Here is a 52,405-nt window from a genome sequence, read left to right on the forward strand (position 1 = left end):
CGCAGAGCCCGCAGCTGTTCAAGCAGCTGCTCATGGTGGCCGGCTTCGACCGCTACTACCAGATCACCAAGTGCTTCCGCGACGAGGACCTGCGCGCCGACCGCCAGCCCGAGTTCACCCAGATCGACATCGAGACCAGCTTCCTCGGTGAAGAGGAGATCCGTGGCCTCACCGAGGGCATGATCCGCATGGTGTTCCGCAACGTGATGGGCGTGGAGCTGCCCGGCTACCCGGTGATGAAGTACGCCGACGCGATGCACAAGTACGGCTCCGACAAGCCGGACCTGCGCGTCAAGCTCGAGTTCACCGAACTCACCGACGTCATGAAGGACGTCGACTTCAAGGTGTTCTCGACGCCGGCCACCATGAAGGGCGGCCGCGTGGCCGCCCTGCGCGTGCCCGGCGGCGGCGAGATGAGCCGCGGCGAGATCGACGGCTACACCGAGTTCGTCAAGATCTACGGCGCCAAGGGCCTGGCCTGGGTCAAGGTCAACGACGCGGCCAAGGGCCGCGAGGGCCTGCAGAGCCCCATCGTGAAGAACCTGCACGATGCGGCCATCGCCGAGATCCTGGCGCGCACCGGCGCGTGCAACGGCGACCTCATCTTCTTCGGCGCCGACAAGGCCAAGGTGGTGAACGACGCACTGGGCGCCCTGCGCGTGAAGGTGGGCCACAGCGAGTTCGGCCGCGCCAACGGCCTCTTCGAGGACAAGTGGGCGCCGCTGTGGGTGGTGGACTTCCCGATGTTCGAGTACGACGAGGACGAGGGCCGCTGGAACGCGGTGCACCACCCGTTCACCGCGCCCAAGGACGGGCACGAGGACCTGATGGACACCGCGCCCGACCAGTGCATCGCCAAGGCCTACGACATGGTGCTCAACGGCTGGGAGCTCGGCGGCGGTTCGGTGCGCATCCACCGCGCCGAAGTGCAGAGCAAGGTGTTCTCGGCGCTCAAGATCGGTCCCGAGGAGGCGCAGCTCAAGTTCGGCTTCCTGCTCGACGCGCTGCAGTACGGCGCGCCGCCGCACGGCGGCCTGGCCTTCGGCCTGGACCGTCTGGTCACGTTGATGACCAAGGCCGAGTCCATCCGCGACGTGATCGCCTTCCCGAAGACCCAGCGCGCCCAGTGCCTGCTGACGCATGCGCCGAGCCCGGTCGACGAGAAGCAGCTGCGCGAGCTGCACATCCGCCTGCGCAATCCCCAAGGGGTGGGGGGCGCGGCCTGACGGAAGCCACCGCGGCGCTGGCATCATCCGCCGGCGCTCGCTGCCTCCCACCGAAAGGGCTGCCGGGTGCAGCCCTTTTTCCTGGGAGAGGAATCATGCGCATGCGTCACCTTGTCGTTCCCGCCGCCGTGGTGCTGGCTGCCGTGCTGCAGGCCGGCTGCGGCGAGAAGAAGACCGAGCTGGGCGAGGGCGGCTCGGTGGTCTCGGGTTCCGCCGGCCCGGCCGGTGCGCAGGCCGCCTCGAAGGACCTGGTGCGCTGCGACGGGCCGGTGGCCACGCTGGCGCTGGCCGAGAACCCCAACGGCTACACCATGACCAACAGCTACCAGCTGCCCGCCTCGCCGGTGCCGCTGGTCAAGCTGATCGCACAGCAAAGCGGCTGCTTCCGCGTGGTCGATCGGGCCGCCGGGCTGCGCAGCACGCTCCAGGAACAGGAACTCAAGGAATCCGGCGTGCTGCGAAAGCAGGGCAACACGGTGGCCAAGGGCAAGGGCTACGAGGCGCAGTACACGCTGGTGCCCAGCCTCACCTTCAGCGAGCAGGACGCAGGCCGGGGGCTGGGCGGCGTGATCGCCATGATCCCGGTCCTGCGCGACATCGCCGGCCTGGCCGGCGTGGTGGAGCAGGTGAAGTTCAAGGAAGCGCAGGTGGCCCTGCTGCTCACCGACAACGAAACCACCGAACAGCTGGCCGCGGCCACCGGCTCGGCCAAGACCACCGACCTGGGCGTGGGCGGCCTCGTGCTCGGCAAGCTGGGCGGCGCCGGCGGCGTGGGCTGGAGCAACACCAACGAAGGCAAGGTGATCGCCGCGGCCTTTTTCGATGCGCACAACAAGCTCGTCACGCAGGTGCGCCAGCTGCAGGCCAAGGAGCTGCCGCCGGCGGTGGCGGTCAAGCCCTGAGGCTTGCGACGGCAAAGGACCCATGCGCCCGCCCAAGATCCCCGAATCCGTGCTGGTGGTGATCCACACCGCCGAGCTCGAGGTGCTGCTCATCGAGCGTGCCGACAGGCCGGGCTACTGGCAGAGCGTCACCGGCTCGAAGGACCGCATCGACGAGCCGCTGACTGAAACCGCGGTGCGCGAAGTGCTCGAGGAAACCGGCATCCGCGTCGGCAGCGCCGAGGTGCCGCTGGACCGGCTGCGCGACTGGCAGCTGTCGAACGTCTACGAGATCTATCCGGTGTGGCGCCATCGCTATGCCGAGGGCGTGACCCACAACACCGAGCATGTGTTCGGCCTGCGGGTGCCGCGCGACATCCCCGTCGTGCTGGCGCCGCGCGAGCACCTGCAGCATGTGTGGCTGCCCTACCGGGAAGCGGCCGACCGGTGCTTCTCGCCGTCGAATGCCGAGGCGGTGCTGCAGCTGCCCAACTTCCTGTCGTCCGACAGCTGAGCCCGGCCGGAATCGGCGAAGATCGCGCCTGGCTCCCATTCGCGTTGACCGGCCCCAGTCGCTCGCAGGCCATGAATCCCCTCCATTCGTCGCTGCTGCCGCCCTCCGACCACACGTCCACGCTGCTGCGTGTGGCCACCTACAACATCCACAAGGGCGTGCGCGGTGTCGGGCCGGGCAAGCGGCTGGAGATCCACAACCTGGGGCTGGGCGTCGAGGCGCTCGACGCCGACCTCGTGTTCCTGCAGGAAGTGCGCAGCTTCCACCACCGCGATGCGCGGCAGTTCGACCGCACCTCGTTCGGCTGGCCCAAGGTCGGCCAGGCCGAATACCTCGCCCCTGAAGGCTACGAGGTGGCCTACCGCACCAACGCCTTCACCCGCGGCGGCGAACACGGCAACGCGCTGCTGTCGCGCTGGCCGGTGGGCGACATCGGCCACTTCGACGTGTCCGACCACCGCTTCGAGCAGCGCGGCCTGCTGCACGTGCCGGTGCAGTGGCACGGTGTCGAGATCCACGCCATCGTGTGCCACTTCGGGCTCATCCATTCGAGCCGGGTGCGCCAGGCCGACCGGCTGGCGGCCTATATCAAGGCCAACGTGCCCAAGCGCGCGCCGCTCATCGTGGCCGGCGACTTCAACGACTGGGGCGAAAAGCTCGACGGGCCGATGAAGCTGAACGGCCTGCACCGCGCCACCGCCCCCGACGGCCACCGGCCGCTCACCTACCCGTCGCGGGTGCCGGTGTTTTCGCTCGACCGCGTCTACACCCGCGGGCTGCGCTGCGTTTCCACCTTCGTGCCGCGCGGCAACGCGTGGGCGCGCATGTCGGACCACCTGCCGCTGGTGGCCGAGCTCGACCTCGCATGAGGCAGGGGTGTCGATGAGTTCGACGGGCCCGCGCGACGACGAGGAGCCCGCCCCGTCGGCCTTGTCCTGGTACGTGATGCCGCGCGCCGTGTTCACCGGCGGCAACGAGGTCGCGCTGCTGCGCGGCGGTGACGAGCTGTTCGCCGCCATGGGTCGCGCCATCGTGTCGGCGCGCCACGAGATCTGGCTGGCCACCTACATCTTCAATGACGACCCCACGGCCATGGCCATGGTGCAGGCCCTGCTGGCCGCCGCGGCCCGCGGCGTGCGCGTGCGGGTGGTGATCGACGGTTTCGGCTCGATGCGCTCGCTGCCGGCGGTGCTCAACAGCCTGCGCGAGGGTGGTGTCGGCGTCGCGGTGTTCCGCCCGGTACACGGCTGGTGGAGCTGGCTGCTGCCCGGGCAGCTGCGGCGGCTGCACCAGAAGCTGTGCGTGGTGGACGGCGACGTCGGCTTCGTGGGCGGCATCAACATCATCGACGACCGCTACGACCTGCGCCACGGCTGGAGCGAGACGCCGCGGCTCGATTACGCGGTGCGGGTGCGCGGCCCGGTCGTCGCGCCCATCGAGCAGACGGCCCGCGCGATGTGGTCGCGCGCCTGGTTCGGCCGCGACTGGCGCGACGAGATCCGCGCGCTCGCCCGCAGCGCCAAGCCGGTGGCGCGTGCCCGGCGGCTGCTGCGCAGGCTGCGGGCGGCTCGGTGGCGCGACCTGCCGCCGGGCGCCGGCGACACGCGGCCCATGCGCACCGCCTTCGTCGTGCGCGACAACCTGCGCCAGCGTCGCACCATCGAGCGCAGCTACATCGACGCCATCCGCAGCGCCCGCGCCCGGGTCGACCTCGTGTCGCCGTACTTCTACCCCGGCCAGGCCTTCCGGCGTGCCTTGCGCAGCGCCGCCCGGCGCGGCGTGCGCGTGCGGCTGCTGCTGCAGGGCCAGTGGGACTACCGCTTCGCCGCCGTCGCCGCGCAGGCGCTGTATGCCGAGCTGCTGGGCCATGGGGTGCACATCTACGAATACACGCCGGCCTTCCTGCATGCCAAGGTGGCACTCGTCGACAAGGAGTGGGCCACCGTGGGCAGCTCCAACATCGACCCCCTGTCGCTGCTGGTCAACCTCGAAGCCAACGTGGTGGTGCGCGACCGCGGCTTCGTCGCGCGCCTGGGCGAAGAGATCGACACCGCCATCGCGGCCTCGCGTGAAGTCACCCTCACCGACGTGGGCGTGCGCCTGGGCCTGCTGCACCGCGGCTTCGTGGCCTGGTGCGCCCGGGTGTACCTGCGCGTGGCCGGCGCCACCGGGCGGTATTGATGGACCACCCACCCGGTTGTTGCCATGCCTGAGATCGACCTCGTGGTCGAGCGTCCGCAGGGACTCTACTGTCCGGCGGGCGACTTCCACATCGACCCGTGGCAGCCGGTGTCGCGCGCGGTGATCACCCATGCGCATGCCGACCATGCGCGTGTCGGCCATGGGCACTACCTCGCGTCGGCCCAGAGCGAAGGCGTGTTGCGGGCCCGCCTGGGCGGGGACATCACGCTGCAGGTGCTGGCCTGGGGCGAGTCGATCGAGCACAACGGCGTGCGCATCAGCCTGCATCCGGCGGGCCATGTGCTCGGCTCGGCCCAGGTGCGGCTCGAGCATGCGGGCCGCGTGTGGGTGGTGTCGGGCGACTACAAGCTCGAGATCGATGCGACCTGCACGCCGTTCGAGCCGGTGCGCTGCGACTGCTTCATCACCGAATCGACCTTCGGCCTGCCGATCTACCGCTGGCAGCCGCAGGCCGAGGTGTTCGGCGACATCAACGCCTGGTGGCGCGCCAATGCGGCCGCCGGCCGGCCCAGCCTCCTGATGGGCTACAGCTTCGGCAAGGCGCAGCGCATCCTGGCCGGCATCGACCCGGACATCGGCCCGATCGTCGTGCATGGCGCGGTGGAGCCGTTGAACCGCGCCTACCGGCAGGCCGGCGTGGCCTTGCCGCCCACGCGGCTGGCGAGCGAGGTCACCGACAAGGCGCTCTTCAAGACGGCGCTGGTGGTGGCGCCGCCCAGCGTGCACGGCAGCCCGTGGACGCGCCGCTTCGCCGATGCGAGCGATGCCTTCGCCAGCGGCTGGATGCGACTGCGCGGCGCGCGGCGTCGCCGCGGCGTGGACCGCGGCTTCGTGCTGAGCGACCATGCCGACTGGCCGGGGCTCATGCAGGCCATACGCCACAGCGGTGCCGAGCGGGTGATCGTCACCCACGGCTACGAGGCCGTGATGGTGCGCTGGCTGCAGCAGCAGGGCCTGCAGGCAGGCGCGTTTCGCACCGAATACGGCGACGAGGCACTGGAGCAGCTGGCTGCCGACCCGGCACCGGCTGACCCGGCCGACTAGCATTCGGCGCACAATGCCCCGGCCCTTATCGGGGCGTCCTCGTCGATTCCTTTGCCCATCCGCCAGGGAGACCTGCTTGAACACCATGCTTTCCCGTGCCGCAGCCCGCGGCGTCGTTGCCTTCACCTTGCTGGCCGCCGGCGCCGCCGCATTCGCGCAGGCCAGCGCCCCCGCACCCGCCAAGCCCGGCAGCTACAGCGGCCTGGGGGCCGGCTCGGTGCCCGCCGAAGTGCTGGCGCGTTTCCGGCCTGCCGCCTTGCCCGAAGCGATCTCGCAGCGCATCCAGTCGCTGCTCGACCTGCGGGCCCCGGGCGCGGGCGTGCTGTCGCCCGACGGCAAGCGCCTGTTCTTCACCTGGCGCGTCACCGGGGTCGACCAGGTCTGGCGCCTCGACGGACCGTCCAGCTTCCCGCAGCAGCTCACCGGCGGCGAGGACCGCACCACCGTGCAGGCCGTGTCGCCCGACGGGCGCTGGGTGGCGCTAGAGCGCGACCGCAAGGGTGAAGAGAACCCGGGCGTGTACCTGCAGGCCGCCGATGGCGGGCCGCTGCGGGAGGTGCAGCACAAGCGCGGCGTGCAGACCGAGTTCCAGGGCTTCTCTCGCGACGGCCGTGCGCTGTACTACGTGGCCAACGACGTGCGACCCGACTCCTATGCGCTGTACCGGCACGACATTGCAAGCGGCCGCAGCGAACGGCTGCTCGATGCGCAAGGCTTCTGGCGGGTCGGCGAAGTCGGTCCGGCCGGCAGGCTGCTGCTCGTCAAGGTGCCCGGGTCGCAGGCGCGCGAGTGGTTCGTGTTCGACGAAGCGACACGGCAGCTCACGCCGGTCATCGGCCAGGGCGAAACCGAGATCTACACCGTGGCCTTCGGTGTACGCGACGGCGAGTACTTCGTCGCCACGCCCAAGCTCACCGGCGTAAGCCGGCTGTACCGCTTGCGTGCCGGCGGCGAGCTGCAGCCGCTGGCGGCCGGCGAATCGTCGCAATGGGAAGTCGAAAGCTTCAAGCTCGACGAGGCACGCGAGCGCCTGTACGTGTCGGTCAACGAAGCCGGCTACACGCGTTCGAAGGCGTATGACGCACGCACCGGCAAGCCGCTGGCGCTGCCGTGGCCGAGCGGCGCCGAGCACGAGCTGATCGGCAGCACCACGCCCAACGGCCGCTGGCTGGTGCTGGGCGCGGGCCTGCCGGACCGGCCGCGCGAGAGCTTCGTGTGGGACTGGAAGACCCGCCAGCTCACCCGCTGGGTCGTTCCCTCGGTGCCCGAGCTGGACAGCAAGGCCTTCGTGGCGGCCAGGCTCGAAAGCTATCCGGCACGCGACGGCACCCAGATCCCGATGTTCGTGCGGCGCAGCGCGCAGTGCGCGGCAGCCGCCACGCCCTGCCCGGTGATCGTGCACTTCCATGGCGGCCCCGAAGCGCAGACGCGGCCGGGCTTCTCGCCGATCTGGCAGCTCTTCATCGATGCCGGCTTCGTGGTCGCCGAACCCAACGTGCGCGGCTCGTCCGGCTACGGCAAGGCCTGGCTCGATGCCGACAACGGGCCGAAGCGCCTGCAGGTCGTCACCGACATCGAAGACGCGGCGCTGCACATCCGCCGCGCCTGGGCCAAGGGCGGCGTCGCGCCCAAGGTCGGCGTCTACGGCGGCAGCTACGGCGGCTATTCGGTGCTGTATGCGATGACGCGCTTCGCCGGGGCCTACGACGCGGGCGTGTCCAACGTCGGCATTGCCAACCTGCTCACCTTCCTGGAAAACACCGCGCCGTATCGCCGCGCGCTGCGCATCACCGAATACGGCGACCCGCTGAAGGACCGCGAGGCGCTGATCCAGCTGTCGCCCACGACCCACGTGGCGCAGCTGAAGGCTCCGCTGCTCATCGTGCAAGGCGCCAACGACCCCCGCGTGCCGGTGGGCGAGTCGCTGCTGATGCACGAGGCCGCCGTCTCGCGCGGCGTGCCGGTGGAGCTGATGATCTTTGCCGACGAAGGCCACGGCGCATCGAGCCGCGGCAACCAGGCCCTGCAATTCGGCCATGCGCTGCGCTTTTTCCAGCAGCACCTCAAGGGAGCCGGCACCGCGCTGGCGACCAGCGGCAAGGTGGAATGACGCAGGGCCGGCACGCCATCATGGCTTCCGCGCTTGCCGCCGCCGCTGCCAGGCTCAGCACGACCTACGCGCCCGGTGTGTGGATCGGCGCGGTGCGCCGGGCCTTCGACGCCGATGCCCATGGACATCACCCGCCGCACTTCCTCGTGGCGCTGTGGGAGCCGCTGCCGGCAGGGCAGCCGCTGCTGCCGCGCTGGCCGGCGGTGGCTGCGATCGCCTCGCCCGATGCGAATGCCGCGCTGCTCGAACTGGTGCGACACCTGCCGGCCGGCGCCCGGGTGTGGCTGTGCGACACGGTGGTCGACTGGGCCCTGATCAGCGAGATCGTCCTGCGAAGCGACCGCAACCTGGAGCCGCATCACCGCGCCGGGCTGGCGGCCTTCGCCCAGGGCTGCCGCGACGCCGATGCCTCGCGCATCGAGCGCGAGTACACCGACCGCGAGCCGGGCTTCGAGCGCTTCCGCGACGGGCTGCTCGGGCCCGACCCCGGCCACTGAACGCAACGCGTCAGGCGGAAGGATCCTTGCCGCGCGTGCGCGTCACGCCGGTCACGATGCCCAGGCCGATGAGGATGACGGCGGCGATGCCGACGTAGAGGCTGGGCACGCCCATCTCCACCAAGGCCCAGGCCACGCCTCCAACGAAGATGGCAAAGCCGATCAAATACAGTGCGAACGACATGCGGGTCTCCTGCATCCGGCGCGCGTCATGCTGCCGCGCCGCCTCTTCGCATGTGGGCAAGCACCGTTCCGGCGGGCCCCTGTGCTGCGGCAGATGAAACGCTTTTCACACCTGTACACCGAGCTCGACGCCACCACCTCCACCAACGACAAGGTGGCGGCGCTGCAGCGCTACTTCGCGAGCGCGGCGGCTGAAGACGCTGCCTGGGCGGTGTACTTCCTCGCCGGCGGCAAGCCGCGCCAGGTGGTGCCGACCGCCGTGCTGCGCGGGCTCGCCTGCCAGGCCGCAGGCATCGACGACTGGCTGTTCGAAGAGAGCTACCAGGCCGTGGGCGACCTCGCCGAGACGATTGCCCATGTGCTGCCGCCGCCCGAGGGCGACAGCGACGAAGGCCTGGCCGCCTGGATCGAGCAACGGCTGCTGCCGCTGCGCGGCACCTCGCCGCAGGAACAGGCCGAGGCCATCGTGCGCTACTGGAACGAGCTCGACTGGCACGGCCGCTTCCTGCTCACCAAGCTCATCGGCGGCGGCTTCCGGGTGGGCGTGAGCCGGCTGCTGGTGGTGCGTGCGCTCGCAGCGCATGCCGGGCTCGACGCCAAGATCGTGGCCCAGCGCATGATGGGCTACACCGACGGCAAGGCGGCGCCCGGCCCGCAACGCTATCTCGCGCTGCTGTCGCACGAAGCCGACCTGGAGCGCGACGCCGGCCAGCCGTATCCGTTCTTCCTCGCCCACCAGCTCGAATCCATGGCGCCGGATGCCATGGCCGCCAAGCTGGGCGACGCGGCCGGCTGGCTGGTGGAATGGAAGTACGACGGCATCCGCGCGCAGCTGGTCAAGCGGGGCGGCCAGGTGTGGGTGTGGTCGCGCGGCGAGGAGCTGGTGACCGAACGCTTTCCCGAGGTGGTGGCGCTCGGCGCGGCGCTGCCCAACGGCACGGTGCTCGACGGCGAGATCCTCGTGTGGAAGGACGACAGGCCCGCGCCGTTTGCCCTGCTGCAGCAGCGCATCGGCCGCAAGACGCTCACGAAGAAGGTGCTGGCCGATGCGCCGGTCACCTTCATGGCCTACGACGTGCTGGAGTGGCAGGGCGTCGACGTGCGCGGCATGCCGCAGCGCGAGCGCCGGTCCCTGCTCGAAGGCATCGTGGCCGGCGCGAGCCCCATGCCGGTCTCGCCGCTGCAGCAGCGCGCGGGCGGCTGGGCGGAGCTCGCCGCCTTGCGCGAGGAATCTCGCGAGCGAGGAGTCGAAGGCTTCATGCTCAAGCACCATGCGGCGGGCTATGGCGTGGGCCGCACCAAGGCGGAAGGCACCTGGTGGAAGTGGAAGATCGACCCGATGAGCGTGGACTGCGTGCTCATCTATGCACAGCGCGGCCATGGCCGGCGCGCCAGCCTCTACACCGACTACACCTTCGCGGTGTGGAGCCGTACGCCGCGCGACGAAGCCGAGGCGGCCGAGGTGGTGGCGGCCATTGAACGGCGTGACCCGCCCGCGCCTGGCGCGCTGCAGCTGGTGCCCTTCGCCAAGGCCTATTCGGGCCTCACCGACGAGGAATTCCGCGAGATCGACCGCGTGATCCGCAACACCACGCTCGAGAAATTCGGCCCGGTGCGCAGCCTGAAACCCACCCTCGTGTTCGAGCTGGGCTTCGAGGGCATCAACCGCAGCAGCCGCCACAAGAGCGGCATCGCGGTCAGGTTCCCGCGCATGCTGCGCATCCGCCACGACAAGCCGCTGCACGAGGCCGACACGCTCGCGAGCCTGGAGGCATTGATCACCTCGGGAGCGCCGCTCACTGCAGGCCCTGCCACGCGGTGAAGGCCGCGGTGCCGATCAGCAGCACGGCCACCACCCGCAGCATCAGCCGCTGCGATCCGGCGTCCGATTCCAGCCAGCGACGGCTGCGTGCCGCCAGCAGGGCGAGCGAACCGTAGACGCCGGCCTGGGTGGCGGCGGTGATGACGGCGAGCGCTGCCGCCTGCCACCATACCGAGCCGCGCTCGGGGTGCACGAACTGCGGCACCACCGCCAGCGTGAACAGGTAGGCCTTCGGATTGAGCAGGCTGGTCAGCATGGCCCCGCGGAACGCGCTGGCCGGCGATGCCTGCGCCGGCGAGCCCAGCTCCAGCGCACCGGCCGGAGCGCGCCACAGGCTGACGCCGATCCAGGCCACGTACAGGGCACCGGCCAGCAGCATGAAGGTGAAGAGCCCGGGCACGAGCTGCAGCACCAGCGCCACGCCGAGCACGCCCATCGCCATGTGGCACAGGCCGCCGGCCATCGTGCCCACCACCGCGGCCATGCCGGCGCGCCGCCCGCCGGCGAGCGTGTTGCCCAGCACGAAGGCCATGTCCATGCCGGGCAGCACGATGATGCCGAACACCAGCGCAAAGTAGACGGCCAGTTCGCCTGCCTGCATGGGTCACCTCGAAACGTTCAGTGGAGAGGGTTCGCAGCGTAGGACCGATATAGGGCGGATCGAGTCCTATATCGAACTAGACTGCGACGCATGGCTGCCACCCCGACCACCCGCGTCCTTGCCGTGCTGGAGCTGCTCCAGGCGCGCGGCACGGTCGAGGGTGCGCTGCTGGCCGAACGGCTGCAGGTGGACCGGCGCACCGTGCGGCGCTACATCGCCGCGCTCGCCGGGCTGGGCATCCCCATCGAGGCGGAGCGCGGCCGCTACGGCGGCTACCGGCTGATGCCGGGCTTCCGCCTGCCGCCGCTGATGTTCACCGACGACGAGGCGCTCGCGCTCACCATCGGCCTCGCCGCCGCGCGCCATCTGGGCCTGGCCGAAGCCGCGCCGGCGGTGGCCAGCGCGCAGTCCAAGCTCGAACGGGTCACGCCCCCGGCCCTCAAGCGCCGCATCCGCGCCGTGAGCGAGACGATCGCACTCGACCTGGCCCGCGCGCCGGCCGCCAACAACGCCGCGCTGGTGACGCTCGGCGCCGCGGCGCTGGCGCAGCAGCGCGTGGCCCTGCGCTACCGGTCGGCGCAGCAGGAGGCCTCGTCGCGCGAGTTCGATCCCTACGGCCTGGGCTACCGCGGCGGGCGCTGGTACGCGGTGGGCCATTGCCACCTGCGCGGCGGCCTGCGCTCGTTCCGGCTCGACCGCATCGAATCGGTGGAGCCGGTGCCGGCGAGCTTCCTGCGGCCCGAAGGCTTCGATGTGCTGGCCCACCTCGCCGAGTCCCTCGCCACGCTGCCGCGTGCGTTTGCGGTGGAGGTGCTGCTGGCCGCCCCCATCGAGAAGGCCCGCGCCGAGCTGTTCGCCGCCTTCGGCGTGCTGGAGGCCTTGCCCGAAGGCGGCGTGCTGCTGCGCACCCAGGCCGACTCGCTCGACTGGGTGGCGCGCGAGCTGGCGCGCCTGCCGTTCGGCTTCGAAGTGCGCAAGCCGCGTGCGCTCAAGGACGCCATGGCGGCGCATGCGCGGCGGCTGCTTGCAGCCGCAACGGCAGCGGGGTGAAGCCTGGCCCGGCCTGTGCTACAAGACCAGCCAGGACCGACAACAACACCTCATGCTGCACCTGCTGAACCTGCTGGCCGCGATTGCCCTGCTCGTGTGGGGCACGCAGATCGTGCGCACCGGCATCCTGCGGGTCTTCGGCGAGAACCTGCGTCACGTCCTGGCCAGGAGCACCAGCAACCGGTTCTCTGCGCTGCTGGCCGGCATGGGCGTTGCGAGCCTGGTGCAGTCGGCCACCGCCACCTGCCTGATCGTGTCGTCGTTCGTCGGCAAGGGGCTGGTGGCCACCGCGGCCGCGCTGGTGGTGATGCTCGGCGCCGACGTGGGCACGGCGCTCATGGCGGTGGTGTTCTCGTTCGACCTGTCGTGGCTGTCGCCGCTGCTGCTGTTCTCGGGCGTGGTGATGTACATCTCGCGCGAGAAGACCACCGTCGGTCGCCTGGGCCGGGTGGCCATCGGCCTCGGGCTCATCACGCTGGCCCTCCAGCTCATCGTCGAAACGACCCGGCCGCTCACCCAGTCGCCGGTGCTGCGCGAGATCATCGTGGCGCTGCCCAACGAGATCTCGCTCGACATCCTGCTGGGGGCGCTGCTCACCGTGATGGCCTATTCGAGCCTGGCCATCGTGCTGCTGACGGCCACGCTGGCCTCCCAGGGGCTGGTGCCGGTGACGGTGGCGCTCGGCCTCGTGCTGGGCGCCAACCTGGGCAGCGGCTTCCTGGCCATGCTGTCCACCGCGCGGGCCGACGTGGCCACGCGCCGCCTGCCGGTGGGCAACCTGCTGTTCAAGCTGGGCGGCTGCGCCATCGCGATCCCGCTGCTGCCGCAGGCCCATGTGCTGCTGCAGGACTACGTGCACGTGGTGCAGCAGCAGGTGGTGCTGTTCCACCTCGGCTTCAACATCCTGCTGGCGCTGGTGTTCGCAGGATTCACCGGCCCGCTGGCCAGGGCGCTCGAACGCTGGCTGGTGGCGCCCTCTGCTCCCCCGGGCAGCACCCGGCCGCAACACCTCGACAAGCTGGCGCTGGCCACGCCCTCGCTGGCCATCTCGTGCGCGGCCCGCGAGGCGCTGCACCAGGCCGACGTGGTGGAGACCATGCTGCGCGGCATCCTGCCGGTCATCCGCAACAACGACCTCGTGCTCGCCGAGCAGCTGCGCGACATGGACGACACGGTGGACGACCTGTACTCGGCCATCAAGTTCTACCTGACCCAGGTGTCGCGCGAGGCGCTGTCCGAAAAGGAAAGCCGGCGCTGGGCCGACATCATCTCCTTCACCATCAACATGGAGCAGATCGGCGACATCATCGAGCGGGTGCTCGAGGACGTGGAGGACAAGAAGATCCGCAAGAACCGGCGCTTCTCCGAGGCCGGCATGGGCGAGATCGCCGACCTGCACGAACGCCTGGTGTCCAACCTGCGGCTGGGCATGAGCGTCTTCCTGCACGGCAACGTGCGCGATGCGCGGCGCCTGCTCGAAGAAAAGGCCCAGTTCCGCGACCTCGAGTACCGCTACGCCAACACCCACATCGCGCGCCTGCGCGACAACACGGCCGAAAGCATCGAGACCAGCTCGCTGCACCTGGACCTCATCAGCGACCTCAAGCGCATCAACTCGCACATCTGCTCGATCGCCTACCCGATCCTCGAATCGGCCGGCGCGCTGACGCAGACCCGCCTGCGCCACTCGCGGCTGGCGGGCATGGACACCGAGCAGGGCGCCGACACCCAGGCATCACGCTTGCACAGCACGCACGACGGCTGAAGGCTTGCGCAACGGTCCGCAAAGCCGGCCTTTCGAAAGACGCTGGAGGCTTTGCATGCGACATCGCCGCATCGACGTGGGCGGACACGGCATCTTCTACCGCGAGGACGGCCCGGCTGATGCGCCGGTGCTGCTCCTGCCGCACGGCTACCCCTGTTCGTCGTACCAGTACCGCAGGCTCTTGCCGGCGCTGGCCGACCGCTGGCGCACTGTGGCGCCCGACTTCCCCGGCTTCGGCTACAGCGCCACCCCCGACCCGTCGGCATTCGCCTTCGACTTCGACGGCTATGCCGACTTCCTGGCCCGGTTTGCAGACGCGCTCGGCCTCGCGCGCTATGCGCTGTGGCTGCACGACTACGGCTCGCAGATCGGCCTGCGCCATGCGATCGCCCACCCGGGGCGCATCGCGGCGCTGGTCATCCAGAACGGCGACATCTACGAAGACGTGCTCGGCCCCAAGTACGCGGCCATCCAGGCCTACTGGAAGGACAAGACGCCGCAGACCCACCGCGTGCTGGAGGAGGCCGTCAGCGAAGAAGGCTTCCGGCACGAGTTCGTGGGCGAGGTGGGCGCCACGGTGGCCGAGCGCGTGCCGCCGGACCTGTGGAAGCTGCACTGGCCATTGATGAACACGCCGGAGCGCCGCCGCATCAGCGTGGGTCTCATGGAAAAGCTGGAAGAGAACCTGACATGGTTCCCGCGCTACCAGGCCTGGCTGCGCGAGCGGCAGCCGCCTGCCCTCATCGTCTGGGGGCCCGAGGACGGCTACATGCCGGCCGAGTCGGCGCGCGCCTACCTGCGCGACCTGCCGCAGGCGCAGCTGCACCTGCTGGAGGGCGCGGGCCACTGGCTGCTGGAAACGCATTTCGACGAGGCGCTGCCGCTGGTGCGCGACTTCCTGTCGCGCAGCCTGGCCTGACGCGCTGACTCAGCGATTCAGCGACCCAGCAGCTCCATGGCCGGCACGAACTCTCGCGCGACGGCTGCGGCGCCGTCATGCCGGTGGTCGGCGACCACCCAGCGCCCGCCCACCATCACGTCGCGCCAGGGCCGGCCGGGGCTCGAGAAGACGAGGGCGTCGAGCACATGTGATGCCGGCACGCCGAGCAGGTTGGGGCTCGACAGGTCGACCACCAGCGCATCGGCCCGCGCACCGGGCACCAGGCCCCAGCGGGCGAAGCCGGCGGCCCGGGCACCGGCCTGCTGCGCCAGCTTGAACAGCCGTGCGGCCGTGCCGGGCTGGCAGCGCTCGGGCGCCGCGCTCACGTTGCGCTGCCGCAGCGCAAGGCGCTGGCCATAGTCGAGCCAGCGCAGCTCCTCGGGCCATGCGCGGGTGACCTGGCTGTCGGAGCCGATGGCCAGCGGCACGCCGGCGGCCAGCCAGCCGGGCAGGTCGGCCAGGCCGTCGCCGAGGTTGGCTTCGGTGCTGGGGCACAGCACCACGCCGGCCCCGCTGGCGGCCACGGCCTCGATCTCCTCGCGGGTGCTGTGAGTGGCATGCACCAGCTGCCAGCGGGCGTCGAGCCGCGCATGGTGGGCAAGCCATTCGATCGGGCGCAGGCCGGTGGCGGCCTGGCAGTCGGCCACTTCGCGCAACTGCTCGGCCACGTGCACATGGATCGGACCGTCGAACGACTCGGCCAGGCGTTCCAGCGTGGCAATGGACTCGGGGGCCGCCGCCCGCAGCGAATGCACCGCGACGCCGGCATTCAGCAGCGGCCGGCCGCTGGCCGCCAGCGCCTGCGCGGCCTGCCACACGTCCTGCGCGCTGCTGCGAAAGCGCCGCTGGTCTTCGCGCAAGCCGGGCTGGGTGAAGCCGGCGCGTTCATAGAGCACCGGCATCACGGTGAGGCCGATGCCGGCCTGCGCCGCCGCGTCGGCCAGCGCCCAGCTCAGCGCCAGCGGATCGTCATAGGGGCGGCCGTCGGGTGTGTGCTGCAGGTAGTGGAACTCGCACACCTGCGTGTAGCCGCCGCGCAGCAGCTCCACGTACAGCTGCGCCGCCACCGCCCGCAACTGCCCGGGCGAGATGCGCAGCGCCACCCGGTACATGCGGTCGCGCCAGGACCAGAAGTCGTCCTCGCCGCTGTCGCGCCGCTCGGCGAGGCCGGCCATCGCCCGCTGGAAGGCATGGCTGTGCGCATCGACCAGGCCGGGCAGCACCGGGCCGGCCAGGCGATGCGCGTCGGGCGGGCAGGGCACCCCGGCGCGCACTTCGGCCCAGCGGCCGTCGGCACCTGGCCGCAGCAGCACGTCGGCCTGCCAGCCGTCCTGCAGCCAGGCCTGTGCGGCCCACATCGGCGGATGCGGCTGATGCGGCGAGCTCACGCCGGCCTCCAGGCGAGCAGGGTCTCGAGCAGCCGGCGCAGCAGCGGCTGCACCCGGGCGGCGGCGGCCTCGTCGTAGCCGAACGGCGGTGTCTCGTGCATGTAGCAGTGCCAGCACATCTCGAGCTGGATGGCGTGCACGCCCTCGCCGGGGCGGCCGTAGTGGCGGGTGATGTAGCCGCCCTTGAAGCGGCCGTCGACCACCTGCGTGTAGTCGTGCTGCGAGGCCAGCAGCGCGGCGAGACGCTCGCGCAGGGACGCAGCGCAGCTCGTGCCACTGGCGGTGCCCAGGTTCAGCTCGGGCAGCCGGCCTTCGAAGAGCCAGGGCAGCTCGCCCTTGATGCTGTGGCCGTCGAACAGCACCGCATGGCCATGCTCGGCGCGCAGGCGCTCGAGTTCGCCTCGCAGCGCGTCGTGATACGGCTGCCAGCAGGTCTCGCGGCGCCGTGCCACTTCGGCGGCATCGGGCGCCTGGCCTTCGAGGTAGAGCGGCTCGCCGGTGAAGAAACGGGTGGGGCAGAGCTCGGTGTTGCTGCCGCCCGGGTACATGGGTGTGTCGTCGGGCGGGCGGTTCAGGTCGATCACGTAGCGGGCCAGGCGCGGCACGATGAGGCTGGCACCCAGCTCGCGCACGAAGCCGTAGAGGCGTTCGAGGTGGCGGTCGGCGTCTTCCACCGCCAGGGCGCGCGGCTGCAGCCGAGGCTGCAGCTCGGCCGGGATCTCGGTGCCGACGTGCGGCAGGCTGACGAGCAGCGGCCGGGTGCCGCGGTGCAGTGTGTGGGTGGCGGTGGTGATCATGGGGTTCGCGTGTCCTGCTGTGGCATGGCGCCCATCCACCAGGCACGCAGCGCACCGGCCGGCGGTTGCTGCGGCATGAAGCGCCACACGCCGTCGGGCGGGGCCTGCCACCAGGCCAGTGCATGGGCGGGCACCGGCCATTGCGCGCCGTCGTCGCGCTGCAGCGTGCCGGGCACCGTGGTGTAGAGGGCATGCAGCCCGGCGGCGCAGCAGCGCGGCTCGCCCGGAAGCACCGCATCGAATGCGCCGGTCGCCCGGCCGCGCCTCACCATCAGGTTGAGGTCGCGCGTGGGGCCGTTGCGCAGCGTGCAGGCGGGTCCCAGGGCGCCGTCGAAGCGATGAGGCTCGCTTCGCGGGCCGAGCTCCAGGGGCGCTTCGCCGTCGTGGCCCAGCCGCACGCCCTCGCCCTCGAGCACGACGAACCAGCGCTCGATGCCAGGGTAGGCGGAGAACGGGCCGTCGCTGTCGATGTCGGCCACGCTCACCCGCAGCGCCCAGTCGTGCGGTGCGGGCCAGGCGAGCAGCTCGCGCGTGAGCCCGCCGCCGTTGCGCCACGGCACCGGCGCCGCATCGGCGAGCCGCACGAGGCGAACGCTTTCCAAGGGGGGCTTCACGACGGCTCCTGCAAGGCTGCGCTCAGGGTTGGAAGCGACCTTCGAGCGCATAGCGCGAGCCGGGGTGCACCAGCCTGGCGATGGTGACCGGTCGGCCGCGGCTCATGGTGCGCCGCACCACCACGAGGCAGGGGTCGCTGCGGCCGATGCCCAGCAGCCTCGCTTCCTGCGCGGTGGGTGCGCTGGCCTCGATGGAGTACTGCGCCTCGGAGAGCGGCGCGACGCTCAGCAGATAGTGGGTGGGCGTGGTCTGCGAGAAGTCGACGCCCAGGTAGTCGGGTGCGCAGGAGGGGTTGACGTAGCGGTCCTCGCACTGAATGGGTGCGCCGTTCTCGCGGTGCACGATGATGCTGTGGAACACCTCGCCGCCCTCCGGGAGGTCGAGCCGCCGGGCCAGCTCGGCGGGCGCGCGCTCGGCGCGCACCAGGTGCACCTCGGCCTCGTGCCGGTGCCCGCGTGCCTCGATCTCCTCGTGCAGGTCGCGGATGGTGAGGGTGGACGAGATGCGGTGCAGCTGCGCCGCGAAGGTGCCCACCCCCTGCACGCGCTCGACGAAACCCTCGCTGGCGAGCTCGCGCAGCGCCCGGTTCACCGTCATGCGGCTCACGCCGAAGCGGGCCACCAGGTCGGCCTCCGAAGGCATCAGGGCACCCGGAGGCCAGCGGCCGCGGGTGAGCTCCTGCTTCAGGTAGTGCTTGACCTTGGCATATGGAGAAGCGGGGCGGTTCAGGTCGGCTGGCATGGGCGGATGCTACTTGCACGAGCTTGTCTATACAAGTAGAGTGAATCACCAGTAGCCGCTGCGCGGCAGCACAACCACCGCCTCCACCATGGCCAGCATGCTAACCATCCAACCCGGCCAGCTCACGCTGGCCCAATTGCAGGACATCCACGCCGGCGGCGTGGCGCTCTCGCTCGATGCCGCCGCACGCGCCGCCATACGCGCCAGCGCCGCCGTGGTGCAGCGCGCCGCGCAGGGCCGCGAGCCGGTCTACGGAGTCAACACCGGCTTCGGCAAGCTGGCCAACCAGCGCATCAGCGAAAGCGAGCTCGACACGCTGCAGCTCAACCTCATCCGCTCGCACAGCGTGGGCGTGGGCGAGCCGCTGCCGCCGGCCGTGGTGCGGCTCATGCTGGCCCTCAAGGCGGCCAGCCTGGCGCGCGGCCATTCCGGCGTGCGCGAGGAAGTGGTCGATGCGCTGATCGCCGTGCACAACGCCGGCCTCGTGCCCTATGTGCCCAGCCAGGGCTCGGTCGGGGCGTCGGGCGACCTGGCGCCGCTGTCGCACATGACCCTGGCCCTGCTGGGCGAGGGCGACATGCTGGTCGATGGCCACCGCCGCCCGGCCGGCCCGCTGCTGCGCGAGGCCGGCATCGCGCCGCTGAAGCTGGCCGCCAAGGAGGGCCTGGCGCTCATCAACGGCACGCAGACCTCCACCGCGCTGGCGCTGCATGCGCTGCTGCGCTTCGAGCCGGTGCTCGAGGCCGCGCTCGTGGTGGGTGCGCTCACCGTGGATGCGGCCCGCGGCAGCGACGGCCCGTTCGACCCGCGCATCCACGCGCTGCGCGGCCAGCCCGGCCAGATCGACGTGGCGCAGTACTACCGCGCGCTGCTGGCCGGCAGCGAGATCCGCCGCTCGCACCTGCAGGGCGACGACCGGGTGCAGGACCCGTATTGCCTGCGCTGCCAGCCGCAGGTGGTGGGCGCCTGCCTCGACCAGCTGCGCCATGCCGCGCTGGTGCTGCTGCGCGAAGCCAATGCGGTGACCGACAACCCGCTGGTGTTCGCGGGCGACGAGGTGGCCATGGTGTCCGGCGGCAACTTCCACGCCGAGCCGGTGGCGCTGGCGGCCGATGCGATGGCGGTGGCCATCGCCGAGGTCGGCGCGATCGCCGAGCGCCGCATCGCGATGCTCATCGACGCCGGCGTGTCCCGTCTGCCGCCCTTCCTGGCGCAGGATGCCGGCCTCAACTCCGGCTTCATGATCGCCCACGTGACTGCCGCCTCGCTCGCCTCAGAGAACAAGTCGCTGGCCCACCCGGCCAGCGTGGACAGCCTGCCCACCTCGGCCAACCAGGAAGACCACGTGAGCATGGCCACCTTCGCCGCGCGACGGCTGGGGGCCATGATCGACAACACCGCCCACATCCTCGGCATCGAACTGCTTGCCGCGGCGCAGGGCGTCGAATTCCTGCGCCCGCTCAGGAGCTCCGCGCCGCTGGAGCAGGTGCATGCGCTGCTGCGTACGCACTGCCCGCCGATGATGAGCGACCGCTACATCGCGCCCGACATCGAGCTGGCCACGGCGCTGGTGCACGACGGTTCGCTGGCGCGCATCTTGCGAACGCTGGAAGACAAGCCGGCGCTGTGGATCCCGGCCTGAACGTCCTTCTTCAACCGCAACGACGAGGAGCCCGACCGATGAAGATGAAGATGAAGCAGTTGCTCTGCCTGCTGGCCGCGAGTGCGGCGACGGCCCTGGCCGCCGCGCAGGAAACCAAGCTGGCCATCGGCATCTCCGGCTGGACCGGCTTCGCCCCGCTCACGCTGGCGAAGGAAGCCGGGCTCTTCAAGAAGCACGGGCTCGACGTCTCCATCAAGAAGATCCCGCAGAAGGACCGCCACCTGGCCATCGCCTCCGGCGACATCCAGTGCGCGGCCACCACGGTGGAAACCTGGATCGTCTGGAACGCCAACGGCGTGGCCACCACGCAGATCTTCCAGATGGACAAGAGCTTCGGCGCCGACGGCATGGTGGTGAAGCCCGGCATCGCGAAGATCGCCGACCTCAAGGGCAAGACGGTGGCCGCCAGCGCGCCGGGCACCGCCCCGTATTTCACGCTGGCCTGGATGCTCAAGAAGAACGGCCTGTCGATCAAGGACGTGAAGGTGGTGAACCTGGAGCCGCAGGCCGCGGCCAATGCCTTCGTGGCCGGCGCCGGCGACCTCGACGCCGGCATGACCTACGAGCCGTACCTGTCGGCCGTGCGGGCCAAGCCCGAGGCCGGCAGGATCATCGCCACCACGCTCGACTACCCGATGGTGATGGACACCTTCGGCTGCACGCCGAAGTTCCTGGCCGACAACCCCAAGGCCGCCCAGGGCCTGGCCGACGCCTACTTCGACGCGGTGGAGATGATCCGCACCGACCCGAAGAAGAGCTTCGAGATCATGGGCGCCGACGTCAAGCAGAGCGCCGAGGCATTCGAGAAGAGCCAGTCCTTCCTGCGCTGGCAGGACCGTGCGGCCAACCAGAAGTTCTTCGCCGGCGAGCACGCCGCCTTCAGCAAGGAGGCGGCCGAGCTGCTGCTGGAGGCCGGCATCATCCGGCAGGTGCCCGACCTCTCCAGACTGGCCGACACGCGCTTCATCAGGTAAGGCCGCAGCCGCATGAAGCCGCTGCAGCCGGTGTCGCCGCGCGCCCGAGTCGCGCTCGGCGTGAGCTTCTTCGTCGCTTTCGTGGCCGTGTGGGCGGCAGCCACGCTCGGCGGTTTCGTGTCTGCGACCTTCCTGGCCGATCCGCTGACCATGCTGCGTTCGGGCTGGACGCTGCTGGCCGAGATGGGCTTTTCGAAGGACGTCGGCATGACGGTGTGGCGCGTGCTGGGCGGCTTCCTCATCGCGGCTGCGCTGGCCCTGCCGCTGGGCGTGGCGATGGGGGCCTACAAGCCGGTGGAGGCGTTCTTCGAGCCCTTCGTGTCGTTTGCCCGCTACCTGCCGGCCTCGGCCTTCATTCCGCTGCTCATCCTGTGGGCCGGCATCGGCGAGGCGCAGAAGCTGGCAGTCATCTTCATCGGCAGCTTCTTCCAACTGGTGCTGATGGTCGCGGTGGCGGTCGGCAACACCCGGCGTGACCTGGTGGAGGCGGCCTACACCCTGGGCAGCAGCGACGCCGGCATCGTGCGGCGCGTGCTCATTCCGGGCGCGGCTCCCGAGATCGCCGAGATCCTGCGCATGGTGCTCGGCTGGGCCTGGACCTACGTGATCGTGGCCGAGCTGATCGGCGCCTCCAGCGGCATCGGGCACATGATCACCGACAGCCAGTCGCTGCTGGCCACCGACCAGATCATCTTCGGGATCATCGTGATCGGCCTCATCGGGCTGGCGAGCGACCTGGCCTTCAAGGCGGCCAACCGCCGGCTGTTCCCGTGGGCGCAACCGGGGCGCTGAGCACCATGCCGAACCTCCTCTCGATCCGCGGCGTGTCGCGCAGCTTCGGCCCGACCCAGGCCTTGCTGGCCACCGACCTCGACGTCGCCGAAAACGACTTCGTCACCATCCTCGGGCCCTCGGGCTGCGGCAAGTCCACGCTGCTGCGGATCGTGGCCGGGCTCGACGCGCCCACCGGCGGCGAGGTTCTGCTGGACGGCCGGCGCATCAGCGGCCCCGGCGCCGACCGCGGCATGGTGTTCCAGAGCTACACGCTCTTCCCGTGGCTCACCGTGCTCGAGAACGTGTGCTTCGGTCTGCGCGAACGCGGCCTGCCGCGGGACCGGCAGCTCGACATCGCGCACGCCTTCGTCGGCAAGGTGGGGCTCAAGGGCTTCGAGCGGCACTATCCCAGGCAGCTCTCGGGCGGCATGCAGCAGCGCACCGCGCTGGCCAGGGCACTGGCCAATGCGCCGCGCATGCTGCTGATGGACGAACCCTTCGGCGCACTCGACCACCAGACGCGAGAGCTGATGCAGGAGCTGCTGCTGTCCATCTGGGAGGCCGAACGCACCACGGTGCTGTTCGTCACGCACGACATCGACGAAGCGGTCTTCATGGGCAGCCGTGTCGTCGTGATGAGCGCCCGGCCCGGTCGGATCAAGAGCGACGTGACCGTGCCCTTCGCGCACCCGCGCCACTACTCGGTGAAGACCAGCCCGGCGTTCGCCGAGCTGAAGGCCGAGCTGACCGAGCAGGTGCGCTCGGAGGTGAGGGCGGCGGCGTTGTTGGCGTGAGGCCGGTGCCGAAAGCCCCCGCTTTTAGGCCGGCATCGCCTGCGCGCCGCCGAGCTTGAACACCGCGACTGCATCCACCAGGCGCCGCGCCTGCTGCTGCAGGCTGTCGGCCGCCGCGGCCGACTGCTCCACCAGCGCGGCGTTCTGCTGAGTCACCTCGTCGAGCTGCGTCACCGCGTCGGTGACCTGGCTGATGCCGGCGGTCTGCTCGTGCGTGGCCGCGCTGATGCTGGCGATCAGGTCGCTCACGCGCTGCACCTGCGTCACGATGTCGCCCATCGTGCGGCCGGCGTCGTCCACCTGGCGGCTGCCGACCTCGACCTTCTCGACGCTGTCGCTGATGAGCGTCTTGATCTCCTTGGCCGCCTGCGCGCTGCGCTGGGCGAGGCTGCGCACTTCGCCGGCCACCACCGCGAAGCCGCGGCCCTGTTCGCCGGCACGAGCGGCTTCGACGGCGGCGTTGAGCGCCAGGATGTTCGTCTGGAAGGCGATGCCGTCGATCACGCCGATGATGTCGGCGATCCTGCGGCTGCTGGCGCTGATCTGCTCCATGGTGGCCACCACCTGGCCCACCGTCACGCCGCCATGCGTGGCCACGCTGCTGGCGGCCTTGGCGAGCTGCTCCGCCTGCATCGCGGTGTCGGCATTGATCTTCACCGTCGATGTGAGCTGTTCCATCGAGGCGGCGGTCTGCTGCAGGCTGCTGGCCTGTGTCTCGGTGCGGCGCGACAGATCGGCGTTGCCGGTGGCGATCTGGGTCGAGCCGGTGGCGATGTTGTCGCTGCTGGCGCGCACGCTGGACACCACCGACACCAGGCTCTGGTTCATCACCTTCAGGGTGCTCAGCAGCTCGCCCAGTTCGTTGCTGCTCTTCACCTCGATGCGCGAGCCGAGGTCACCGTCGGCCACGCGGCGGGCGATGCCGACGGCCTGGGCCAGCGGCACGGTGATGCCGCGGATCAGCACCAGCATGGTCCCCACCGCCAGCAGCAGCGACAGCGCGACCGCGGCCCCGAGCAGCCAGGTGAGGTTGCCGATGCGTCGCTCCACCTCCTGCGCGTCGGCCTTGGCGCGCTGCGCGAGGTGGTCCGACAGCTGCTGCGACGCGGCGCCGCCGATGCGGTAGGTCGGGTTGATGGTGCCGATCAGCACGTTTTCCGCCGCGTCCCACTGGCCGGCCTTCACCGCGGCGGCGGCGTCCTTCACCGCCTTCACGCCCAGGCCGCCGGTCTTGTCGTACCACGCGTCGGCCAGCTGCCGCTCCTCTGGCGACTCGATTCCCGCGTGGTACTCGTCCCACAGCTGCTGAATGCCGGCCGACGCCTTCTCGATGGTGGTGAAGTGCACGTCCAGCGCGTGGTCGTGCAGCTTGGCCCAGTCGAAGCCGGGGTTGTGCTGCAGCGCCTGCAGCACCTGGCTGCGGTTGGTCTCCATCAGCAGCTTGATCTGCGTGAACACGGTTTCGGACTTCGCGTCGTGCAGTGCGATGTCGCGGTAGGAGTGGCGCGTCAGCGCCGTGCCGTAGAGGCCGAAGGCGCCGATGCCGGCCACGAGCAGCATGAGCAGGCTCAGCACGGCAATGATCAGCGTCCTGATCCTGATGTTGGAAAGCATGTTGATCTCCCTGGAATGAATTCGTTGTGTCTGTCAGCGCCTGCAGCGGCGGAAGAACTCGGCGATGCCGGCGTCGAGGTCGGCCGGCTGGTCGAATTCGAGGTAGGTCACGTCGCACAGTTCGCCGAGGTCCTTGAGCAGCGTGGTCTTGATCGGCGCGTGCTTCCACACGAGGAACAGCACCGGCGTGCAGGCGCCGCGGAACACGTGGTACGACAGCTCGAACGCGCTGCTCTCGCTCATGCCGACGCGGATGTTCACGAAGGCACCCGCCTGCGCCAGGCGTGCCAGCCTCCAGGCGCGGAAGTTCTGCGGCGTGAACGGCTGGCCCGACTCGGCCTCGAACGAGGCCCGGAAGGTGCCGGCGCTCTCGGCCTGGTGGCCGGTCAGGTAGTCGAAGTCGTGAGGCTCGCCGTTGCATCGCTCGATGCGTTCGAGCACGCCGGCGATCAGCTCCTGCTGGGCAACGCCCGATTCGGTGAGCGGCTGGCGGATGAAGAGCTTCAGGGCGGCCGTATCGGCGGCCGGCTCGGCGAAGCCGTTGCCGGCGCGTGCGCCGGCGCTGAAGGCGTGCCACAGGCGGTCCGAAGGCAGGGCGGCGCGGTTCTTCAGCAGCACGCGCGCCTTGTCCACCGCGGCCTGCGCCAGCGAGCCGCGCGGGCGCAGCATCAGCGCGTCCTGCGCTTCGGCCACGCCGGCCAGGAATGTCGACGACAGCATCTGGCGCTGGGCCGAGCTGTCGCCCGGCTTGCCGCTGGGCGGCGGGTACAGCCCAGCCATCAGCGCGGCCACGTCGTGTTGCGCCCACAGGCGCTGTCTCAAAGGTGTGCCCAGGCGCGCCAGGTCGGCGCTGCCCGCGAGGGCGAATTGGTCGATGCTGCCCATTGATCTCCCCGGTCTGTCTGTTGTCTGTCGGTCTGTCCGCTCGTCTGTTGCCACGACGGCGGCACGCGCAGGGGCGTGGGGAAGCAAGACCGGAAAGACGCGCATGCAGCGCAGGCTGCCCGCTCCGATGCGCGCATCGAAGCAGCCCGGGGGAAGAACATCCAACCCTGGTTTCTGGCAACCCCGCTGTCATGGCTTGCTGGCAAGCGTTAGACCGGAAGCTTTGCGACCCCGACTTTCGTGCGGGTGTGCCTTTGTCGTGAACCCGAGCGCAGTGAAGCGCTCCGGGCCAGCTTATCGGCGGGGGTGGCGCTTGCCTTGAGAAATGGCGGGGGGGTGAGCGTGATGCAGTGAACGCATTCGGGCCCCCCGGTGGGGGAGCCGCCCCGCGCTGCAGCGCTGCGCTAGTATTCCGCGGATGAAAGTCACCCCCCTGCCCACGCCCTCGAGCCCGCCCCCCGCGGCAGACGAAGGCGTGCCGGTTTCGCAAAAGATCCGCGAGCGCCTGAAGAGCGCACAGCGGCGCTTCCATGCCAACGACAACATCGCCGAGTTCATCGAACCCGGCGAACTCGAGGCGCTGCTCGACGAAGTGCGCAGCAGGATGGTCACCGTGCTCGACAGCCTGGTGATCGACACCGAGAGCGACCACAACACGCAGGACACCGCGCGGCGCGTCGCCAAGATGTACCTCAACGAGGTGTTCAAGGGCCGCTACGTCCGGCAGCCCACCGTCACCGAGTTCCCCAACGTCGAGCACCTCAACGAGCTCATGATCGTGGGCCCGGTCACGGTGCGCAGCGCCTGCTCGCACCACCTGTGCCCGATCATCGGCAAGCTGTGGATCGGCGTGATGCCGAACGAGCATTCCAACCTCATCGGCCTGTCGAAGTACGCGCGCCTTGCGGAATGGATCATGAGCCGCCCGCAGATCCAGGAGGAGGCGGTCACCCAGGTGGCCGACCTGCTGCAGGACAAGATGCAGCCCGACGGCCTGGCCATCGTGATGGAGGCCGACCACTTCTGCATGCAGTGGCGCGGCGTGCGCGACATGGACTCCAAGATGATCAACAGCGTGATGCGCGGCTCCTTCCTGAAGGACGCGAACCTGCGCCGCGAATTCCTCGCGCTGGTCAACAACCGGAAAGGCGGCTGATCATGCTGGTACGCCTGCTCTACGCCAGCCGTGCGGCCCAGCCGGTCACGCCCGAAAGCATCGAATCGATCCTGGCGCAAAGCCGTGCGCACAACCCGGCGCTCGGCCTCACCGGCATCCTGTGCTGGAGCGGCGAGAGCTTCATGCAGGTGCTCGAAGGCGGCCGCGACGCGGTGAATGCCAAGTACGGCGAGATCGTGCGCGATGCCCGCCACAAGGACGTGACGCTGCTGTGGTACGGCGAGATCGCCGAGCGGCGTTTCGCCGGCTGGACCATGGGGCAGGTCAACCTCGGCAAGATCAACCAGACCACGCTGCTCAAGTACAGCGAGCGGCCGGTGCTGGACCCGTTCGCGGTGTCGGGCTGCGCGTCGCTGGCCCTGCTCGAAGAGCTCATCGCCACCGCGTCGATCATCGGCCGGGCGACCTGACACGCGTCCCGGCTGCCGGGCGTGTCTTCAGCGGCCGAACAGGCCCTTGATCACCCCGCCCACGCCTTCGACCACACCGCCCAGGCTCACGCCGAGCTTGTCGGCCAGCGCAGCGGCCAGCCGCGTCGCGAGGCTTTCATTGAGCGAGAACGCCGGGTCGTCGAGGCGGCCCTCGAGAGTGAACGCGACCTCGATGCGGTCGTTCTGGCTCAGGAAGGCCAGCACCGCCTGGCGCGGCACGCCGGCAAAGCTGCCGAGCAGTCCGCCGGAGTCGGCCAGCTCCAGCCCGGTGATGGTGAGTTCGCCCGGCGCGCGCAGCTGCCCGTTCGCGACGGCGGAGCGCAGATGCAGGTCGAGGGCACCGCGACGCACGCCGGCCTCCGACACCTTCACCAGGTAGGGCTGCAGCGCCACCAGGTCCACGCCGGCCAGCCGCACGTCGAGTTCGCTGTCGCGCGTGGCGAACACGATGCCGCCGCGCAGGGCCAGCCGGCCGTCTCGCTGCACGCCCTTAACGACCGCGTCGACCTCGATGCCGGTGCGGCTGTCCAGCGCCGGCAGGTCGAGCGGGCCGATCCGGGCCTCCAGGTCCTGCAGGCGCAGCTTCAGCGGCGGCTGGCGTACCGATGCGTCGTACAGCTCGACCGCTGTGCCCCCGAGCACGATCTCGCCGATGTGCACCTCGGGGCCGGCGTCCTTCTGCGCAGGCGGTTCGCGCGTCGAGGCCGGGCGAGCGCGGGCCGTCGGCTGGCGCTCCAGCAAAGCCGGCAGCACGTGCAGCTTGCCGTCGCGGCTGCGGTACAGGCTCACATAGCCGCCTTCGACCTCGATGCGGGCGATGTGCCAGCCGCTCGAGAACAGGCTGCGCAGCGAGGGCACCACCCGCACGCGGTCGGCGACCAGCTCGTCGGCCGCCGGCCAGCGGGTGCCGCCGGCCGAGCGGATGCGCAGCCCGTGCGCGACCACGCCGTTCCAGCCGATGCCGAGTTCATTCACCGTGGCGCGCGGGCCCAGCGCTTCGAGCAGCGCCGCATGCAGTTGTTGCGAGGCGATGCGCAGCCCTGCCAGCACCGCCACTGCCAGCACGAGCACCGTGGCCGCCAGCCCCCACCAGCGGCGTGTCGTCTTGATCTTCATGGGGAGCGATTTTCGCCAGTAGAGTGGCCCGCATGTCCGCACAAGGCCTTGCTCCGCCCGATGCGCCGGTCGTCGTGGCCGGCATCGACTTCACCAGCGCGCCCACCCGGCGCAAGCCCATCACCGTGGCCCATGGGCGGTCGAGCGGCGGCGTGGTGCGGCTCGACCGCATCGACACGCATGCCGACTTTGCCGGCTTCGCGCAGTGGCTGGCCGGGCCCGGCCCCTGGGTGGGCGCCTTCGACTTCCCGTTCGGGCTGCCGCGCGAGCTGGTGCTGGCCCTGGGCTGGCCGACCGAGTGGCCGGCGCTGATCGAGCACTACGCCGGGCTCACGCGCGCGCAGATCCGCGAAACCTTTGCCGCCTTCTGTGCGGGGCGGCCAGCCGGCGGCAAGTTCGCGCACCGCGCCACCGACGGGCCCGCCGGCTCGTCGCCGTCGATGAAATGGGTCAACCCGCCGGTGGCCTACATGCTGCATGCGGGCGTGCCGCTGCTGGTCGAGGCCGGCGTGCACCTGCCGGGCCTGATGCCGGGCGACCCGCAGCGGGTGGCACTGGAGGGCTACCCGGGCATGGTCGCGCGTGAACTGCTCGGGTCGCGTTCGTACAAGAGCGACGACCGCGCCCGGCAGACGCCCGGGCGCCTGATCGCCCGCAAGGACCTGGTCGAAGCGCTGGAGCGCGGTATCCCCCGCTGGGGCCTGCGCCTGAAGCTGAGCCATGCGCAGCGCGACGGCCTGGTGGCCGATGCCTCCGGCGACCGGCTCGACGCGGTGCTGTGCCTGGTGCTGGCGGCCTGGGGCGCACAGCGGCCCGGCTTCGGCCTGCCGGCCGACCTGGACCCGCTGGAGGGCTGGACTGTTGGCGCCTAATCATCTCCGGTGCAAGCAGGCGTAACGCGGGCTTCCCGTTTGCTCCGGCTGGCCCTTGAATAGGGCCCTGCAAACCAGAAAAGGCGGGTTTCGTCTCGCCTGCGTGAACCATCGGTAGCGCTGGCGCAACGCAGCGCAAGACGGCTCGCGCCGAGGCGTGTACTGTGTTGCGGCGCGACCGGCGCCCGGCTCCGCCACGCATTCCGGACCATCCATGACCTCCAGATCCCAGCCTTCCACTTCCTTGCCGCCACAGCCGGCAAGCCCCCGTCAGCCCATGCAGCCTGAACCGGAGCAGCTGCGCGGCGCCGATGCGCTGCCCGCCGGCAGCCTGCTGGGCGAGTTCGAGATCGAATGCGTGCTGAGCGAAAACGCCCGCGGCATCGTCTACCTGGCCATCGACCCGGTGCTGCAGCGGCGTGTGGCCATCCGCGAATACCTGCCCATGGCCTGGGCCACCCGCGGCCATGGCGGCCAGGTGGTGCTGCGTTCGCCCGCCAAGCTGCCCGAATTCGTGAGCGGCCAGCGCGCGTTCATCAACGAAGCGCAGGCACTGGTGCGGTTCGACCACCCGTCTCTGATGCGTGTGTTCCGCTGCTGGGAGGCCAACCGCACCGCCTACGTGGCCACGCCCTGCTACGAAGGCAAGACGCTGCAGCAGGTGCGCGACGAGATGTCGCAGCCGCCTTCAGAGGCCTGGCTGCGCGCGCTGCTGGAGCCGCTGCTCGAGGCGCTGCAGCTGCTGCATGGCGCCTCGGTCTACCACCTGAACCTCACGCCCGAGCACATCCTGCTGCTGCCCGACGGCAAGCCGGTGCTGTTCGACCTGGGCGTGCGGGCCGACGGAGGCCGCCTGGGCGCCGACAAGAGCCTGCTGAATCCGGCCTATGCGCCCATCGAGCAGTACGCCGAGACCGAACAGCTGCGCGTGGGCCCGTGGACCGACCTCTATTCGCTGGCCGCGGTGGTGTACTTCTGCGTGAGCGGGCGCGCCCCGCTGCCGGCCACCGTCCGGGCGGTGGGCGACGCGCAGGTGTCGCTGTCCGACCTGGTGGGCCGGCTCGGCCAGCAGTACGTCGGCCCTCGCTATGGCCGCAACTTCCTCGAGGCCTTCGACTGGGCCCTCGCCGTGCGCCCGCAGGACCGGCCCCAGCGCGTGGCGCAGCTGCGTCAGGTGCTGAGCGGGCCGGCCTCGGCCCCGGCGCCGGCACCCGACGCGGCGCCTGCCGGCCCGACGTGGCGCGATGCACCCGCGCGCGAGATGGCACCCGAGTTCCAGCCCACCTCCCAGCAGGAGCAGCCGTCGTTTGCCGACACGCCGCAATGGTTCGCGCCACCGCAGCGGCCGGCGTCGCCGTCGTCGGGCGGTGCGGCCGGGGCCACGCCGGCACCGCCGCTGTCGCCTCGCGAGCTCGGCGAGCGGCTGCATGCCACGGTGAAGAGCGCCACCACGGCTGCGGCATTCGAACGCGCCAAGCGTCCGCCCGAGCCCCGGCTGGGCAGCCTGGGCGGCGCGGCCGGCGCCGCGGCCGAACCCGACTTCGAGGCGTCCATCCAGCAGGCCCTGCAATCGGCGGCAACCTCGATCGAGGCCGATGACCGGTATGCCTCCCGCTTCGGCGACGCGCAGGCGTCGAGGTTCGGCCTCGACGCGCCCGGTGCCATGGCGCCGGCTGCCGGCGGCGACGGTCCGGCCGGGGCGCGGTTTGCGCCGGAAGGCGCCTTCGAGCGCCCGCGCTGGCGAAAACGCACCCCCTGGTGGCGCCGCACGGGCGTGCGCTGGGGCGGCAGCATGGTGGCGATCGCCGTGCTCGCATGGCTCAGCGCCACCGAATGGGAAGACCAGCGCCTGTCCGAGCGGGTGATGGACACCATGGCCCGCACCCTGCGCCCGGCACAAGAAGCCCAGGGCCCGACGATCTCGAGCCAGGCGCCCGCCGTGGCGGCGGCACCGGCCGAACCCGGCGCGCCGGCGGCAGCCGCATCCGTCGCGGCCACGGCAGCACAGACGGCCCCGGCGCCGCTGCCCAGCCCCGCGCCGGTCACCGAGGCGCCCGTGGCCGCCGTCAAGCCCGTCGGCCCCGAGACGGTGGCCGGCTCCGGCACCGTCACCACGGAAGCCGCGCCGCCCGCGGAGGCCGCGCCACCGGAAGACGAGGATCCGCCGAAGGAGGCCACCAGGTCGTCCACCAAGGTCGCTTCGGTGAAGGCCGGCGAAAGCCCCCGCAAGCGCGAAAGCCGCAAGGCGGCGGCGGCCGAGGAGTCCACGCCGCGCGCCGCCTGCGGCAACCGGGTGCAGTTCTCGCTGTACTACTGCATGCAGACGCAATGCCGCAAGCCGCAGTACTACAAGCATGCGCAGTGCCGCGCGCTGCGCGAGCGCGACACGGTGCAGGACTGACCTGAAGGACCGCATGACGCTACACAAGGCTTCGGCCTGGATCATGGCCCTGGCCGCCGGTGCGGCATGGGCGCAGTTCGACCCTGCGCGCGTCAAGCCCGAACCCGAGGCGGTGGCCGCGCGTTTTGCCGACCCCGACGTGCGCTACGGCTCGCCGGGGTTGCGCCCGGGCCGCACCGACTTTGCAAGCCATGCCGAGGCCCTCGAATTCGCCGAAGGGCTGGCCCGGCGTTCGCGCGACCTGAAGGTCGAGCTGCTGGGCTCTTCGCAGCAGGGCCGTGCGATGCCGCTGCTCGTGCTGGCCAAGGGCGCTGTCGTCAACCCGAAGCTGCCCACCGTGCTGGTGCTCGGCCAGCAGCATGGCAACGAGCCTGCCGGCGGCGAAGCGGCGCTGGCGCTGGCCGAGCAGCTGGCGAGCGCGGGGCAGGCTGCGCTGCTCGAACGGGTGAACGTGCTGATCGTGCCGCGCGCCAACCCCGACGGCGCCGACAGGTTCGTGCGAACCACCGCCAGCGGCATCGACGTGAACCGCGACCACCTGCTGCTGCAGACGCCCGAAGGCCGCCTGCTCGCCGGCGTGGCCGCGCGCTACAAGCCGCAGGTCGTGCTCGACCTGCACGAGTTCACCGTCGGCGACCGCTGGGTCAACAAGTTCGGCGTGTTCCAGAAGTACGACGCGCTGCTGCAGGCGGCCACGGTGGGCAACATGGACCCGGGTCTGGCCGCCGCGGCACAGGCCGACTACGTGAGCCGCATCCAGCGCACGCTGGAGGCTGCCGGCCAGAGCGTGTTCCTCTACCACACCACCTCGCCCAACGTGGCCGACAAGGTGGTCGCCATGGGCGGGGTGCAGCCCGATACCGGCCGCAACGTCGGCGGGCTGCGCCATGCGGTGAGCCTGCTCATCGAGACGCGCGGCGTGGGCATCGGCCGCGCCCATTTCGCACGGCGCGTGCATGCGCATGTGCTGGTCGCCACCAGCGTGATCGAAACCGCGGCCGGGCAGGGCGACAGGCTGCTGGCGCTGGTGCGCGATGCCGAAGCCGGTGCCGCCGCGTCGGCCTGCAAGGGCGATCTCGTGGTCGAAGCCGGCCACACGCCGCGCCAGCAGGCCCTGAGCTTCCTCGATGCCCGCACCGGCGAGGAGCGCAGCATCGAGGTGGCCTGGCGCTCCGCGCTCGAGCTGCAGATCCGCCGCAGCCGGCCGCGGCCCTGCGGCTATCTGCTGGCAGCCAGCGAAACCCAGGCGGTCGAGCGGCTGCGTGCTCTGGGAGTACGGGTCTGGCGCGTCGGCGAGGCCGGCCAGTGGCAGGTGGAGCGCTACCTGGTCACCGCGGCCGACGAAGGCCAGCGCCAGGACACCCGCGGCGCCATCGAGGACGGCCAGAACATCCGCATGCTGCAGGTGCGCACCGAGCCGGCAAGCCTTGCCGTGCCGGCCGGCAGCCTCTATGTGCCCATGGCCCAGCCGCTGGCGCCCCTGGTCGGCGCGGCCCTCGAGCCCGATTCGCAGAACAGCTACGTGGCCAACCGGCTGCTCGAACTCGAAGACGGCAGGCTGCTGCGGGTGCTGGCACCGCCCGCTGCCGCCATGCTGGTGTGGCCTTGATGCCTCGAATCGCCGGGCGAACTTGATTTCTGTATTGACAGAAATTTCAGCCGGGATACGATGCCGGCCATGGAGCTTTCACCGACCCTGAGCCGCTTCGTCCTGCACTGGGGCGAAATGGGCACCCGCTGGGGTGTCAACCGTACCGTCGCGCAGATCCATGCGCTGCTGTTCATCACCGGCCGGCCCATGCATGCCGAAGAGATCGCCGACACCCTGCAGGTCGCGCGCTCGAACGTCAGCACCAGCATCCGCGAGCTGCAAGGCTGGAAGCTGATCCGCCTGGTGCACATTCCCGGCGACCGGCGCGACCATTTCGAAACCTCCACGCAGGTGTGGGAGCTGCTGCGCACCGTGGTGCGCGAGCGCCAGCAACGCGAAATCGCGCCCACCATCACCGTGCTGCAGGAGCTGCTGGCCGACCCGGCCATCAACAAGGACCCGGCCGCGGCCAAGCTGCGCATCAAGGAAACGCTGGAGCTGCTGGAAACGCTCACCGCCTGGAGCGACGAGATGCTGCGGCTCGACACGGAAACGCTCACCAAGGTGCTGCGCCTGGGCGCCCGCATCAAGAAGCTGCTGGGCCGCGATGCCGCGCCCGAGGAGCCGCCACGGCCGGCTTCGGCAGCCGACCTGCTGGGGCCCTGAGGCGGCCCATTTTTTTGACCTTTTATTTCTCTTTTGGCAGAAATTTCGGAAGGGGAGTGAACATGAGGAACGACGTACCCACCATGGTGGCCGACCCTCTTGGGGCCGACCCGGTCCGGGGGCGGGTGGTGTGGTCACCGCTGAAGTCGCTGTGGTGGAGCGCGATGGCTGTCGGCGGCCTGGTGGCGGCGACCTGCTATTTCAGCTGGGGCGGCTTCCTGCTGTTTCTGGCCACCACTGCCGTGACCTTGTGCCTCGGGCATTCGCTGGGCATGCACCGCCGCTTCATCCACCGCAGCTATGAAGCGCCGCTGTGGCTGGAGCGCCTGTTCGTCTACCTGGGCACGCTGGTCGGCATGGCCGGCCCGCTGGGGATGATGCGCACCCACGACCTGCGCGACTGGGCCCAGAGGCAGGCCGCCTGCCACGACTACTTCGGCCACCGCCGCGCCTTCCTGCACGACGGCTGGTGGCAGCTGCATTGCGACATCGAGCTGGAGCGCCCGCCGCGCTTCGTGCCGCCGGCCGAGGTGGACGGCGACCGCTTCTACCAATGGCTCGAACGCTGGTGGATGTGGCAGCAGCTGCCGTGGGCGATGGCCTTCCTCGCACTGGGCGGCGCCGGCTGGGTGCTGTGGGGCGTGTGCGCCCGCGTGGCCGTGGGCGTGACCGGGCACTGGCTGGTGGGCCACTTCGCCCACCGCGAGGGCCACCAGCAATGGGACGTCACCACCGCGGCGGTGCAGGGCTACAACGTGCGCCTGCCCGGCCTGGGCCCGGTGGGAGCCTGGGTCTGCGGCCTCGTCACGATGGGCGAGGGCTGGCACAACAACCACCATGCCTTTCCGGCCTCGGCCCGGCTCGGTCTCGAGCGCTGGCAGCTCGACCCCGGCTGGTGGGTGCTGCTGGGCCTGCGCAGGGCCGGCCTCGTGCGCGGCCTCGCCTTGCCGGCCGACCTGCCGCCCCGGCCTGAACTTCGCGAGTTGGCCGAAGAAGCCGCTGCCGGCTTGCCAACGACCTATCCGCTGACCCTGCTCTACGACCGCAACTGCCTCATCTGCCAGACCGAGATGGACGCCTTGCGGGACCGCGACGCGGGCCGGGGCCGGCTGCGCTTTATCGACATCTCCACGCCAGGCTTCGACCCGGCGCCCTACGGCCGGACGCTCGGGCAGTTGAACGCATCGATCCATGGCGTGGCGGCCGACGGCCGGCTGGTGAGCGGCATGCAGACGCTGCGGCTGGCCTACGCGGCCGCCGGCCTGGGCTGGGTGCTGCGGCCCACAGGCTGGCCGCTGCTGCAGCCGCTGTTCGACCGCATCTATGCAGGCTTCGCGCAGCGCCGCTATGGCATCTCGGCGGCCTTGGCGCCGGTGCTCGAGCGGGCGGCTGCCTGGCGCACCGCACGGCGGCTGCAGCGCTGCCAGGGCGGCCGCTGCGACCTTTGAACGAACAACCCGAAGAGTGAGGCAGTCATGAGAGTCCTCGTTTGTGGAGCCACCGGCTGCATCGGCAGCGCCATTGCCGCCGGCTTGCGTGCCCACGGGCATGTGGTGGTAGCGGCGCATCGCGGTGCGCCCGATCACCCGGATCACCTGGCCATCGACTACACCGAGTCGCTCACGCCGGTGCAATGGGCGCAACGCCTGCAGGCGGCCGGCGGGTTCGACGTGGTGGTCAACGCCGTGGGAGTGCTCATGCCGGTCGGCGAGGCCACCTTCGAGCGGGTGCACACGCATGGTCCCATCGCGCTGTTACGCGGCGCGGCGCTGGCCGGCGTGCGGCGCATCGTGCAGATCTCGGCGCTGGGCGTGGGCCGCGGGCCCGAGGGCCTGCGCACGCCCTACGCCATGAGCAAGCTGCTGGCCGACGAGGCACTGGCCGAGGTCGGCCATGCGAGTAGCGGCCGCACCGACTGGGCCGTCGTGCGCCCGAGCCTCGTCTACGGCCCGCGAAGCCAGAGCGCCGCGCTGTTCCGTCTGCTGGCGAGCCTGCCGGTGGTGAGCCTGCCCGGCCGCGGGCGGCAGCGGGTGCAGCCCATCCACGTGACGGAGCTCGCCGAATGCGTATGCCGCATGGTCGATCACGCCGCGCCCATCGGCCGCGTCATCGAACTGGCCGGCCCGCAGGTGCTGGGCTGGCGCGACATGCTGGCCTGCTACCGCGCCGCGCAAGGCCTGGCCGAGCCGCTGTGGCTGCCGCTGCCCATGCCGCTGATGCGCCTGGGCGCCTGGTGCGCGCAGGCCCTGCCGCAGAAGGTGTTCAGCCCCGACACGCTCACCATGCTCGAGCGCGGCAACACCACCCAGCGCAACGGCGCGCGCGAATGGCTGGGCCGCGACGCCACGCCGATGCAGGACGCCTTGTGGCACGAGCCATCGACCGTGGGCACGCTGCCCGCGCCGCTGCACTTCGCGCTGCGATGCACGGTCTCGGCGATGTGGCTGTACACGGCCCTCGTCACCGCAGGGCTGCCCCAGGAGTCCCGGGTGCTCGAACTGCTGGCACGTTGCGGCTTCGAGGGGCAGGCGGGCGTCGCGGTGATGTGGGCGTCGTGTTCGCTCAACACGGTGCTGGGCCTGTGGCTGCTGCTGCGCCCCAACGCCTGGGCCTATGCCTTCCAGGTGGCCGCGGTGGTGGGCTACACCGCCACCGCCGCCTGGAACATGCCCGAGCTCACCATCGACCATTGCGGGCCGCTCATCAAGAACCTGCCGGTGCTGGGCCTGCTCGTGCTGCTGTGGGCCACCGCCCGCGGCACGCGCGCTCGCGCCAGCGCGAATAATCGGCCGCATGTCGAATTCGCCCCCGCCGCCGTGGAGCGCCGTCACCGGATGGTTTGACGCGCGCGGCTGGCGGCCCTTCGACTTCCAGCGCGAGGTCTGGGCCGCCGCCGCAGCCGGCAGGAGCGGCCTGCTGCATGCCACCACCGGCGCGGGCAAGACCTATGCGGTGTGGTTCGGGGCCCTGGGCCGCTGGCGGGCGCTGGGTGGCGAGCCGGCATCACGCCATGCCGAGCCGCTGCGGGTGTTGTGGATCACGCCGATGCGGGCGCTCGCCGCCGACACCACGCGGGCCATCACGCTGCCGCTGGCCGGCATTGCGCCTTCCTGGACGGTGGGCGCGCGCACCGGCGACACGCCCTCGGCCGAGCGCGCGAGGCAGGACCGGCGCTACCCGAGCGCGCTGGTCACCACGCCTGAATCGCTCTGCCTCATGCTCACCCGCGAGAACGCGCGGGAGGAACTGGCATCGCTGCAGTTCGTCATCGTCGACGAGTGGCATGAGCTGCTGGGCAGCAAGCGGGGCGTGCAGGTGCAGCTCGCGCTCGCACGCCTCAGGCGCTGGAACCCGCAGCTGGTGGTGTGGGCCCTGAGCGCCACGCTGGGCAACCTGGAAGAGGCCGCGCGGGTGCTGCTGGGCCACGACGGGGGCCTGCTGGTGCGCGGGCGCATCGAGAAATCGCTGGTCATCGACACGCTGCTGCCGGCCGACCCCGGACGCTTCTCCTGGGCGGGCCACCTGGGCAGCCAGATGCAGCAGCCCGTCATCGAGGAGATCGAAAGGAGCGGCACCACGCTGGTGTTCACCAACGTGCGTTCGCAGGCCGAGATCTGGTACCAGCTCCTCCTGCAGGAGCGCCCCGAATGGGCCGGCCTGGTGGCGCTGCACCACGGATCGCTCGACAAGGCGGTGCGCGAATGGGTGGAGCTGGGCCTGAAGGAAGGGCGGCTGAAGGCGGTGGTGGCGACCTCGTCGCTCGACCTGGGCGTCGACTTCCTGCCGGTGGAGCGGGTGCTGCAGATCGGCTCGGCCAAGGGCGTGGCGCGGCTGCTGCAGCGTGCGGGCCGCAGCGGCCATGCACCGGGGCGGCCTTCGCGCGTGACGCTGGTGCCCACCCACACGATGGAGCTGGTGGAAGCCGCCGCGGCACGGCGTGCGGCGCAGGCCGGCCATGTGGAGCGGCGCGAGTCGCCTGCCAAGCCGCTGGACGTGCTGGTGCAGCACCTGGTGACGGTGGCGCTGGGCGGCGGCTTCACCGCCGATGCGATGTACGACGAGGTGCGTGCGAGCCATGCCTACCGCGATCTCACGCGAGAGGAGTTCGACTGGGCACTGGCCTTCGTCGAGCGCGGCGGCGCCAGCCTGGGCGCCTACCCCGAGTACCACCGCGTGCAGCAGGTCGACGGCGTGTACCGCGTGCCCGATCGCGGCATCGCCAAGCGCCACCGGCTGCAGGTGGGCACCATCGTCTCCGACGCGTCGATGCAGGTGCGGTGGATGAGCGGCGGCACGTTGGGCACCATCGAGGAAGGATTCATCGCGCGGCTGCGCAAGGGCGACCATTTCGTGTTCGCCGGCCGCGTGCTCGAATACGTGCGCACCCAGGACATGGCCGCCTATGTCCGCCGTGCCTCCCGCAAGAAGGGCATCGTGCCGGCCTGGTCGGGCAGCAAGATGCAGCTGTCGGCCGAACTGGCCGGCTCCGTGCTCGAGATGCTGCAGGCGGCTGCGCAGGGCGACTTCACCGAACCGGAGATGGCCGCCGCCGCGCCGATGCTGCGCACCCAGGCCAAGCTGTCGCGGCTGCCCACGCCGCACAGCCTGCTGATCGAGCGCTACCACTCGCGTGAGGGCCAGCACCTGTACGTGTACTCGTTCGCCGGCCGCAATGCGAACCTCGGTCTCGCATCGCTGCTCGCCTTGCGCCTGGCCCGCAATGCGCCCAACACCTTCAGCCTCTCGTTCAACGACTACGGCTTCGAGCTGCTGAGCGCCCTGCCGGTCGACCCGACGCCGCTGCTCGACAAGCGTGTGCTGGCGCCCGACGAGCTGCTGCACGACGTGCTGGCCAGCCTCAACTCGGGCGAGCTCTCGCAACGGCGCTTCCGCGAGATCGCGCGGGTGGCCGGGCTCGTGTTCAGCGGCTACCCCGGCGCGCCCAAGAGCCTGAAGCAGCTGCAGGCATCCAGCTCGCTCTTCTACGAGGTGTTTCGCAAGTACGATGCCGGCAACCTGTTGCTGAGCCAGGCCGACAACGAAGTGCTGAGCCAGGAACTGGACATCCGGCGCATCGCGGCCGCGCTCGAAGACATGAGGTCGAAGCAGGTCGAATTCGTGGAGCTCGAAGTGCCCAGCCCGATGAGCCTGCCGCTGATGGTGGAGCGCTTCCGGGAACAGCTCACCACCGAAAAACTCAAGGACCGACTGGAGCGCATGCTCAAGGACATGAACGCCGCTGCGGAAGCCGAGCCCGAGCGGCCGCCGGCGAAAAGGAAACGTGCATGAAAAGACTCGGCAAGCTCTTCGGCGCAGCCAACCGCGCGCGGCTGGCGACCTACCTGCTGGCGCTGTGGAAGCTTTTCACCCACCCGGATACGCCGCGTGCCGCCAAGCTGGTCGCGATCGCGGTGCTGGCCTATGCGGTGAGCCCCATCGACCTGATCCCCGACTTCGTGCCGGTGCTCGGCATGCTCGACGACGTGGTGCTCATTCCGCTGGGCATCGCGCTGGTGGTGAAACTGACGCCCCGGCCGCTGTGGGAGGCGCGGCTGCGCGAGGCCGAGGCCGGCCGCGACAAGGTGCCGCGCATGCTTTGGGGGGCCGTGGCCATCGTGCTCGTGTGGCTGGTGGTGCTGGGCTTGTCCGGCTGGGGTGTGGCGCGTTGGCTCGGCTATCTGTGAGGCGGCTGCTGGCGGTGGCGCTGCTGGCCGGGCTGTGCGGATCGGCTGCGGCCAGGCCGCATGAACGGGTGCTGCACGGCACGGTCACGCATGTGAGCGACGGCGACACGCTGTGGATCCGCACCGCGGCGGCCGACCGGCCGCCGGTCAAGCTGCGGCTCGCCGGCATCGACGCGCCCGAGCGCTGCCAGGCGCACGGCGAAGCGTCACGAGCCGCCTTGCAGGCGCGCCTGATGGGGCGGCCCGTGGCGGCGTTCACCCAGGCGGTGGACGTGCACGGCCGCGTCGTGGCCCGCGTGCAGGAGCGCGACACCGATGTGGCGGCATGGCTGGTGGCGCAGGGCCACGCCTGGTCGCCGGGCTACCGCGGGCGGCCCGGCCTGTATGCCCGGCAGGAAGCCAGCGCCCGGCAAGGCCGCAAGGGGTTGTTTGCCGACCCGGCGGCGGAGCCGCCAAAGGAGTTCAGGCGGCGCCACGGCCCTTGCCCTCGTTGAGGCACGAACGCGACGACGGTGCACGCAGCACCCGGCTGAGTGCACCGTCGCAAGTCAACAGTTCAACAATTCAACGATTCGACGTGAGGCTGCTCGCGCGTCAGGGCTGCACGATCACGTTGTTGCGCACGGCCTTCACGCCTTCGGTGTCGGCCGCAATGGCGCCGGCGCGGTCCTTCTCTTCCTGCGACTTCGCGAAACCGCTCAACTGCACCGTGTTGTTCATCGTCTCCACGTTGATCGCCGTGGCGGCCACTGCCGGATCCTTCGCGTACTTGGCCTTGATGGCTGTGGTGATCTGCGTGTCGTCGACGAAGGCGCCGGCCGTCTGCTGGCCCCGCGTCACCGCGCATCCGGCAACAGTTCCCAGGCTCAATGCCACGGCAGCTGCGAGCGCCGCAGTGCGGAGGTGGTTTTTCAACATAGATGTTCCTTTCTTGCTGCGTGCCATGGCAGGCACGAAGGAAGCTTAGGCATGCGCCACAGCCGGGGCTGTCGTCCGGTGCTTCGAAGTGGTGTCAGCCGAGGCTGACAGCGCCCGCTTGACGCTCTGTCGGGTGGATATTAGAGTGATATCACTTTTCGGGAAGGAGAACCGATGAAGATCGAAATGCACTCGAATCCGCAGGAGCGCCCGTACCAGTCTGCGAACGGTTATGTGATGGTGCTGGCGGGCGTTGCGCTGATCGTCATGGGTGCGCTGATGATCATGCGCGGCGCAGGGCTGCCCGGCCTTGGCGGCCTCGTGCTCGTGCTCGCGGCGCTGCTGGGGGGCCTCTTCGTGCTGGCCGGGCTGTACATGCTGCAACCCAACGAAGGCGCCATCCTGCTGCTGTTCGGCAAGTACAGCGGTACGGACCGCACCGAGGGCCTGCGGTGGGCCAACCCGTTGCAGACCAAGCACAAGATCTCGCTGCGCGCGCGCAACCTCAACACGCCGCCGCTGAAGGTGAACGACAAGCGCGGCAACCCTGTCGAGATCGGCACGGCCGTCGTGTGGCGGGTGCGTGATACCGCGCAAGCCGTGTTCGGTGTGGACCACTACGAGGCCTTCGTGAAGGTGCAGGCCGAGGCGGCGCTGCGGCGCCTGGCTTCAATGTATGCCTACGACAGCGGCGAGGACCTTGCGCCCGACGAGACCACCCTGCGCGCCGGCCTCGACGACGTGGCCGCCGCACTCAAGGCCGAGCTCGATGCGCGCTTTGCCGGCGCCGGCGTGGAGGTGCTGGACGCGAAGCTCACCCACCTCGCCTATGCCCCCGAGATCGCGCAGGTCATGCTGCGTCGTCAGCAGGCCGAGGCGATCGTCAGCGCGCGCTATCGCATCGTGGCGGGCGCCGTCGGCATGGTCGAGGCCGCGCTCAACGGGTTGTCCGAGCGCAACGTGGTCGAGCTCGACGACGAGCGCCGGGCCGCCATGGTGTCCAATCTGCTGGTCGTGCTGTGTTCGGACCGCGAGACCCAGCCGGTCGTCAACACGGGCACCCTCTACACCTGACCCACACTGCAGGCGAGATGGCCAGTCCCGGCAAGAAGTCCTACCCGCTGCGCATCGACCCCGCCTTGTGGGAAGAGATCGAACGCCTGGCGGCGCAGGAGCTGCGCAGCGCCAACGCGCAGGTTGAGTTCCTGCTGCGCGAGAGCCTGGCGCGGCGGGGCCGCATGCCCGCGCCTGCGGCCAGGCGCGCCCCAGCGGCCAAGAAGGGCTGAGCCCTGGCCGCGCAGGTGGTGCACGAGCTGGCGCCTGGGCACACAATGCGGCCCACCGGCATGCTGCCTGCCGGCCTCGCGACACACGAGCCTTCAAAGGAGCGACACGAGATGACGACCACCCAGATCCCGACGCTGGAAAGCACGCCGGTCACCAACGTCCACTTCGTGGGTGGTGAAAAGGGCGGGGTCGGCAAGTCCATGGTGTCGCGCCTGCTCGCGCAGTACTTCATCGACAACGAACTCCCGTTCGCCGGCTTCGACACCGACCGCTCGCACGGCTCGCTGATGCGCTTCTATGCCGGCTATGCCAAGGCGGTGCTGGTGGACAGCTACGAGGCGCTCGACTCCATCATCGAAGCCGCCGTGGAGCAGCCGGGCCGCAGCGTGGTGGTCGACCTTGCCGCGCAGACCCACGACCCGCTGGTGAAGTGGATGGACGAGTCCGGCGTGCTGGACCTGGCCGACATGTCCGGCCTCGCCATCCACTACTGGCACGTCATGGACTCCGGGCGCGATTCGGTGGACCTGCTGAAGAAGCTGCTCGACCGTTTCGGCCAGCGCCTGCACTACGTGCTGGTGCTGAACCAGCTGCGCGGCGACGACTTCGGCCAGCTCGAGCGCTCGGGCGAGAAGGAGCGGGCGCTGGCCCTGGGTGCCAGGGTCGTCGAGCTCAAGCGCCTGCACGAAGGCACGGTGCAGAAGATCGACGCGAGCAACAGCAGCTTCTGGGCCGCCCGCAACCTCGGCAAGGAAGGCCCGAGCCTCGGGCTCATGGAGCGCCAGCGGCTGAAGCTCTGGATGCAGCACGCGTACGGGCAGATCGAGCGGGCGGTGGGCTGACGACCTGCGGCCGCAGCGCCGCTACTTGCGCATCAGCGTGCTCTTGCCGAACAGGCTCTCGATGTAGTCGACCGCCAGGATGGCGGTGCGGTTGCGCACGTCGAAGGCCGGGTTGAGTTCCATCACGTCGAGCGATGCGAGGCGGCCGGTGTCGGCGATCATCTCCATGCACAGCTGCGCCTCGCGGTAGGTGGGCCCGCCCATCACGGTGGTTCCCACGCCCGGCGCCACTTCGGGGTCGAGGAAGTCCACGTCGAAGCTCACGTGCAGGTGAGTGTTGCTGTCCATCGTGGCCAGCGCGAGCTCCATCGTGTGGCGCATGCCCATCTCGTCGATGTAGCGCATGTCGAAGACCTCGAGGTCCATCTCGTGCACGAAGCGCTTCTCGCCTTCGTCCACGCTGCGGATGCCGATCTGGCGCACCCACTTCGGGCTGATGGCCGGCACGTGGCCGCCGATCTCGACCAGCTCCTTCGGGCCATGGCCGCACAGGCAGGCCACCGGCATGCCGTGGATGTTGCCGCTGGGCGTGATGATGCTGGTGTTGAAGTCGGCATGCGCGTCCAGCCACAGTACGCGCAGCTTCTTGCCCTTCTCGCGGCAGTGGCGGGCCACCGCGCTGATGGAGCCGATGGCCAGGCAATGGTCGCCGCCCAGCAGGATGGGCAGGCGGCCGCCGGCGAGTTCGCCGTGCACCGCGTCGTGCACCGCCTGGTTCCAGGCCACCACCTCGCCCAGGTGGCGGTAGCCCTCGTCGGGCGGCAGCCACGGGTTGTGCGGGCCGCTGATGTTGCCGCGGTCGATGACCTCGAGCCCGCGCCCCTGCAGCGCGGCCTGCAGGCCGGCCACCCGCAGCGCCTCGGGGCCCATCGACGCGCCGCGCGCACCCGCGCCCACGTCCGTGGGCGCACCGATCAAGGAGACTTTGTGTTGTTTCATACGTCTTCTGCAAACGAGCCGGTCAGGCTCACGGGGCCGTCCAGCTGGTAGGCGTGCTGGATCGCAGCCCACGCTTCCTCAGCTGTCTCGACGAACTCGAAAAGGTTCACGTCCTGCGGGCTGATCATGCCGGTCTCGACCAGCAGGTCGAAGTTGATGAGCCGTGCCCAGAAGTCGCGGCCGAACAGCAGGATGGGGCGGCGCCGGCACTTGCCGGTCTGCATGAGGGTGAGCACCTCGAAGAACTCGTCGAGCGTGCCGAAGCCGCCGGGGAAGCACACCAGCGCGATCGAGCGCATCAGGAAGTGCATCTTGCGCAGCCCGAAGTAGTGGAACTGGAAGCACAGTTCGGGCGTGATGTACGGGTTGGGCTCCTGCTCGTGCGGCAGCACGATGTTGAGGCCCACGCTCTTGCCGCCCTTCACGTCGAGGGCGCCGCGGTTGCCCGCTTCCATGATGCCGGGGCCGCCGCCGGTGACCACGTAGACCGGCGGGTCGAACTGCTGCGAGGCGCGCGTGATGAGTTCGGCCAGCGTGCGCGCTTCGTCGTAGTAGCGCGACATGGCCACATGCATCTCGGCGCGCCGGATGGCGGTGTTGTCGGGGCCCTCGCCGCTGCGCTGCGCGGCCTCGAGCATCTGCTGCGCGACGTCGGGCGGCAGGATGCGGGCGCTGCCGAAGATCACCACGGTCGACTCGATGCCGTGTTCGCGCTGCACCATCTCGGGCTTGAGCAGCTCGAGCTGCATGCGCACCGGGCGCAGCTCCTCGCGCAGCAGGAACTCGGTGTCGGTGAATGCGAGCCGGTAGGCGCTTTCGGGCCCGCCGTACAACGATGGCGGGGTGACTGCGGCCGCTTCCTCTTGTGCGGACGGGAAATTGCGGACGGCGGCGAATTTGCGGCGCTTCTTGTTCATGCGGGCGAGCTTACTCCGAGCAGGAGGGGGCGGGCAGACCTACTTGGCCGGCGGGGCGACGTAGCGCTCCACCTTGTCGGCGCGCAGCTTGTAGCCGCTCACGCCCATGTAGGAGTCCTGCCGCGTCGTGCTCAGCAGCCCGTTGACCCACACCGTGTCCATCGAGTGGAAGCCCTTCACCGGCTTGTCGAGTACCACGTGGACGATCTGGTTGGCCGGCGGCGGCGGCGAGTGGATGCAGGCGCCGAAGTAGGGCACCAGCAAAAATTCCTTCAGCAGGCCCTTGGCCTCCTCGAGCGGCACCACGTAGCCGGGCAGGCGGATGGCGGCACCGTCGAGCGCGGCATTGGTGGGCGCGTTGTCCCAGATGTCGCGCATGTCCTTGAGCATCTGCTGCGCACGCGGGTCGCCGTCGTTGAACAGGCTCAGGTTCACGCCGGCGTCCTTGTTGCCGCGCAGCTGCTTGAGCGGGTCCCAGTCCTTGGGCATGAGGTCGTCCCACTGGATCTCGCGGTAGGGGCCGCCGGCGGCCAGGGCCCATGGCGCGGCAGCGGCGGTCAGCGTCAGCGCAAGCCCCGCGGCCCGCAGGCAGGTGCGTCTCTTCATGGTGTTCAGATCCTTGGTGAAAGGCCATCGGCCAGGGACAGCCGGTAGGCGCGCCAGCCGGGCACCAGGCTCGCCAGCCAGCCTCCGGCAAGCACCGCGCCCATGAGCGCCCATTCTGTGCTGCCCGGCATACCCAGGTGCAGGGCGATGCCGAACCGCGCCTCGAACCAGCCGCCGGCGAGCGCCACCGCTGCGGCATGCGCCAGCGCGCCGAGCACCACGCCGCACAGCGTGACGAGCGCACCCTCGGCGGCCAGCAGCAGCAGCATCTGTCGTGGGCCGGCGCCGGCGGCGCGCAGGATGGCCAGCTCGCGCCGTCGCTCGTCGAGGCCGGCGAGGATCACCGCCACCAGGCCGCCCAGGCTCACCAGCGCCACCAGCGCACTGATGGCCTGGAGCCCGCGTTCACCCGCGCCGACCACGGTCCACAGCTCGTCGAGCACCACGCCCGGCAGGATGGCCATGAGCGGCTCGGCCTCGAAGGAAGCCACGTGGCGCTGCACCGCGAACACCGCCGCGCGCCCCTTCAGGCCCAGCAGCACCGCGGTCACCGTCCTGGGTGTGAGGTTCTGTTGTGCGGCCTGCTCGGCCGTCACCGAAAGCCCGGGCAGCGGCACTCCGGCCACCCAGTCGAGATGCAGCGCCTCCATGGCCTGCAGGCTGATGTGCACCGAGCGGTCCACCGGCGTGCCGGTGCGTGCCAGCACGCCCACCACGGTGAACGGCTTGTTGGCGTGGTCGTTGCCGGCCAGGGCGCCGTCGCCGTGGCTCAGCACGATGCGGTCGCCCAGCTTGTAGCCCAGGCGCTCGGCCACCTCGGCGCCCAGCACGGTGTCGAACAAGGCCTCGAAGCGCCGGCCCTGCCAGAGCTGGAGCGGCTGCTGGTCGCCGTGGCGGAAGTGCTCGAAGTAGCCGGTGGTCGTGCCCACCACCGCAAAGCCGCGGTGGCTGTCGCCCAGCGAGATGGGCACCATCCAGGCGACCGCCTTGTGCCCGGCGAGGGCCTGTGCGCTGCTCCAGCGCATGTTGTTGGTGGCGCTGCCGATGCGGAACACCGAATACAGCAGCAGCTGGACCGGCCCGGTGCGGGCGCCCACGATCAGGTCGGTGCCGGAGATGGACTGCGAGAAGTTCTCGCGCACGTCGTTGCGGATGCGTTCGATGCCCAGCAGCAGGAAGGTGGACAGCGCGATCGACAGCACGATCAGCGACAGCACGAAACGCCGGTTCCATGCGCTGCGCGCGGCGAGCGACAACATGGCCTTCATGCCGCACTCTCCGCGGCTGCGGCGGCCCGGTTGAGCAACGCGAGGTCGACGTGGTGCGTGAAGTGCGACGCCAGCCGGGCGTCGTGGCTCACGAACAGCAGGGCGCTGCCGGCGGCGGCGCATTCGGCCAGCAGCAGGCGCATGAAGTCGTCGCGCCGCGCCTCGTCGAGGGCCGAGGTGGGCTCGTCGGCGATCACCAGCTCAGGCCGGCCGATGAGCGCACGCGCTGCGGCGACCCGCTGCTGCTGGCCCACCGACAGCTCGCGCGCCGGCCGCTGCCACAGCGCCGGCCCGAGGCCCACGTGCTGCAGCAGCTCCTGCGCGGCATCGCGTGCCCCGCGGTGGCTGTCGGCGGCCCGCTGTGCGCGCCGCTTCGAGAAGCGGCACGGCAGCAGCACGTTGTCGAGTACCGACAGGTAGGGCAGCAGGTTGAACTGCTGGAACACGTAGCCCACATGGTCGGCCCGCAGGCGGTCGCGCCGCGCGGCCGAAAGTTGCCGCCAGTCGTGCCCGAGCAGGCTCACCTCACCCTGCTGCGCCACCAGCACGCCCGCGGCCATCGACAGCAGCGTGCTCTTGCCGCAGCCGCTGGGCCCGCGCATGAACACCGCCTGGCCGGCCGCGACGTGCAGCTGGTCGATGGCGATGCTGTCGGCCGCAGCCCGCGGCCACCGGAAGCGCACGTCGCGCAGCTGCAGCAGCGATGCAGCGGCCGTGTCGGCCGCGCTCATCGGGCAGGCAGGCGCAAGGTCTTGTCCGGGCGCCTGAGCGTCGCCTTGGCCTGGCCCTTGGGGCCAGCCATCTGGACCTCGATGCGCTGCATCCGCGGGAAGGCCTCGAACAGGCCGAGCTCGAGCGTCGCCAGGGCCTGGGGCTGGCGGCATTCGAACCGGTAGCCGGCGTCGACGTCGGCATGGCCGTCTTCTTCGGCCTTGCCCGGCGCGCCCTCATCGAACAAGGCCGATTCGACCGTGCCCTCGCGCAGCTGGCATGCTGCTTCGGCGTTCGGCCGCAGCCAGGGCGCGGCCTCACGCAGGCGCTGCTGCAGCTGCGCTGCGGCCTGCTTCTGCGCCGCCGTGCGGGGGCGGTGCTCGAAGCCGAGCAGGCTGTCGGCCGGCGCTTCGAGCTGCACCGAAAGCGTCGGCCCGTCCACCGCCACGTCGAGCGTCACGACGCCATGCACGTGGGCCTTCTGCTGGGCGGCGGCGCCGCCGAGGCCGCAAAGGCTCAAGCACACGGCCCATAGGCCCCTGCGGTAGCGGGTGCTCATCGCAGGCCCCCGCACACGGGGCAGTCGGGTTGTCTCAGCACACGCACTTCGTTCCATTCCATCGTCAGGGCATCCAGCATGAGGAGTCGGCCGGCCAGCGTCTTGCCGATGCCGGCCAGCAGCTTGAGTGCCTCGGCGGCCTGCATGGTTCCGATCATGCCGACCAGCGGCGCGAACACCCCCATGGTCGCGCAGGCCACTTCCTCCACCGCCTGGTCGGGGGCGAAGACGCAGGCATAGCAGGGGCTGGCGTCGTCGCGCGGGTCGTACACCGAAATCTGCGCCTCGAAGCGGATGGCGGCGCCTGCCACCAGCGGCTTGCGGTGCTTCACGCAGGCGCGGTTGACCGCCTGGCGGGTGGCGAAGTTGTCGCTGCAGTCGAGCACCACGTCGGCCTGGTGCACCAGTTCGTCGAGCAGCGCGGCGTCGGCCCGGCGGGCCACGGTGCGCAGCTTCACGCCCGGGTTGAGCGCCGCAATGCCCTTGGCGGCCGACTCCACCTTGGGCAGGCCGATGCGGTCGAAGCTGTGGGCGATCTGGCGCTGCAGGTTGGTGAGGTCCACCGTGTCGTGGTCGACCACGGTGATGCGCCCCACGCCCGCCGAGCCGAGGTAGAGCAGCGCCGGCGACCCCAGGCCGCCGGCGCCGATGACCAGGGCCTGCCCATCGAGCAGGCGCTGCTGGCCTTCGACGCCGATCTCATCGAGCAGGATGTGCCGGCTGTAGCGCAGGAGCTGGTCGTCGTTCATGCGGCGAGCATAACCACTGCCCATGAACCAAAACAAAAGCCCGCCGGTGGGCGGGCTTTCGCGGGGAAGGGAGGCGGGGCCTCAGTTGGCCTTGGCGCTTTCGACCGGCCGCTCGACCGCGCTCTTGCTCACCAGCACCGGCTTGCCCTTCAGGCGGTTGAGCGCCTGCTGCAGCTGGAAGTCTTCGGTGCTGCCGAACTCGGGCAGCGGCTTGGGCGGCTGCTTGCTCTTGGCCTGCTCTTCCTCGAGCCGCTTGAGCGCCTCTTCGCGCGCCTTCTCGCGTGCTGGATCCTTGGCTTCGGGTGCCTTGTCGTTGCCGATGTGCTTTTCGAGGTCGGCCTCGCGCGGGCGCAGGGCGGCGAACACGTTGCCTTCGGCGGTTTCGTCGAGCATCACGTCGGGCACGATGCCGCGGGCCTGGATCGACTTGCCCGAGGGGGTGTAGTAGCGCGCCGTGGTGATCTTGAGCGCGGTGTCGGGCGACAGCTGCTTCACCGTCTGCACCGAACCCTTGCCGAAAGTCTGCGCGCCCATCACGACGGCGCGCTTGTGGTCCTGCAGGGCGCCGGCGACGATTTCGCTGGCCGAGGCGGAGCCTTCGTTCACCAGCACCACCAGCGGCACGTTCTTCAGGGCCTCGGGCAGCTTGCGCAGCGGGTCGCTGCCGCCGCGGCGCAGGTAGTCGTCGGGCCGGGCCATGAAGGTGGCCTTGCTCTCGGCGATCTGGCCGTTGGTGCTGACCACCACCGCGTCGCGGGGGAGGAAGGCCGCCGAGATGGCGACCGCGCCTTCGAGCAGGCCGCCCGGGTCGTTGCGCAGGTCGAGCACGAAGCCCTTGATGCTGGGGTCCTGCTTGTAGAGCTCTTCGACCTTGCGAACGAAGTCCTCGACCGTGCGGTCCTGGAACTGGCTCACGCGCACCCAGGCGTAGCCGGGCTCCACCATCTTGGCGCGCACGCTCTGGACCTTGATCTCTTCGCGGGTGATGGTGACAGGGAAGCTGCGGCTTTCGGCCTTGCGGAAGATGGTGAGCACCACCTTCGTGGACGGTTCGCCGCGCATCTTCTTCACGGCCTGGTCGAGCGTGAGGCCCTTGACGAAGGTGTCGTCGATCTTGGTGATGAGGTCGCCGCTCTTCAGGCCGGCGCGGAAGGCCGGCGAGCCTTCGATCGGGGAGACGACCTTCACCAGGCCGTCTTCCATGCCGATCTCGATGCCCACGCCGACGAACTTGCCGGAGGTGCCTTCGCGGAATTCCTTGAAGCTCTTCTTGTCGAAGAACTGCGAATGCGGGTCGAGCCCGGCGACCATGCCGCCGATGGCATCGTTGATGAGCTTCTTCTCGTCAACCGGTTCCACGTACTCTTTCTTCACGTGGTCGAACACGGAGGCGAGCTGCTGCATCTCTTCGAGGGGCAGCGGAGCGAACGAGCTGCGTGCAATGGCTTGCAACTGCATCGTCGTCAACGCGCCGGCCACAGCACCGAGCGCAACCCAACCGGCAACTTTCAGCTTGGCTCCCATGGGGCGAAGCTCCTTCAACAACAAAGACGATGACTAGCAAAACTCGCACCCAGTATAGGTGCGGGGCCTGCGCTTGGAACCGCAAAAACCCGGTAAGTTGCCGGCCAGTTCTGCAAAGAATTGTTTGGGTCCGGACCTATTCCTCAAGAAGGACGGGCTGCACGCCGCAGGCGCTACGCAGCCTGCCGCGGAAAGGTCACCACGTGGTCGACCTGGGGCCGGATGCCGATCCATTCGCCGAGCTGGTGGTCGTGGTGCGACGGCACGTGGGCCAGCACCTGCTCGCCGCTGGCGAGCTGCAGCGTGTAGAGGAACTCGGAGCCGCGGAAGGCCTTCGCCCGGATCTGCGCCTTCACCGGCGCGTCGTCGTCGTGGACGATGTCGTCGGCGCGCAGCAGCACCTCGCAGGCGCCGCCGGGGTAGGCGCCCGGCAGCGGGCATTCGTCCACGTCGGCCAGGTCGCCCAGCGGCGTGCGCACCACCGTGCCGCCGGGGCCGGCGATGATCTGCGCGGGCGTGAACACGCCATGGCCGATGAAGTCGGCCACGAAGCGGGTGGCCGGCCGGTGGTAGAGCTGGTAGGCGCTGTCCCACTGGTCGAGCTGGCCGTGCTGCATGACGCCGATCACGTCGCCGAGCGCAAACGCCTCCAGCTGGTCGTGGGTGACGAACAGCGCCGTCGTGCCGGTCTGCTTCAGGATGGCCCGCACTTCCTGGGCCAGGCGCCCGCGCAGGTCCACGTCGAGGCTGGAGAACGGTTCGTCCAGCAGCAGCAGCCGCGGCGCCGGCGCCAGTGCGCGGGCCAGCGCGATGCGCTGCTGCTGGCCGCCCGACAGCTGGTGCGGCAACCGCTTCGCGGTGGCGGCCAGCCCCACGAGGTCGAGCATCTCCTGCACCCGCTGCTGGCGCTGCGCGCGGGGCAGCCGGTGCAGGCCGAAGCCCACGTTGTCGGCGATCGACAGGTGGGGAAAGAGCGCGTAGTCCTGGAACACCATGCCGATGCGCCGGGCCTCGGGCGGCTGGTGGATGCCGGCTTGTGCATCGCTCAGGGTTTCACCGCCCAGCGCGATGCGTCCTGCCGTGGGCCGCTCCAGCCCTGCGACCGCCCGCAGCAAGGAGGTCTTGCCGCAGCCCGAAGGCCCGATCAGCACGCCGATCTGCCCCGGCGCCAAGGCCAGCGACACCTGTTCTACCGCCGCCCGCACCCCTTGCGAACTGCCGGGGTACTGCACGCAAACGTGGTCAAGCTCCAGAAACATCGGCCTATGATACCGGTCGCTTACAAATGAACATCGTTCTCATTTCCCTTCCGGTCGCGGGTGGGCGGCCTTGAAAGTCCCCGTTTGATGCGTCTGATCGTCGTGCTGTGTGCGGTGCTGGCACTGCCGGTGCTGGGGGTGCTCGGCTCCTGGTTCGGCTTCAGCAGCGAAAGCCTGTCCGTCCTGCAGCACCAGGCCCGTACGGTGCTGCCGGGCTATGCATGGACGTCGCTGTGGCTCGCGCTGTCGGTGGCCATCGGCGTGGCTGTAGTGGGCGGCGCCACGGCAGCCGCGGTGAGCCTGTTCGAATTCCCCGGGCGGCGCTGGTTCGAATGGGCCTTGCTGCTGCCGCTGGCCATGCCGGCCTACGTGCTGGCCTATGCCTACACCGACTTCCTCCAGTTCAGCGGCCCGCTGCAGACCGGCCTGCGCGCGCTGACCGGCGCCCAGGGTGCGCTGTGGCCCGACGTGCGCAGCCTGTGGGGCGCGGTGCTGCTGTTCGTGCTGTCGCTGTACCCGTATGCCTATCTGCTCACCCGCGCCGCGCTCACCGAACGCGGCGTGGCGCTGATGGAAGCGGCACGCCTGCTCGGCGCCAGCCCGGCCCGGCGCGTGCGCGAGGTGGCGCTGCCGCTGGCCCGGCCTGCGCTGGCGGCCGGCGTGGCACTGGCGCTCATGGAAACGCTGGCCGACTACGGCGTGGGATCCTACTTCGGCCTCAACACCTTCACCACCGGCATCTACAAGGCCTGGCTGGTGATGGATGACCGCCTGGCCGCGGCCCAGCTCGCCACGCTGCTGCTGGCGCTGGTGGCCGCGCTGGTGTGGCTGGAGCAGCGCGCCCAGTCGCGGCTGCGTTTTGCCACCGCCCGGCGCGGACCGGCCCACAGCGCCGAGGCGCGGCCCTTGCGCCTGGCCGGGCTGCGTGCGGCGGCCGCCTGGCTGTTGTGCGCGCTGCCGGTGGTGCTCGGGTTCGTGCTGCCGGTGCTGGTGCTGCTGCGCCTGATGTGGGGCGAAGCGCAGCATGGCGAGTTCGGCCTGCCGTGGGACCGCTTTGCCCGGTGGGGCTGGACCAGCTTCAAGCTCGCCGCCGGCAGCGCGGTGCTGGCCGCCGCACTGGCGCTGGCGCTGGCGTTCGCACTGCGCGCCCGGCCGCAGCCGCTGCTGCGCGCAGCCACGCGGGTGGTGTCGCTGGGTTATGCGGTGCCGGGCGCGGTGATCGCGGTGGGCATCCTGCTGCCGGTGGGCTGGGTGCAATCCCGCTGGCCCGGCTCGGGTGCCGCCGCGCTGATGACGGGCACGCTGCTCGGGCTGGTGTACGCCTACCTCGTGCGGTTCTCGGCGGTGGCGCTGCATTCGGTGGAGTCGGGCTATGCGCGCATCCCGCTGCATTTCGACGAGTCGGCCCGCACGCTGGGCGTGAGCCGGCCGCGGCTGTTCTTCGGTGTGCACGCGCCGCTGCTCAAGCGCTCGGCCCTGGCTGCAGCATTGCTCGTGTTCGTCGACGTGATGAAGGAGCTGCCGGCCACGCTGGTGCTGCGCCCGTTCAACAGCGACACGCTGGCGGTGGTGGCCTACCAGCTGGCGCGCGACGAGCGGCTGTCGGAGGCGGCGCTGCCGTCGCTGGCCATCGTGCTGGTCGGGCTGATCCCGGTGCTGCTGCTGTCGCGCTCGATGCGTGAGGGCTAGGGCCTGTTAACGCTATTTGGAGCCTCACGTGACCCAGGAAACGGGCGCCATCAAGGCGCAAAGCGGAAGCGGGGTCGTTCCCCCGCTGAGCATTTGCAACGCGGAGGGCGCCCGTTTCC

The 52,405-nt window shown here is 70.3% G+C and carries 50 protein-coding genes and 1 riboswitch (1 of these 51 running past the window's edge); of the genes, 31 read left to right on the forward strand and 19 right to left on the reverse strand.

Going from position 1 to position 52,405, the window contains the following annotated elements:
• The 8 genes from aspS to E8D38_RS16965 form a co-directional block, all read left to right on the forward strand.
• A protein-coding gene (gene aspS / locus E8D38_RS16930; RefSeq protein WP_140633466.1) for an aspartate--tRNA ligase crosses the window boundary here: on the forward strand, nucleotides 1–1,226 show its 3' portion. It extends 574 nt beyond the left edge of the window; the window shows 1,226 of its 1,800 coding nt (coding positions 575–1,800); its start codon lies beyond the left edge, outside the window; its stop codon occupies nucleotides 1,224–1,226.
• Nucleotides 1,227–1,327: 101 nt separating this feature from the next.
• On the forward strand, nucleotides 1,328–2,128 hold the full coding sequence (locus E8D38_RS16935) for a CsgG/HfaB family protein (RefSeq protein WP_425462786.1): 801 nt from the start codon (nucleotides 1,328–1,330) through the stop codon (nucleotides 2,126–2,128).
• 22 nt (nucleotides 2,129–2,150) lie between these two features.
• On the forward strand, nucleotides 2,151–2,621 hold the full coding sequence (gene nudB / locus E8D38_RS16940; protein ID WP_140633472.1) for a dihydroneopterin triphosphate diphosphatase: 471 nt from the start codon (nucleotides 2,151–2,153) through the stop codon (nucleotides 2,619–2,621).
• Nucleotides 2,622–2,692: 71 nt separating this feature from the next.
• Nucleotides 2,693–3,490 (forward strand): endonuclease/exonuclease/phosphatase family protein, encoded by a 798-nt coding sequence (locus tag E8D38_RS16945; RefSeq protein ID WP_140633475.1) that lies wholly within the window; start codon nucleotides 2,693–2,695, stop codon nucleotides 3,488–3,490.
• A gap of 13 nt (nucleotides 3,491–3,503) precedes the next feature.
• Entirely contained in the window at nucleotides 3,504–4,802 is a 1,299-nt protein-coding gene (gene clsB / locus E8D38_RS16950; protein WP_140633478.1) for a cardiolipin synthase ClsB, read from the forward strand.
• Nucleotides 4,803–4,826: 24 nt separating this feature from the next.
• Entirely contained in the window at nucleotides 4,827–5,867 is a 1,041-nt protein-coding gene (locus E8D38_RS16955) for a ligase-associated DNA damage response exonuclease (RefSeq protein WP_140633481.1), read from the forward strand.
• 85 nt (nucleotides 5,868–5,952) lie between these two features.
• On the forward strand, nucleotides 5,953–7,977 hold the full coding sequence (locus E8D38_RS16960; RefSeq protein ID WP_246099540.1) for a S9 family peptidase: 2,025 nt from the start codon (nucleotides 5,953–5,955) through the stop codon (nucleotides 7,975–7,977).
• A 20-nt stretch (nucleotides 7,978–7,997) separates the two neighbouring features.
• The gene (locus E8D38_RS16965; RefSeq protein WP_140633484.1) at nucleotides 7,998–8,474 is read left to right on the forward strand and encodes a hypothetical protein; all 477 of its coding nucleotides are present in this window, start codon (nucleotides 7,998–8,000) and stop codon (nucleotides 8,472–8,474) included.
• Between the two features lie 10 nt (nucleotides 8,475–8,484).
• Here E8D38_RS16965 and E8D38_RS28335 read toward each other — a convergent pair whose 3' ends face one another.
• Nucleotides 8,485–8,658 carry a hypothetical protein gene (locus E8D38_RS28335; protein ID WP_181179190.1) on the reverse strand — a complete coding sequence of 58 codons (174 nt, stop codon included), beginning with the start codon at nucleotides 8,656–8,658 and terminating at the stop codon, nucleotides 8,485–8,487.
• 93 nt (nucleotides 8,659–8,751) lie between these two features.
• Here E8D38_RS28335 and E8D38_RS16970 point away from each other — a divergent pair, with 93 nt between their 5' ends.
• On the forward strand, nucleotides 8,752–10,479 hold the full coding sequence (locus E8D38_RS16970) for an ATP-dependent DNA ligase (RefSeq protein ID WP_140633487.1): 1,728 nt from the start codon (nucleotides 8,752–8,754) through the stop codon (nucleotides 10,477–10,479).
• Here the strand turns inward: E8D38_RS16970 and E8D38_RS16975 are convergent.
• The gene (locus E8D38_RS16975) at nucleotides 10,454–11,080 is read right to left on the reverse strand and encodes a LysE family translocator (RefSeq protein ID WP_140633489.1); all 627 of its coding nucleotides are present in this window, start codon (nucleotides 11,078–11,080) and stop codon (nucleotides 10,454–10,456) included. The genes E8D38_RS16970 and E8D38_RS16975 overlap by 26 nt on opposite strands.
• 90 nt (nucleotides 11,081–11,170) lie before the next feature.
• On the opposite strand from E8D38_RS16975, the gene E8D38_RS16980 reads away from it, so the two are divergent.
• From E8D38_RS16980 to E8D38_RS16990, 3 genes are read left to right on the forward strand one after another with little or no spacing between them, the layout of a single operon-like run.
• Complete coding sequence (locus E8D38_RS16980) at nucleotides 11,171–12,130, forward strand: helix-turn-helix transcriptional regulator (RefSeq protein WP_140633492.1); 960 nt, start codon at nucleotides 11,171–11,173, stop codon at nucleotides 12,128–12,130.
• Nucleotides 12,131–12,182: 52 nt separating this feature from the next.
• Nucleotides 12,183–13,895 carry a Na/Pi cotransporter family protein gene (locus E8D38_RS16985; protein ID WP_140633495.1) on the forward strand — a complete coding sequence of 571 codons (1,713 nt, stop codon included), beginning with the start codon at nucleotides 12,183–12,185 and terminating at the stop codon, nucleotides 13,893–13,895.
• A gap of 55 nt (nucleotides 13,896–13,950) precedes the next feature.
• On the forward strand, nucleotides 13,951–14,814 hold the full coding sequence (locus E8D38_RS16990; protein WP_140633498.1) for an alpha/beta fold hydrolase: 864 nt from the start codon (nucleotides 13,951–13,953) through the stop codon (nucleotides 14,812–14,814).
• A gap of 17 nt (nucleotides 14,815–14,831) precedes the next feature.
• On the opposite strand, the gene E8D38_RS16995 is transcribed toward E8D38_RS16990, so the two are convergent.
• The 4 genes from E8D38_RS16995 to hutC are packed head-to-tail and all read right to left on the reverse strand — an operon-like array spanning nucleotide 14,832 to nucleotide 18,376.
• Nucleotides 14,832–16,223, reverse strand: coding sequence for a formimidoylglutamate deiminase (locus E8D38_RS16995; RefSeq protein WP_246099537.1), 1,392 nt, complete (start codon nucleotides 16,221–16,223; stop codon nucleotides 14,832–14,834).
• Nucleotides 16,220–17,020 (reverse strand): N-formylglutamate deformylase, encoded by an 801-nt coding sequence (gene hutG, locus E8D38_RS17000; RefSeq protein WP_140633502.1) that lies wholly within the window; start codon nucleotides 17,018–17,020, stop codon nucleotides 16,220–16,222. Before hutG ends, E8D38_RS16995 begins: the two co-directional genes overlap by 4 nt.
• Nucleotides 17,017–17,634, reverse strand: a complete 618-nt coding sequence (locus tag E8D38_RS17005; protein ID WP_181179192.1) for a HutD/Ves family protein — start codon at nucleotides 17,632–17,634, stop codon at nucleotides 17,017–17,019. The genes hutG and E8D38_RS17005 overlap by 4 nt, the downstream gene beginning before the upstream one ends.
• 22 nt (nucleotides 17,635–17,656) lie before the next feature.
• Complete coding sequence (gene hutC, locus E8D38_RS17010) at nucleotides 17,657–18,376, reverse strand: histidine utilization transcriptional repressor HutC (protein ID WP_140633508.1); 720 nt, start codon at nucleotides 18,374–18,376, stop codon at nucleotides 17,657–17,659.
• An 88-nt stretch (nucleotides 18,377–18,464) separates the two neighbouring features.
• Here hutC and hutH point away from each other — a divergent pair, with 88 nt between their 5' ends.
• The 4 genes from hutH to E8D38_RS17030 are packed head-to-tail and all read left to right on the forward strand — an operon-like array spanning nucleotide 18,465 to nucleotide 22,581.
• Nucleotides 18,465–20,018, forward strand: coding sequence for a histidine ammonia-lyase (gene hutH, locus E8D38_RS17015; RefSeq protein WP_140633511.1), 1,554 nt, complete (start codon nucleotides 18,465–18,467; stop codon nucleotides 20,016–20,018).
• Between the two features lie 38 nt (nucleotides 20,019–20,056).
• A complete protein-coding gene (locus E8D38_RS17020; RefSeq protein ID WP_219851772.1) occupies nucleotides 20,057–21,013 on the forward strand; it encodes an ABC transporter substrate-binding protein in 957 nt (318 codons plus the stop codon).
• A gap of 12 nt (nucleotides 21,014–21,025) precedes the next feature.
• The gene (locus tag E8D38_RS17025) at nucleotides 21,026–21,805 is read left to right on the forward strand and encodes an ABC transporter permease (protein WP_140633514.1); all 780 of its coding nucleotides are present in this window, start codon (nucleotides 21,026–21,028) and stop codon (nucleotides 21,803–21,805) included.
• 5 nt (nucleotides 21,806–21,810) lie between these two features.
• A complete protein-coding gene (locus E8D38_RS17030) occupies nucleotides 21,811–22,581 on the forward strand; it encodes an ABC transporter ATP-binding protein (RefSeq protein ID WP_140633517.1) in 771 nt (256 codons plus the stop codon).
• 24 nt (nucleotides 22,582–22,605) lie between these two features.
• On the opposite strand, the gene E8D38_RS17035 is transcribed toward E8D38_RS17030, so the two are convergent.
• Together E8D38_RS17035 and E8D38_RS17040 are read right to left on the reverse strand one after the other, a co-directional pair.
• Nucleotides 22,606–24,195 carry a methyl-accepting chemotaxis protein gene (locus tag E8D38_RS17035; protein WP_140633520.1) on the reverse strand — a complete coding sequence of 530 codons (1,590 nt, stop codon included), beginning with the start codon at nucleotides 24,193–24,195 and terminating at the stop codon, nucleotides 22,606–22,608.
• A 33-nt stretch (nucleotides 24,196–24,228) separates the two neighbouring features.
• Complete coding sequence (locus E8D38_RS17040) at nucleotides 24,229–25,080, reverse strand: hypothetical protein (protein ID WP_140633523.1); 852 nt, start codon at nucleotides 25,078–25,080, stop codon at nucleotides 24,229–24,231.
• A 173-nt stretch (nucleotides 25,081–25,253) separates the two neighbouring features.
• Nucleotides 25,254–25,343: riboswitch (cyclic di-GMP riboswitch) on the reverse strand.
• A 155-nt stretch (nucleotides 25,344–25,498) separates the two neighbouring features.
• On the opposite strand from E8D38_RS17040, the gene folE reads away from it, so the two are divergent.
• Nucleotides 25,499–26,236: a GTP cyclohydrolase I gene (folE, locus tag E8D38_RS17045; RefSeq protein ID WP_140633526.1), complete on the forward strand. Its 738-nt coding sequence runs from the start codon at nucleotides 25,499–25,501 to the stop codon at nucleotides 26,234–26,236.
• A 2-nt stretch (nucleotides 26,237–26,238) separates the two neighbouring features.
• Complete coding sequence (locus E8D38_RS17050; protein WP_140633529.1) at nucleotides 26,239–26,667, forward strand: BLUF domain-containing protein; 429 nt, start codon at nucleotides 26,239–26,241, stop codon at nucleotides 26,665–26,667.
• Between the two features lie 27 nt (nucleotides 26,668–26,694).
• Here E8D38_RS17050 and E8D38_RS17055 read toward each other — a convergent pair whose 3' ends face one another.
• Nucleotides 26,695–27,804 (reverse strand): DUF748 domain-containing protein, encoded by a 1,110-nt coding sequence (locus E8D38_RS17055; RefSeq protein WP_140633532.1) that lies wholly within the window; start codon nucleotides 27,802–27,804, stop codon nucleotides 26,695–26,697.
• A 32-nt stretch (nucleotides 27,805–27,836) separates the two neighbouring features.
• On the opposite strand from E8D38_RS17055, the gene E8D38_RS17060 reads away from it, so the two are divergent.
• From E8D38_RS17060 to E8D38_RS17100, 9 genes are all read left to right on the forward strand, one after another.
• On the forward strand, nucleotides 27,837–28,676 hold the full coding sequence (locus E8D38_RS17060) for a DUF429 domain-containing protein (RefSeq protein ID WP_140633535.1): 840 nt from the start codon (nucleotides 27,837–27,839) through the stop codon (nucleotides 28,674–28,676).
• 277 nt (nucleotides 28,677–28,953) lie between these two features.
• Nucleotides 28,954–31,077 (forward strand): serine/threonine protein kinase, encoded by a 2,124-nt coding sequence (locus tag E8D38_RS17065; RefSeq protein ID WP_181179193.1) that lies wholly within the window; start codon nucleotides 28,954–28,956, stop codon nucleotides 31,075–31,077.
• 13 nt (nucleotides 31,078–31,090) lie between these two features.
• Entirely contained in the window at nucleotides 31,091–32,686 is a 1,596-nt protein-coding gene (locus E8D38_RS17070) for a M14 family zinc carboxypeptidase (protein WP_181179194.1), read from the forward strand.
• A 69-nt stretch (nucleotides 32,687–32,755) separates the two neighbouring features.
• Complete coding sequence (locus E8D38_RS17075) at nucleotides 32,756–33,334, forward strand: GbsR/MarR family transcriptional regulator (RefSeq protein ID WP_140633544.1); 579 nt, start codon at nucleotides 32,756–32,758, stop codon at nucleotides 33,332–33,334.
• A gap of 62 nt (nucleotides 33,335–33,396) precedes the next feature.
• Nucleotides 33,397–34,782, forward strand: coding sequence for a DCC1-like thiol-disulfide oxidoreductase family protein (locus E8D38_RS17080; protein ID WP_140633547.1), 1,386 nt, complete (start codon nucleotides 33,397–33,399; stop codon nucleotides 34,780–34,782).
• 27 nt (nucleotides 34,783–34,809) lie between these two features.
• A complete protein-coding gene (locus E8D38_RS17085; RefSeq protein WP_140633550.1) occupies nucleotides 34,810–36,177 on the forward strand; it encodes an SDR family oxidoreductase in 1,368 nt (455 codons plus the stop codon).
• Nucleotides 36,128–38,623, forward strand: a complete 2,496-nt coding sequence (locus E8D38_RS17090; RefSeq protein ID WP_140633553.1) for a ligase-associated DNA damage response DEXH box helicase — start codon at nucleotides 36,128–36,130, stop codon at nucleotides 38,621–38,623. The genes E8D38_RS17085 and E8D38_RS17090 overlap by 50 nt, the downstream gene beginning before the upstream one ends.
• Nucleotides 38,620–39,018: a YkvA family protein gene (locus tag E8D38_RS17095; RefSeq protein WP_140633556.1), complete on the forward strand. Its 399-nt coding sequence runs from the start codon at nucleotides 38,620–38,622 to the stop codon at nucleotides 39,016–39,018. The genes E8D38_RS17090 and E8D38_RS17095 overlap by 4 nt, the downstream gene beginning before the upstream one ends.
• The gene (locus tag E8D38_RS17100) at nucleotides 39,000–39,512 is read left to right on the forward strand and encodes a thermonuclease family protein (RefSeq protein WP_181179195.1); all 513 of its coding nucleotides are present in this window, start codon (nucleotides 39,000–39,002) and stop codon (nucleotides 39,510–39,512) included. The genes E8D38_RS17095 and E8D38_RS17100 overlap by 19 nt, the downstream gene beginning before the upstream one ends.
• A gap of 100 nt (nucleotides 39,513–39,612) precedes the next feature.
• Here the strand turns inward: E8D38_RS17100 and E8D38_RS17105 are convergent, their stop codons facing one another.
• Nucleotides 39,613–39,963, reverse strand: a complete 351-nt coding sequence (locus E8D38_RS17105; RefSeq protein ID WP_425462787.1) for a BON domain-containing protein — start codon at nucleotides 39,961–39,963, stop codon at nucleotides 39,613–39,615.
• A 147-nt stretch (nucleotides 39,964–40,110) separates the two neighbouring features.
• Between E8D38_RS17105 and E8D38_RS17110 the strand changes: the two genes are divergently transcribed.
• The 3 genes from E8D38_RS17110 to E8D38_RS17120 all read left to right on the forward strand — a co-directional run bounded on the left by E8D38_RS17110 (nucleotide 40,111) and on the right by E8D38_RS17120 (nucleotide 42,065).
• Entirely contained in the window at nucleotides 40,111–41,010 is a 900-nt protein-coding gene (locus E8D38_RS17110) for an SPFH domain-containing protein (RefSeq protein WP_246099538.1), read from the forward strand.
• A 17-nt stretch (nucleotides 41,011–41,027) separates the two neighbouring features.
• Nucleotides 41,028–41,222 carry a type II toxin-antitoxin system antitoxin gene (locus E8D38_RS17115; RefSeq protein ID WP_140633562.1) on the forward strand — a complete coding sequence of 65 codons (195 nt, stop codon included), beginning with the start codon at nucleotides 41,028–41,030 and terminating at the stop codon, nucleotides 41,220–41,222.
• A 111-nt stretch (nucleotides 41,223–41,333) separates the two neighbouring features.
• Complete coding sequence (locus E8D38_RS17120) at nucleotides 41,334–42,065, forward strand: nucleotide-binding protein (protein WP_140633565.1); 732 nt, start codon at nucleotides 41,334–41,336, stop codon at nucleotides 42,063–42,065.
• 21 nt (nucleotides 42,066–42,086) lie between these two features.
• On the opposite strand, the gene rocF is transcribed toward E8D38_RS17120, so the two are convergent.
• From rocF to E8D38_RS17165, 9 genes are all read right to left on the reverse strand, one after another.
• On the reverse strand, nucleotides 42,087–43,004 hold the full coding sequence (rocF, locus tag E8D38_RS17125; protein ID WP_140633568.1) for an arginase: 918 nt from the start codon (nucleotides 43,002–43,004) through the stop codon (nucleotides 42,087–42,089).
• Nucleotides 43,001–43,921: an LOG family protein gene (locus E8D38_RS17130; RefSeq protein WP_140633571.1), complete on the reverse strand. Its 921-nt coding sequence runs from the start codon at nucleotides 43,919–43,921 to the stop codon at nucleotides 43,001–43,003. Before E8D38_RS17130 ends, rocF begins: the two co-directional genes overlap by 4 nt.
• 39 nt (nucleotides 43,922–43,960) lie before the next feature.
• Nucleotides 43,961–44,527, reverse strand: coding sequence for a DUF3299 domain-containing protein (locus E8D38_RS17135; RefSeq protein ID WP_140633575.1), 567 nt, complete (start codon nucleotides 44,525–44,527; stop codon nucleotides 43,961–43,963).
• A gap of 5 nt (nucleotides 44,528–44,532) precedes the next feature.
• Nucleotides 44,533–45,795 carry an ABC transporter permease gene (locus E8D38_RS17140; RefSeq protein WP_140633578.1) on the reverse strand — a complete coding sequence of 421 codons (1,263 nt, stop codon included), beginning with the start codon at nucleotides 45,793–45,795 and terminating at the stop codon, nucleotides 44,533–44,535.
• The gene (locus E8D38_RS17145) at nucleotides 45,792–46,526 is read right to left on the reverse strand and encodes an ABC transporter ATP-binding protein (protein WP_140633581.1); all 735 of its coding nucleotides are present in this window, start codon (nucleotides 46,524–46,526) and stop codon (nucleotides 45,792–45,794) included. Before E8D38_RS17145 ends, E8D38_RS17140 begins: the two co-directional genes overlap by 4 nt.
• On the reverse strand, nucleotides 46,523–47,065 hold the full coding sequence (locus tag E8D38_RS17150) for a DUF2796 domain-containing protein (RefSeq protein ID WP_181179196.1): 543 nt from the start codon (nucleotides 47,063–47,065) through the stop codon (nucleotides 46,523–46,525). The genes E8D38_RS17145 and E8D38_RS17150 overlap by 4 nt, the downstream gene beginning before the upstream one ends.
• Nucleotides 47,062–47,814, reverse strand: coding sequence for a HesA/MoeB/ThiF family protein (locus E8D38_RS17155; protein WP_140633587.1), 753 nt, complete (start codon nucleotides 47,812–47,814; stop codon nucleotides 47,062–47,064). The genes E8D38_RS17150 and E8D38_RS17155 overlap by 4 nt, the downstream gene beginning before the upstream one ends.
• A gap of 81 nt (nucleotides 47,815–47,895) precedes the next feature.
• Entirely contained in the window at nucleotides 47,896–49,338 is a 1,443-nt protein-coding gene (locus E8D38_RS17160; RefSeq protein WP_140633590.1) for a S41 family peptidase, read from the reverse strand.
• A 173-nt stretch (nucleotides 49,339–49,511) separates the two neighbouring features.
• Nucleotides 49,512–50,597 (reverse strand): ABC transporter ATP-binding protein, encoded by a 1,086-nt coding sequence (locus E8D38_RS17165; RefSeq protein WP_140633593.1) that lies wholly within the window; start codon nucleotides 50,595–50,597, stop codon nucleotides 49,512–49,514.
• Between the two features lie 87 nt (nucleotides 50,598–50,684).
• On the opposite strand from E8D38_RS17165, the gene E8D38_RS17170 reads away from it, so the two are divergent.
• Complete coding sequence (locus E8D38_RS17170) at nucleotides 50,685–52,286, forward strand: ABC transporter permease (protein WP_140633596.1); 1,602 nt, start codon at nucleotides 50,685–50,687, stop codon at nucleotides 52,284–52,286.
• The last annotated feature ends 119 nt before the right edge of the window (nucleotides 52,287–52,405 follow it).

The organism is Methylibium rhizosphaerae, from assembly GCF_006386545.1.
Classification (GTDB): Bacteria; Pseudomonadota; Gammaproteobacteria; order Burkholderiales; family Burkholderiaceae_C; genus Pseudorivibacter; species Pseudorivibacter rhizosphaerae.

Excerpts from the sequence above, each read along its gene's own strand:
- E8D38_RS16935 (WP_425462786.1), top strand. The coding sequence starts at position 1,328 with ATGCGTCACCTTGTCGTTCCCGCCGCCGTGGTGCTGGCTGCCGTGCTG.
- nudB (WP_140633472.1), top strand. The coding sequence starts at position 2,151 with ATGCGCCCGCCCAAGATCCCCGAATCCGTGCTGGTGGTGATCCACACC.
- E8D38_RS16945 (WP_140633475.1), top strand. The coding sequence starts at position 2,693 with ATGAATCCCCTCCATTCGTCGCTGCTGCCGCCCTCCGACCACACGTCC.
- clsB (WP_140633478.1), top strand. The coding sequence starts at position 3,504 with ATGAGTTCGACGGGCCCGCGCGACGACGAGGAGCCCGCCCCGTCGGCC.
- E8D38_RS16955 (WP_140633481.1), top strand. The coding sequence starts at position 4,827 with ATGCCTGAGATCGACCTCGTGGTCGAGCGTCCGCAGGGACTCTACTGT.
- E8D38_RS16960 (WP_246099540.1), top strand. The coding sequence starts at position 5,953 with ATGCTTTCCCGTGCCGCAGCCCGCGGCGTCGTTGCCTTCACCTTGCTG.
- E8D38_RS16965 (WP_140633484.1), top strand. The coding sequence starts at position 7,998 with ATGGCTTCCGCGCTTGCCGCCGCCGCTGCCAGGCTCAGCACGACCTAC.
- E8D38_RS28335 (WP_181179190.1), bottom strand. The coding sequence starts at position 8,658 with ATGTCGTTCGCACTGTATTTGATCGGCTTTGCCATCTTCGTTGGAGGC.
- E8D38_RS16970 (WP_140633487.1), top strand. The coding sequence starts at position 8,752 with ATGAAACGCTTTTCACACCTGTACACCGAGCTCGACGCCACCACCTCC.
- E8D38_RS16975 (WP_140633489.1), bottom strand. The coding sequence starts at position 11,080 with ATGCAGGCAGGCGAACTGGCCGTCTACTTTGCGCTGGTGTTCGGCATC.
- E8D38_RS16980 (WP_140633492.1), top strand. The coding sequence starts at position 11,171 with ATGGCTGCCACCCCGACCACCCGCGTCCTTGCCGTGCTGGAGCTGCTC.
- E8D38_RS16985 (WP_140633495.1), top strand. The coding sequence starts at position 12,183 with ATGCTGCACCTGCTGAACCTGCTGGCCGCGATTGCCCTGCTCGTGTGG.
- E8D38_RS16990 (WP_140633498.1), top strand. The coding sequence starts at position 13,951 with ATGCGACATCGCCGCATCGACGTGGGCGGACACGGCATCTTCTACCGC.
- hutG (WP_140633502.1), bottom strand. The coding sequence starts at position 17,020 with ATGATCACCACCGCCACCCACACACTGCACCGCGGCACCCGGCCGCTG.
- hutC (WP_140633508.1), bottom strand. The coding sequence starts at position 18,376 with ATGCCAGCCGACCTGAACCGCCCCGCTTCTCCATATGCCAAGGTCAAG.
- hutH (WP_140633511.1), top strand. The coding sequence starts at position 18,465 with ATGGCCAGCATGCTAACCATCCAACCCGGCCAGCTCACGCTGGCCCAA.
- E8D38_RS17020 (WP_219851772.1), top strand. The coding sequence starts at position 20,057 with ATGAAGATGAAGATGAAGCAGTTGCTCTGCCTGCTGGCCGCGAGTGCG.
- E8D38_RS17025 (WP_140633514.1), top strand. The coding sequence starts at position 21,026 with ATGAAGCCGCTGCAGCCGGTGTCGCCGCGCGCCCGAGTCGCGCTCGGC.
- E8D38_RS17030 (WP_140633517.1), top strand. The coding sequence starts at position 21,811 with ATGCCGAACCTCCTCTCGATCCGCGGCGTGTCGCGCAGCTTCGGCCCG.
- E8D38_RS17035 (WP_140633520.1), bottom strand. The coding sequence starts at position 24,195 with ATGCTTTCCAACATCAGGATCAGGACGCTGATCATTGCCGTGCTGAGC.
- E8D38_RS17040 (WP_140633523.1), bottom strand. The coding sequence starts at position 25,080 with ATGGGCAGCATCGACCAATTCGCCCTCGCGGGCAGCGCCGACCTGGCG.
- folE (WP_140633526.1), top strand. The coding sequence starts at position 25,499 with ATGAAAGTCACCCCCCTGCCCACGCCCTCGAGCCCGCCCCCCGCGGCA.
- E8D38_RS17050 (WP_140633529.1), top strand. The coding sequence starts at position 26,239 with ATGCTGGTACGCCTGCTCTACGCCAGCCGTGCGGCCCAGCCGGTCACG.
- E8D38_RS17055 (WP_140633532.1), bottom strand. The coding sequence starts at position 27,804 with ATGAAGATCAAGACGACACGCCGCTGGTGGGGGCTGGCGGCCACGGTG.
- E8D38_RS17060 (WP_140633535.1), top strand. The coding sequence starts at position 27,837 with ATGTCCGCACAAGGCCTTGCTCCGCCCGATGCGCCGGTCGTCGTGGCC.
- E8D38_RS17065 (WP_181179193.1), top strand. The coding sequence starts at position 28,954 with ATGCAGCCTGAACCGGAGCAGCTGCGCGGCGCCGATGCGCTGCCCGCC.
- E8D38_RS17070 (WP_181179194.1), top strand. The coding sequence starts at position 31,091 with ATGACGCTACACAAGGCTTCGGCCTGGATCATGGCCCTGGCCGCCGGT.
- E8D38_RS17075 (WP_140633544.1), top strand. The coding sequence starts at position 32,756 with ATGGAGCTTTCACCGACCCTGAGCCGCTTCGTCCTGCACTGGGGCGAA.
- E8D38_RS17080 (WP_140633547.1), top strand. The coding sequence starts at position 33,397 with ATGAGGAACGACGTACCCACCATGGTGGCCGACCCTCTTGGGGCCGAC.
- E8D38_RS17085 (WP_140633550.1), top strand. The coding sequence starts at position 34,810 with ATGAGAGTCCTCGTTTGTGGAGCCACCGGCTGCATCGGCAGCGCCATT.
- E8D38_RS17090 (WP_140633553.1), top strand. The coding sequence starts at position 36,128 with ATGTCGAATTCGCCCCCGCCGCCGTGGAGCGCCGTCACCGGATGGTTT.
- E8D38_RS17095 (WP_140633556.1), top strand. The coding sequence starts at position 38,620 with ATGAAAAGACTCGGCAAGCTCTTCGGCGCAGCCAACCGCGCGCGGCTG.
- E8D38_RS17105 (WP_425462787.1), bottom strand. The coding sequence starts at position 39,963 with ATGGCACGCAGCAAGAAAGGAACATCTATGTTGAAAAACCACCTCCGC.
- E8D38_RS17110 (WP_246099538.1), top strand. The coding sequence starts at position 40,111 with ATGAAGATCGAAATGCACTCGAATCCGCAGGAGCGCCCGTACCAGTCT.
- E8D38_RS17115 (WP_140633562.1), top strand. The coding sequence starts at position 41,028 with ATGGCCAGTCCCGGCAAGAAGTCCTACCCGCTGCGCATCGACCCCGCC.
- E8D38_RS17120 (WP_140633565.1), top strand. The coding sequence starts at position 41,334 with ATGACGACCACCCAGATCCCGACGCTGGAAAGCACGCCGGTCACCAAC.
- rocF (WP_140633568.1), bottom strand. The coding sequence starts at position 43,004 with ATGAAACAACACAAAGTCTCCTTGATCGGTGCGCCCACGGACGTGGGC.
- E8D38_RS17130 (WP_140633571.1), bottom strand. The coding sequence starts at position 43,921 with ATGAACAAGAAGCGCCGCAAATTCGCCGCCGTCCGCAATTTCCCGTCC.
- E8D38_RS17135 (WP_140633575.1), bottom strand. The coding sequence starts at position 44,527 with ATGAAGAGACGCACCTGCCTGCGGGCCGCGGGGCTTGCGCTGACGCTG.
- E8D38_RS17140 (WP_140633578.1), bottom strand. The coding sequence starts at position 45,795 with ATGAAGGCCATGTTGTCGCTCGCCGCGCGCAGCGCATGGAACCGGCGT.
- E8D38_RS17145 (WP_140633581.1), bottom strand. The coding sequence starts at position 46,526 with ATGAGCGCGGCCGACACGGCCGCTGCATCGCTGCTGCAGCTGCGCGAC.
- E8D38_RS17150 (WP_181179196.1), bottom strand. The coding sequence starts at position 47,065 with ATGAGCACCCGCTACCGCAGGGGCCTATGGGCCGTGTGCTTGAGCCTT.
- E8D38_RS17155 (WP_140633587.1), bottom strand. The coding sequence starts at position 47,814 with ATGAACGACGACCAGCTCCTGCGCTACAGCCGGCACATCCTGCTCGAT.
- E8D38_RS17160 (WP_140633590.1), bottom strand. The coding sequence starts at position 49,338 with ATGGGAGCCAAGCTGAAAGTTGCCGGTTGGGTTGCGCTCGGTGCTGTG.
- E8D38_RS17165 (WP_140633593.1), bottom strand. The coding sequence starts at position 50,597 with ATGTTTCTGGAGCTTGACCACGTTTGCGTGCAGTACCCCGGCAGTTCG.
- E8D38_RS17170 (WP_140633596.1), top strand. The coding sequence starts at position 50,685 with ATGCGTCTGATCGTCGTGCTGTGTGCGGTGCTGGCACTGCCGGTGCTG.